The 52989-nt window shown below is 53.2% G+C and carries 44 protein-coding genes and 3 pseudogenes; 22 read left to right on the plus strand and 25 right to left on the minus strand.

The annotated features are described in order from the left end of the window. Positions 1 to 386 (minus strand): annotated as a pseudogene (locus LZ634_RS02555) (hypothetical protein); the annotation flags it as partial. Between the two features lie 423 nt (positions 387 to 809). Here LZ634_RS02555 and LZ634_RS02560 point away from each other — a divergent pair. Further along, positions 810 to 3185, plus strand: coding sequence for a glucose/quinate/shikimate family membrane-bound PQQ-dependent dehydrogenase (locus tag LZ634_RS02560; RefSeq protein ID WP_234502160.1), 2376 nt, complete (start codon positions 810 to 812; stop codon positions 3183 to 3185). Positions 3186 to 3228: 43 nt separating this feature from the next. Here the strand turns inward: LZ634_RS02560 and LZ634_RS02565 are convergent, their stop codons facing one another. From LZ634_RS02565 to cybB, 8 genes are all read right to left on the minus strand, one after another. Next, a complete protein-coding gene (locus LZ634_RS02565) occupies positions 3229 to 4917 on the minus strand; it encodes a methyl-accepting chemotaxis protein (protein ID WP_234502161.1) in 1689 nt (562 codons plus the stop codon). Positions 4918 to 5054: 137 nt separating this feature from the next. Continuing rightward, positions 5055 to 6173 carry an S-(hydroxymethyl)glutathione dehydrogenase/class III alcohol dehydrogenase gene (locus LZ634_RS02570; protein ID WP_234502162.1) on the minus strand — a complete coding sequence of 373 codons (1119 nt, stop codon included), beginning with the start codon at positions 6171 to 6173 and terminating at the stop codon, positions 5055 to 5057. A gap of 23 nt (positions 6174 to 6196) precedes the next feature. Then, positions 6197 to 6472 carry a metal/formaldehyde-sensitive transcriptional repressor gene (locus LZ634_RS02575; RefSeq protein ID WP_062773733.1) on the minus strand — a complete coding sequence of 92 codons (276 nt, stop codon included), beginning with the start codon at positions 6470 to 6472 and terminating at the stop codon, positions 6197 to 6199. A gap of 202 nt (positions 6473 to 6674) precedes the next feature. Beyond that, a complete protein-coding gene (locus LZ634_RS02580; RefSeq protein ID WP_234502163.1) occupies positions 6675 to 8672 on the minus strand; it encodes a tail fiber domain-containing protein in 1998 nt (665 codons plus the stop codon). A gap of 169 nt (positions 8673 to 8841) precedes the next feature. Beyond that, positions 8842 to 8979 carry a phosphodiester glycosidase family protein gene (locus tag LZ634_RS22715; protein WP_414467724.1) on the minus strand — a complete coding sequence of 46 codons (138 nt, stop codon included), beginning with the start codon at positions 8977 to 8979 and terminating at the stop codon, positions 8842 to 8844. A gap of 286 nt (positions 8980 to 9265) precedes the next feature. Further along, on the minus strand, positions 9266 to 9622 hold the full coding sequence (locus LZ634_RS02585; protein WP_234502164.1) for a hypothetical protein: 357 nt from the start codon (positions 9620 to 9622) through the stop codon (positions 9266 to 9268). 230 nt (positions 9623 to 9852) lie between these two features. Further along, the gene (leuE, locus tag LZ634_RS02590; RefSeq protein WP_052282483.1) at positions 9853 to 10491 is read right to left on the minus strand and encodes a leucine efflux protein LeuE; all 639 of its coding nucleotides are present in this window, start codon (positions 10489 to 10491) and stop codon (positions 9853 to 9855) included. Positions 10492 to 10567: 76 nt separating this feature from the next. Then, positions 10568 to 11095 carry a cytochrome b561 gene (cybB, locus tag LZ634_RS02595; protein ID WP_234502165.1) on the minus strand — a complete coding sequence of 176 codons (528 nt, stop codon included), beginning with the start codon at positions 11093 to 11095 and terminating at the stop codon, positions 10568 to 10570. A 223-nt stretch (positions 11096 to 11318) separates the two neighbouring features. On the opposite strand from cybB, the gene gap reads away from it, so the two are divergent. After that, on the plus strand, positions 11319 to 12320 hold the full coding sequence (gene gap, locus LZ634_RS02600) for a type I glyceraldehyde-3-phosphate dehydrogenase (RefSeq protein WP_234502166.1): 1002 nt from the start codon (positions 11319 to 11321) through the stop codon (positions 12318 to 12320). 104 nt (positions 12321 to 12424) lie between these two features. Beyond that, entirely contained in the window at positions 12425 to 13345 is a 921-nt protein-coding gene (locus LZ634_RS02605) for an alpha/beta hydrolase (protein WP_234502167.1), read from the plus strand. Between the two features lie 112 nt (positions 13346 to 13457). Here LZ634_RS02605 and LZ634_RS02610 read toward each other — a convergent pair whose 3' ends face one another. Continuing rightward, positions 13458 to 14252, minus strand: coding sequence for a YdcF family protein (locus tag LZ634_RS02610; RefSeq protein ID WP_234502168.1), 795 nt, complete (start codon positions 14250 to 14252; stop codon positions 13458 to 13460). 355 nt (positions 14253 to 14607) lie between these two features. Here LZ634_RS02610 and LZ634_RS02615 point away from each other — a divergent pair, with 355 nt between their 5' ends. The 6 genes and pseudogenes from LZ634_RS02615 (at position 14608) to LZ634_RS02640 (ending at position 21325) form a co-directional block, all read left to right on the plus strand. Beyond that, on the plus strand, positions 14608 to 15930 hold the full coding sequence (locus LZ634_RS02615; protein WP_234502169.1) for an MFS transporter: 1323 nt from the start codon (positions 14608 to 14610) through the stop codon (positions 15928 to 15930). 148 nt (positions 15931 to 16078) lie between these two features. Then, a complete protein-coding gene (locus tag LZ634_RS02620; RefSeq protein WP_061283558.1) occupies positions 16079 to 16510 on the plus strand; it encodes a MarR family winged helix-turn-helix transcriptional regulator in 432 nt (143 codons plus the stop codon). Next, a complete protein-coding gene (locus LZ634_RS02625; protein ID WP_234502170.1) occupies positions 16510 to 18162 on the plus strand; it encodes an MFS transporter in 1653 nt (550 codons plus the stop codon). The genes LZ634_RS02620 and LZ634_RS02625 overlap by 1 nt, the downstream gene beginning before the upstream one ends. A 24-nt stretch (positions 18163 to 18186) precedes the next feature. Next, a complete protein-coding gene (locus LZ634_RS02630) occupies positions 18187 to 19272 on the plus strand; it encodes an HlyD family secretion protein (protein WP_234502171.1) in 1086 nt (361 codons plus the stop codon). After that, a pseudogene (locus LZ634_RS02635) lies at positions 19269 to 20644 on the plus strand (efflux transporter outer membrane subunit). The gene LZ634_RS02630 and the pseudogene LZ634_RS02635 overlap by 4 nt, the downstream one beginning before the upstream one ends. A 21-nt stretch (positions 20645 to 20665) precedes the next feature. Beyond that, positions 20666 to 21325: an O-methyltransferase gene (locus LZ634_RS02640; protein WP_234502172.1), complete on the plus strand. Its 660-nt coding sequence runs from the start codon at positions 20666 to 20668 to the stop codon at positions 21323 to 21325. A gap of 628 nt (positions 21326 to 21953) precedes the next feature. Here LZ634_RS02640 and hrpA read toward each other — a convergent pair. Next, positions 21954 to 25856, minus strand: coding sequence for an ATP-dependent RNA helicase HrpA (hrpA, locus tag LZ634_RS02645; protein ID WP_234502174.1), 3903 nt, complete (start codon positions 25854 to 25856; stop codon positions 21954 to 21956). A gap of 200 nt (positions 25857 to 26056) precedes the next feature. On the opposite strand from hrpA, the gene azoR reads away from it, so the two are divergent. Then, the gene (azoR, locus tag LZ634_RS02650; protein ID WP_234502176.1) at positions 26057 to 26659 is read left to right on the plus strand and encodes an FMN-dependent NADH-azoreductase; all 603 of its coding nucleotides are present in this window, start codon (positions 26057 to 26059) and stop codon (positions 26657 to 26659) included. Between the two features lie 74 nt (positions 26660 to 26733). Here azoR and LZ634_RS02655 read toward each other — a convergent pair whose 3' ends face one another. Beyond that, positions 26734 to 27600 (minus strand): aldo/keto reductase family oxidoreductase, encoded by an 867-nt coding sequence (locus tag LZ634_RS02655; protein WP_234502178.1) that lies wholly within the window; start codon positions 27598 to 27600, stop codon positions 26734 to 26736. A 147-nt stretch (positions 27601 to 27747) separates the two neighbouring features. Between LZ634_RS02655 and LZ634_RS02660 the strand changes: the two are divergent. The 3 genes and pseudogenes from LZ634_RS02660 to LZ634_RS02670 all read left to right on the plus strand — a co-directional run. Then, a pseudogene (locus tag LZ634_RS02660) lies at positions 27748 to 27828 on the plus strand (transcriptional regulator); the annotation flags it as partial. A 154-nt stretch (positions 27829 to 27982) separates the two neighbouring features. After that, entirely contained in the window at positions 27983 to 28990 is a 1008-nt protein-coding gene (locus tag LZ634_RS02665; RefSeq protein WP_234502180.1) for a zinc-binding alcohol dehydrogenase family protein, read from the plus strand. Position 28991: 1 nt separating this feature from the next. Then, positions 28992 to 29285, plus strand: coding sequence for a putative quinol monooxygenase (locus tag LZ634_RS02670; RefSeq protein ID WP_234502181.1), 294 nt, complete (start codon positions 28992 to 28994; stop codon positions 29283 to 29285). A 15-nt stretch (positions 29286 to 29300) separates the two neighbouring features. Here the strand turns inward: LZ634_RS02670 and LZ634_RS02675 are convergent, their stop codons facing one another. Next, positions 29301 to 30206: an alpha/beta hydrolase gene (locus LZ634_RS02675; RefSeq protein ID WP_234502189.1), complete on the minus strand. Its 906-nt coding sequence runs from the start codon at positions 30204 to 30206 to the stop codon at positions 29301 to 29303. A gap of 416 nt (positions 30207 to 30622) precedes the next feature. Here LZ634_RS02675 and LZ634_RS02680 point away from each other — a divergent pair, with 416 nt between their 5' ends. From LZ634_RS02680 to LZ634_RS02695, 4 genes are all read left to right on the plus strand, one after another. After that, positions 30623 to 30730 carry a type I toxin-antitoxin system toxin Ldr family protein gene (locus tag LZ634_RS02680; protein ID WP_234502190.1) on the plus strand — a complete coding sequence of 36 codons (108 nt, stop codon included), beginning with the start codon at positions 30623 to 30625 and terminating at the stop codon, positions 30728 to 30730. A 191-nt stretch (positions 30731 to 30921) separates the two neighbouring features. Beyond that, entirely contained in the window at positions 30922 to 31989 is a 1068-nt protein-coding gene (locus LZ634_RS02685; protein ID WP_414467725.1) for an ABC transporter substrate-binding protein, read from the plus strand. Beyond that, a complete protein-coding gene (locus tag LZ634_RS02690; protein WP_234502192.1) occupies positions 31976 to 32983 on the plus strand; it encodes a FecCD family ABC transporter permease in 1008 nt (335 codons plus the stop codon). Before LZ634_RS02685 ends, LZ634_RS02690 begins: the two co-directional genes overlap by 14 nt. Continuing rightward, a complete protein-coding gene (locus LZ634_RS02695; protein ID WP_234502194.1) occupies positions 32980 to 33729 on the plus strand; it encodes an ABC transporter ATP-binding protein in 750 nt (249 codons plus the stop codon). Before LZ634_RS02690 ends, LZ634_RS02695 begins: the two co-directional genes overlap by 4 nt. On the opposite strand, the gene LZ634_RS02700 is transcribed toward LZ634_RS02695, so the two are convergent. The 4 genes from LZ634_RS02700 to LZ634_RS02715 form a co-directional block, all read right to left on the minus strand. After that, on the minus strand, positions 33719 to 34441 hold the full coding sequence (locus LZ634_RS02700) for a substrate-binding domain-containing protein (protein WP_234502196.1): 723 nt from the start codon (positions 34439 to 34441) through the stop codon (positions 33719 to 33721). The two genes, LZ634_RS02695 and LZ634_RS02700, sit on opposite strands and share 11 nt — an antisense overlap. 67 nt (positions 34442 to 34508) lie before the next feature. Continuing rightward, complete coding sequence (locus LZ634_RS02705; protein ID WP_234502198.1) at positions 34509 to 35345, minus strand: shikimate dehydrogenase family protein; 837 nt, start codon at positions 35343 to 35345, stop codon at positions 34509 to 34511. Continuing rightward, positions 35335 to 36681 carry an MFS transporter gene (locus LZ634_RS02710; RefSeq protein ID WP_234502201.1) on the minus strand — a complete coding sequence of 449 codons (1347 nt, stop codon included), beginning with the start codon at positions 36679 to 36681 and terminating at the stop codon, positions 35335 to 35337. The genes LZ634_RS02705 and LZ634_RS02710 overlap by 11 nt, the downstream gene beginning before the upstream one ends. Positions 36682 to 36772: 91 nt before the next feature. Further along, entirely contained in the window at positions 36773 to 38623 is a 1851-nt protein-coding gene (locus LZ634_RS02715) for a bifunctional sugar phosphate isomerase/epimerase/4-hydroxyphenylpyruvate dioxygenase family protein (protein WP_234502203.1), read from the minus strand. A gap of 132 nt (positions 38624 to 38755) precedes the next feature. Here LZ634_RS02715 and LZ634_RS02720 point away from each other — a divergent pair, with 132 nt between their 5' ends. Next, on the plus strand, positions 38756 to 39394 hold the full coding sequence (locus LZ634_RS02720) for a TetR family transcriptional regulator (protein ID WP_234502205.1): 639 nt from the start codon (positions 38756 to 38758) through the stop codon (positions 39392 to 39394). Between the two features lie 23 nt (positions 39395 to 39417). Here the strand turns inward: LZ634_RS02720 and fumD are convergent, their stop codons facing one another. Next, complete coding sequence (fumD, locus tag LZ634_RS02725) at positions 39418 to 39630, minus strand: fumarate hydratase FumD (RefSeq protein WP_234502245.1); 213 nt, start codon at positions 39628 to 39630, stop codon at positions 39418 to 39420. A 466-nt stretch (positions 39631 to 40096) separates the two neighbouring features. On the opposite strand from fumD, the gene pykF reads away from it, so the two are divergent. Together pykF and LZ634_RS02735 are read left to right on the plus strand one after the other, a co-directional pair. After that, the gene (gene pykF / locus LZ634_RS02730; protein WP_234502215.1) at positions 40097 to 41509 is read left to right on the plus strand and encodes a pyruvate kinase PykF; all 1413 of its coding nucleotides are present in this window, start codon (positions 40097 to 40099) and stop codon (positions 41507 to 41509) included. 310 nt (positions 41510 to 41819) lie between these two features. Next, positions 41820 to 42056, plus strand: a complete 237-nt coding sequence (locus tag LZ634_RS02735) for a major outer membrane lipoprotein (RefSeq protein ID WP_006118977.1) — start codon at positions 41820 to 41822, stop codon at positions 42054 to 42056. A 63-nt stretch (positions 42057 to 42119) separates the two neighbouring features. On the opposite strand, the gene ldtE is transcribed toward LZ634_RS02735, so the two are convergent. The 7 genes from ldtE to sufA all read right to left on the minus strand — a co-directional run bounded on the left by ldtE (position 42120) and on the right by sufA (position 48746). Then, positions 42120 to 43106, minus strand: coding sequence for a L,D-transpeptidase LdtE (gene ldtE, locus LZ634_RS02740; RefSeq protein ID WP_234502228.1), 987 nt, complete (start codon positions 43104 to 43106; stop codon positions 42120 to 42122). Between the two features lie 113 nt (positions 43107 to 43219). Next, a complete protein-coding gene (gene sufE / locus LZ634_RS02745; RefSeq protein WP_234502229.1) occupies positions 43220 to 43636 on the minus strand; it encodes a cysteine desulfuration protein SufE in 417 nt (138 codons plus the stop codon). A 13-nt stretch (positions 43637 to 43649) separates the two neighbouring features. Continuing rightward, positions 43650 to 44870: a cysteine desulfurase SufS gene (gene sufS, locus LZ634_RS02750; protein ID WP_234502230.1), complete on the minus strand. Its 1221-nt coding sequence runs from the start codon at positions 44868 to 44870 to the stop codon at positions 43650 to 43652. After that, complete coding sequence (gene sufD / locus LZ634_RS02755) at positions 44867 to 46141, minus strand: Fe-S cluster assembly protein SufD (RefSeq protein WP_234502231.1); 1275 nt, start codon at positions 46139 to 46141, stop codon at positions 44867 to 44869. The genes sufS and sufD overlap by 4 nt, the downstream gene beginning before the upstream one ends. Beyond that, positions 46116 to 46862: a Fe-S cluster assembly ATPase SufC gene (gene sufC, locus LZ634_RS02760; RefSeq protein WP_234502232.1), complete on the minus strand. Its 747-nt coding sequence runs from the start codon at positions 46860 to 46862 to the stop codon at positions 46116 to 46118. The genes sufD and sufC overlap by 26 nt, the downstream gene beginning before the upstream one ends. A gap of 17 nt (positions 46863 to 46879) precedes the next feature. Continuing rightward, on the minus strand, positions 46880 to 48367 hold the full coding sequence (gene sufB, locus LZ634_RS02765) for a Fe-S cluster assembly protein SufB (protein WP_234502233.1): 1488 nt from the start codon (positions 48365 to 48367) through the stop codon (positions 46880 to 46882). 10 nt (positions 48368 to 48377) lie between these two features. Next, positions 48378 to 48746: a Fe-S cluster assembly scaffold SufA gene (sufA, locus tag LZ634_RS02770; RefSeq protein WP_234502234.1), complete on the minus strand. Its 369-nt coding sequence runs from the start codon at positions 48744 to 48746 to the stop codon at positions 48378 to 48380. A 1352-nt stretch (positions 48747 to 50098) separates the two neighbouring features. Between sufA and dgcJ the strand changes: the two genes are divergently transcribed. Then, on the plus strand, positions 50099 to 51631 hold the full coding sequence (gene dgcJ / locus LZ634_RS02775) for a diguanylate cyclase DgcJ (protein WP_234502242.1): 1533 nt from the start codon (positions 50099 to 50101) through the stop codon (positions 51629 to 51631). A 321-nt stretch (positions 51632 to 51952) separates the two neighbouring features. Further along, positions 51953 to 52989 (plus strand): cache domain-containing protein (locus tag LZ634_RS02780; RefSeq protein ID WP_234502243.1); only part of this gene is annotated, 1037 nt, incomplete at its 3' end.

Consider the following 52989-nt stretch of genomic DNA (forward strand, 5'->3'; position numbering starts at 1 on the left):
AAGTTGGAGTCATTACCCACTAAATCAATGCGTTTGATAACAAAACTTTTATCAATTATCGTATACCAGTCGAAGGGGATCGCGGCCATCGCGCTGGCCCCATTGACGCCCATATAATCAAAATGATCATCAAAAAACTCGCAGGCAATCCCATTGACTGACGGCCCTGATGCCATAATTAACAGCGGTCTCGTTCTTTCAACATGGGCAATTTCGATATTATTGAGTTTTTCTTTTTTAAAAAACACATTATGAATCGTACCGGAGGGTTCTCTTTCTACTTTGAAATACGGCCAAAGATTTTTGTTGTGTCTATATTTTTCAGAATGCGTCAGCCGGTAGGTTGTTTTACACACCCATTTAGAAAACACATCAATTACCGCCATATATAATTTCTCTGAATATATTAATAAGCGCATCTCCGTCGCGGATTAATAATATCTACAGAACATTATTTCTCAACAATAAATGCAAAAAGTTTAGTTCAATACTGGACAATAAACATTATTGACTAATTAAAGAGCAATCGCGGAGTCGCTATCTCGCCCCTAAAACGCGCAGCTTTCGCCTTCTCCCAGCGGCAACCAATAGGCAATTAATGCGAAATTATTTTTTAACAATTGCGCAATGCATTTTAACAGTTCTATCATACCCACAATTTAACCAAATGGTTCATTGTCAGTTTTATCACTGAACCAATAGTTTCATTTTGAAGTGAATTCAAGATTCATTTGAAAGCATCACACGATGCTACGGTTCCATTTGGTTCATTTTGTGTGTCTTTATCTGGCTTTTGCAAGGAGAAAAGTATGGCAACTAGCAACGTGCCGCGAGGATTCCCGAGAATCCTGCAGTGGCTTCTTATCGCGTTGATGATGATTATCGGCCTCGCTATCGGGGCTCTGGGGGCAAAACTTGCCACCGTCGGAGGAACCTGGTTCTTTGCTCTGATGGGGCTGGTGATGGTGGTTAGCGCCATCCTTATCGCTCGCCAGCGCCGCGGTGGGATAGTGCTGTATAGCCTGGCGTTTATCGTCGCCATTGTCTGGTCAATTCAGGATGCAGGCTGGGAATACTGGCCGCTGTTCTCTCGCCTCTTCGCCTTTGGCGTGCTGGCGATGTTGAGCGCCCTGGTGTGGCCGTTTATGTCCAGCAGCAACACCGCAAAGAAAGGTCCGGCTTTCGGTCTGGCGGCCATTTTTGCCGTGGTTTTGCTGGCAAGCCTTGGCTGGATGTTTAAGCCGCAGACGCTGGTTTCCGCCACCGAAGCCGTCCCGGTGAAGCCCGTCGCCGCGGGCGAAGAGCAGAAAAACTGGGAACACTGGGGTAACACCACCCACGGCGACCGTTTCGCCGCGCTGGATCAAATCAACAAGCAGAACATTAATAAACTGCAGGTAGCCTGGGTCGCTCACACCGGCGATATACCACAAAGCAACGGTTCCGGTGCTGAAGATCAGAATACCCCGCTGCAGGTGGGGGACACCCTCTTCGTCTGTACGCCGTACAGTAAAGTGCTGGCGTTGGATGTCGACAGCGGTAAAGAGAAATGGCGCTACGATTCAAAAGCCACCGCACCAAACTGGCAGCGCTGCCGCGGTCTGGGCTATTTTGAAGATACCCAGGCGCTGACTGCGCCAACGGCAAGTGCTCAGCCTGCCGCCTGCCCGCGTCGTCTGTTCCTGCCAACCACCGATGCCCGTCTCATCGCGATTAATGCCGATAACGGCCAGCTGTGCGAAGACTTTGGCGACCACGGTGTGGTTGACCTGAGCGTCGGTATGGGTGAAATCAAACCGGGCTACTATCAGCAAACATCAACGCCACTGGTTGCCGGGAATGTAGTGGTAGTGGGTGGGCGCGTCGCGGATAACTTCTCCACCGGGGAGCCTCCAGGCGTCGTGCGCGCTTATGATGTCCGTACCGGCAAACTGGCCTGGGCATGGGATCCGGGTAATCCGAATCTGACCGGCCTGCCACCGGAAGGCCAGACCTATACCCGCGGTACGCCGAACGTCTGGTCCGCGATGTCTTATGATGCGAAGCTCAACCTCGTTTATCTGCCAACCGGTAACGCCACCCCAGACTTCTGGGCCGGCGAGCGTACGGCGCTTGACGACAAATACAGCTCTTCCATCGTGGCGGTTGACGCGACCACTGGTCAAGTCCGCTGGCATTACCAGACCACTCACCACGACCTGTGGGACTTTGACCTCCCTTCCCAGCCGCTGCTGTACGATTTACCAGACGGTAAAGGCGGCACCACGCCGGTGCTGGTGCAAACCAGTAAACAGGGCATGATCTTTATGCTCAACCGCGAAACCGGTGAGCCGGTCGCCAAAGTGGAAGAGCGTCCCGTTCCGGCAGGCAACGTCGAAGGTGAACGTTACTCGCCAACGCAGCCGTACTCGGTGGGAATGCCAATGATTGGCAACGAAACCCTCAAAGAGTCGGACATGTGGGGCGCCACGCCGGTTGACCTGCTGCTGTGCCGTATTCAGTTTAAAGAGATGCGTCATCAGGGGGTCTTTACCCCGCCGGGCGTTGACCGTTCGCTGCAATATCCGGGCTCGCTGGGCGGTATGAACTGGGGTAGCGTGTCGGTTGACCCGAACAACAGCCTGATGTTCGTTAACGACATGCGTCTGGGGCTTGCCAACTATATGGTTCCACGCGCCAACGTTGCCAAAGATGCCAGCGGTATTGAGATGGGTATTGTGCCAATGGACGGGACTCCGTTCGGTGCGATGCGCGAACGTTTCCTGTCACCGCTGGGCATTCCGTGTCAGAAACCACCGTTTGGCACCATGTCGGCAGTGGATCTGAAATCCGGGAAGATTGTCTGGCAGGTGCCGGTAGGGACCGTTGAAGACACCGGCCCGCTGGGGATCCGCATGCACATGCCGATTCCAATCGGTATGCCGACGCTGGGCGCATCGTTGTCGACTCAGTCCGGCCTGCTGTTCTTCGCCGGGACTCAGGATTTCTATCTGCGCGCGTTTGATACCGCAACCGGGAAAGAGATTTGGAAAGACCGTCTGCCGGTGGGTAGCCAGTCTGGCCCAATGACCTATGTGTCCCCGAAAACCGGTAAGCAGTACATCGTGATTAACGCCGGTGGTGCGCGTCAGTCGCCGGATCGCGGTGACTATATCATTGCCTACGCATTACCAGATTCTCAGTAATGCTTAACCCCGTAACCGTCCTGGTTACGGGGTATTTCCTGCCTTAGAACGTTTCCCAGTTATCCGCACCCGCAACCGCCGGTCGATTTGGCGTAAAGGTCGGTTTGACGCTCGCCTTTTCTACCTCAACCCGCTCACCGCCCTGAATACGAAACGTACCCACCGCTTGAGTCAGTCGCGCCGCCTGCTCTTCCAGCGAAGCCGCTGCCGCCGAGGCTTCTTCCACCAGCGAGGCGTTCTGCTGGGTGACGTTATCCATTTCTGTCACCGCCTGGCTGACTTGTTGGATCCCGCGATTTTGCTCGTCGGATGCGGCGGCGATTTCCAGCATAATATCGGTAACGCGTTTCACGGCATCAACAATATCGGTCATGGTCGAACCGGCGCGGACAACCTCACTTGACCCGCGCTCAATCAACGTTACCGATTCGCTAATCAGCCCCTCGATCTCCTTCGCCGCCTGGGCGCTACGGCTTGCCAGGGTGCGGACTTCGCTGGCGACGACCGCAAAACCACGCCCTTGCTCACCGGCACGCGCCGCTTCGACCGCAGCGTTCAGCGCCAGGATATTCGTCTGGAAGGCAATGCTATTGATAACGGAGGTAATTTCTGAGATTTTCTTCGAACTGGTGGAGATACTGCCCATCGTCGACACCACGCCGGAGACCAGTTGCCCACCGCGAGTGGCTTTGCCAGAAGCATCTTCCGCCAGTTTGCTGGCATGGTGCGCATTATCGGCGTTTTGTTTCACGGTAGCGGCTAACTCTTCCATGCTGGCGGCGGTCTGCTCAATCGCTGCCGCCTGCTGTTCGGTACGGGAAGAGAGATCGGTGTTGCCCATCGAGATTTCGCTGGTACCGCGATAGATTTCTTCCGCTCCCTGACGCACGGAACCCACGGTTTTCACCAGCGAGTGCTGCATTTTTTGCAGATTTCCATTGAGCTGACCAATCTCACTGCGCCCTACCGGCTCATCTGCCATGGTCAGATCGCCGCTGGCAATCTGCGCGATACGGGCACCCGCACGTTGCAGCGGAACAATCACCACGCGATGCAGCGTGGTAAAGGTGATGATGGTCATCAGTACCGCCAGCACGAACGCGCCAATCATAAACATTACGCCCAGCGTCGTGCGGCTATGCGCCAGTTCGTTAAGCTGGTTCGCGCGTGCGGTGCGAATATCAATAACCTTCAAGCGCACATCGTTATAGGCGTCATCCAACGCGCGAGCCTGTTCGCTTTCATAGTTGATGATCGCTTCAAACATGCCGTTTTGCGCATACTTCAGCATCGGCTTCATGCCTTCAAGATAAGCGTTATAGCGCTGGTTCATTTCGTCATCGAGAGCGATATCCGCCGCCGTTTTTACGCTTCTGTCGGTGTAGATCTTAAATCCGTGCTGCGAGCGTTGGATCCCAGCCTGCGCTGCCGCCAGATTTTTTTTCATGCTATCCATTTCGGCAATACGGCTGTCCGCACCCGCATGGATCATCATCAGCCGCGCTTCACGCAGGTAGTTTGCGCTGTCAGAAAGCCCGACGCGAACCTGAAGCTCTTGAGTCACGTCTCGTTGATCGGCATCAGCCTGCCACATAAAGTAGCCCGCAAGGCCTGAACTCAAAGCAAACAGCAGCAGGATACCGCCCAGTACCGAACCGAAGAACGGCACGAGCCGGATGTGATGGAGGAAACCTATCTTTTGCGCGCGGTTCTGCGCAGACTTTTTATCCATGAGTTGACTCTCTTGTACTTGAGGTAAGTACTAGAGTCATCGGCCGTAGCCGCTAAATTCTTATCGGGAAAGGTGTAAAACGCCAAGCGGGTCACAAATCAGAAAACCAGCGGGAAAAGCCCCGCTGGTTGAAGGCGTTATTTATCGCCGAAATGAATAACGGTGCGGATAGATTTCCCTTCGTGCATCAGATCGAACGCTTCGTTAATTTTGTCCAGCGGCAGGCGGTGGGTAATAAACGGATCGAGCTGAATTTTGCCCGACATTGCCTCTTCTACCATGCCCGGCAGTTGGGTACGGCCTTTAACGCCACCAAACGCCGAACCACGCCATACGCGGCCGGTCACCAGCTGGAACGGACGGGTTTTAATTTCCTGACCCGCACCCGCTACGCCGATGATAATGCTCTCGCCCCAGCCCTTGTGGCAACACTCCAGCGCCGAACGCATCACGTTGACGTTGCCGATACATTCAAAGCTGAAATCAACGCCGCCGTCGGTCAGTTCAACGATAACGTCCTGAACCGGCTTATCGTAATCTTTCGGGTTGATGAAATCGGTCGCACCCATTTCAGCGGCCAGCTTGAACTTCTCTGGATTGGTATCGACCGCCAGAATACGCCCGGCTTTCGCCCGGACCGCCCCCTGAATGACCGCCAGACCGATGCCGCCAAGGCCGAATACGGCGACGGTATCGCCTTCTTTCACTTTTGCCGTGTTATGAACTGCACCGATACCGGTGGTCACGCCACAGCCCAGCAGGCAGACTTTATCCAGCGGCGCCTGCGGGTTGACTTTCGCCAGTGAAATTTCAGCAACCACGGTGTATTCGCTAAAGGTACTGGTGCCCATGTAGTGGTAAATCGGTTCGCCGTTGTAGGAGAAACGGGTGGTGCCGTCCGGCATCAGGCCCTTGCCCTGGGTAGCGCGTACTGCCTGGCAGAGGTTAGTTTTGCCGGATTTACAGAACTTACACTCGCCGCATTCCGCCGTATACAGAGGTATAACGTGGTCGCCCGCTTTCAGGCTGGTAACGCCCTCGCCGACTTCCACCACCACGCCGCCACCTTCATGGCCGAGCACCGCCGGGAATACGCCTTCCGGATCATCACCGGACAGCGTAAACGCGTCGGTGTGGCAAACGCCGGTATGGGTGATTTTGACCAGCACTTCGCCTTTCTTCGGCGGCGCAACGTCAATTTCAACAATTTTCAGCGGCTGACCTGGGCCAAACGCAACTGCAGCACGTGATTTCATAGCTGTCTCTTCCGTTGTGATGATTATTTTAAATAGGATCGTAGCAGATGACCGACTTCCGTCATGCGTAAGGCACGCTGATCCGGCGTCGTCTCCCCGCTCACCAGTTCGTCTTTGAGATGCATCTCGACCATTTCGCCCATCAGGCCGTTGGAGGCCCCGCGAATCGAGGCGATTTGTTGCAGGATTGTCAGGCAGGATTCACCTGACTCGATCGCACGCTCCAGCGCCTCTACCTGCCCTTTGATGCGGCGAACGCGGGTTAATGCGCGTTTTTTGTCTTCAGGTGAATGTGGCATACGCCCTCCAATAGTATAGGGGGGGATACTATCAGAAGTTGCGTTTCGTTGTAAAATAGATGTTGCATTAACCTCTAACCCAAGCCCGGCTTTGTTTATTAGAAGTAGGTGTTTTTTTACTGTCTTTCTGTACTTTTTGCCCCGAGAATCACACCCGAAAAACCATGCAGGTCTGACAGGTGTGATGTTGATATGCCAAAAATCAGGTATTTTTTTTCTCAAGGGAAGTTAATCGTGTTTCTAGTTCATCCATTCGCTTCCAGCACTCTTGCACCGCTTTTGTCAGTGGCGGGATAAACTCGTCATAACCAAGACTGAGAATATCACTCCCTCCTGCAAGTTTATGATCCTGATAACCTCCAAACTCTACCCCAAGTTTTTCACATAACTCACTAACTTCCTGAGCTACAAACCAATGATGGAAACGCTGACGTTTTTTACTACCATCTCTTGGTAAAGGACTGAGTCGTAATTCTGATATTGTTCTTCCGCTTTCATCTACTCCAGTTTGAACCTCAAACTCTTCAAAATAGTCATCACGCATATCCCAGCGACCATCAACGGGGCGCAAGCCAAGAATGAATTCAATACCTAGCGTTGTATTTCTTATATCAGCTTTATCACGAATATCAGAACGGTTATGAACAGTACCAAAAACATAAGTCGTGGTATTTGCATCGCCTAACTGGATTTGGTTATCACCAGAAACAAAACTGTTATATCCAATACCAGTAGCATTGTTTAATAATATTGCATTAGTACCATCGACCATCCGACTTAAAGCCATATAGCCAACGGCAGTATTCTTATTTCCACCTACAACATTTCTAAGCGCCACATCACCTACAGCAGTGTTTCGTCCCCCTCCATTATTTACAGCGTTACTGTTAACACCAACAACGACATTTTCTGAACCATAATGAACACCATACATAGCACCGGCACCAACCGCAGTATTACGCTCACTAGTAACTTGATCTTGATCCGTCGCATAGCTGATTAGTGTAAACTCCCCAGAATAACCATCTAGCGCATATAACTCTTCTACTATAAAAGTGTCAGGATTAATCACGGTAATTATATAATATTGTGGGTCACTATATGTTGTTCCCGGATTAGGAATAGAGACAATAACCTCCCATCCGGTTTGCAGGCCATGAGACAACAATGTAAATGTGATCTGTGATGCAGTCATGACAAACTCACCAACGCGCCCACTTGCGATTAACACCTTCCCATTTATCGATGTTTCACTCCCTAAGCCTGATAGAGAACTTGCGCCTAATGCGGTGCAATCTTCGGCATCTGACTTAGCATTAAACAACGATTTATATCCAACCGCAGAAGAGTCGCTACCTCCACAGTAATATAAAGAGTCTGAGCCAATGGCTGTTACACCAGAGCCTGTAAATGGAGTTTGATTTTGAATATATTGTGGATCTCTGAACTTCATGCTACCGCTGCCGGCCATCGCATTTGTACCTACGGCACAATTATTGCTCCCAGAAGTAATAGCCTGCGCAGTATTTCTTCCCACACCTATATTTTGATAGCCATTGGTAATAAAACGCCCAGTATTATCACCGAGCATTACATTTCGCGTACCTTCATTCCCCTTACCTGTGGCACTCACATAGTAAAGAGACTCTAAACCCATCGCAATATTAAATTTTCCTTCACTGCTTCCCCACATGGCTCGTTCACCGATAGCAATGCAATATCGATTATTTCGCCCCGCCTTTAAGGCATCCTCACCAATAACAACAAGCCCCGCCCCATTATTACCTGGGGCCGGCGGTATTTCTGGTGCTGCACCATCGCCTATGATTACATTGCTATTTCTAGCCACCCCACTAAAATACCCATTCCCACGAATCTCGTCCCCTTCAACAATAAAAGTTGTGTTAATATAAGTTTTACCCTTAGGATAAAACCCCACTACATATGATTTATACAACCCATCTATAACATCATATACGGTTTGTGATTCGAGTATATTGAAGGCCACTGTATCATCAGTAACACCATCACCTATTGCTCCAGCACTAATAGCATCTACATGTTTTGAGTTAACCTCATGTTGACTTTCCGTTATTGCACCATCAAAAGGCTGTTTCACATAAATAATAGCGTCACATAAACTATTTCCATCACAATCAGTGGTTGTATTTGAAATTAACAAATCATCATTTGAACCCATAATATCCTCATTTGCATTCAGTCAAATAAACACATAACCTTTCGATAAGTTACTCCAGGCTATTGAGGAGGTTTGTGAAACATACGACAATAAACGAAAACAAGCATATCAATATAATAAGGAATATTATTAATTACTGTAGCGAATATGCTTGTTTTATCATTACAAATTATATATACATAACAGAAGGGATTTTACGCTCTCCCGTTTCATCGCTTGGCTCGTTGATCACTTCACCGTTGTACCATAGAGTGGTACTCCCACCATCATCCAGATTGAATGCATTAATACAAATAAGAACGGCCATTTTATTCTAAAAATCATGTGACTCTCATAAAAATACGGACGTAAAGCAGAAAAAGAGTTCTGGTTATTATTCAGCAACACAGATGAATTTAAACCATGGGAATTATGAAGTTGTATAGCCGCAGAATGCAAATAACGGAGAATATCCTGCGACATTCTCCGTTGATATTAAAATGAACAGCACTAAATGCTATTGTTGCCCGCTTGACCAGCACCTACCAGAGTATAGTGCTGGTTTATTAGCTCCGAGCTTGTGAGGATCCCTCAGCGCCGTGGCGATGGCACCACTATTTACTGCTGGCGCAGCCTGGCAGCGTTTGGTCGAGGATCAGGTCGCCTTCAACAATCACCCCCATCTTACCGACCAGGAATGAGTAGTTATATTGGGTAATGACCACATCAGCCAAAGCGACCGCGCATTTATTTTGCTCAATTGCCAAATCCGCCGCTTCTTTCACGTTCGGGATGCCCATCGGGAAGAGGATCACCGGCTTACTGTCTTCCCCTTTTACCCGCGCCCCTTTGACGAATTTATCGCCATTGAGGTTGTAGTTTTTGGTACTGGCGACGGTGAGATCCGCCACCCGTTGTGCGCAGCCTGAAAGCACCAGTGCACCAATAACAACCGCTGCGATTTTTTTCATTGCCTAAGTCCCTTATGGAAAAAAACGGACCATAGCACTTCCGTGTCCTCGCGGGCATGGCAAAGAGTGACATCTCACGCTTTTGAGAGTTTATAAATATTCTTAATATTTATGCAGTTAGCGCGATTCATTAATGCAAAATATGGTTTAGCAGTGGCGCAAAACAATGCGATCGGAGGGCTGGGCGGGAGGAAAGCCGGTTAAGCAGAGAACTTAACCGGCAGCAAAAATCAGGACTGCAGCGTTGCCAGACGGGCTGCAAAACCGACAAACACCAGCCCAATCAGGCTGTTGCCAATCTTGGCCAGTTTTTTACGCGTTTTCACGTAGCGGGTTACCAGCGAGCCGGAAACAATCAGGAAGCTCAGGTAGGTAAAGCTCACCAGCTCCAGGGTCAGCGCCAGAATAAAGAACGCCAGTCCAGGGGTTTTGGCGTGCACATCGATAAACTGCACGAAGAACGACACGTAGAACAGGATCGCTTTCGGGTTGGTCAGGCTCAGCGTCAACGCGCGTTTGAAGATGGCGTGCCCTGGCTCAGGTTCTTCTTCCTGCCCGGCTGTTTTGCGTTTTAACGTGCTATAGAGCATTTTCACGCCAAGATACAGCAGATAAATCGCCCCCAAATAGCGGACGATATTAAACAGCAGCGGCGTAGTTTTAATCAGCGTCGCGACGCCGGCAAAGGAGAGAGACATCAGGACCGCATCGCCAATAAATACCGCCAGCGCTGCCATATAGCCTTTACGAATACCGTGCGAGACGCCGGTCTTCAGGACGAAGAAGGTATTTGGCCCCGGCACCAGAATAATAAAGATGGCACCGAGTAAATAGGTCCAGTAATTCAGTACGCCAAAATCTGCGAACACCCTGTTCTCCTTCATACATACATAATAAAAATAGATGACGTATGGTAACGCAGAGACCAGGGAGTTAAAAGTCTTGTTAACGCTTGCGCGGCATCATCCGCAACAGCGTATTATCCTTCCACCAGTAGTGGTGCGCCAACGCGGCAAGCGCGTGCAGGCCAATCAGCCAGTAGCCTAAATTTGCCAGCAAAATATGGTACTGCTTGAGGGTATCCACGAGATCGAAATTGCCTTCGGCAGCGTGCGGCATCATCAGACCAAATGCCATCCACGGATTGCCCCGGTTATACATCATCACCAGGCCAATCAGCGGTAAGGCGATAAACAGCAGATAGATACACAGATGCCCCAGGTGAGCCATCCCGGTCATCATCGGCTTAGGTTTCGGGATAATCGGCGGTGCCGGTCGTTTCAGGCGTACCAGCAGGCGCGCCACCATCAGCACCAGAATGCTAATCCCGCAGGAAACATGGACCATGTTGATAAGCGGTCGGTCGCTACGCGGGAAGAATCCGCGTAACTCCATCGCGGCGTAGGCCACCACCACCAGCAGAAACACCAGCCAGTGAATCGCTATTTGTAAGCGGGAATATTTATCATTCATCGCAAAAACGCCCTGCAAAGTAACATAAAAGAGCAAAGTAACTGCCTTTCATTAAAAATTCATTAACTTTTTCATATCGATACAAATTACTTTAGCAAAATAACATTGCCCTTCCCGGCGGGCTGGACTATGCCTGGACAGGTGAAACACATCATTCATCGTTATTTATCAGTCGTTTTTTGGTACGCGTATCGGCTATCCCCATCTCTGACAGGAGTACACCATGAGTAAGATTGGCATTAACGGGTTTGGACGTATCGGCCGTCTGGTTCTGCGCCGTTTACTGGAAGTGTCCAGCAGTCATGAAGTGGTCGCGATTAACGATCTGACCTCACCAAAAGTGCTGGCCTATTTATTGAAGTACGACTCTAACTACGGCCCATTCCCGTGGAGCGTTGATTTTACCGACGACGCACTGATTGTTAATGGCAAGACCATCAACGTCTATGCCGAGAAAGAAGCGAAAAATATCCCATGGACGGCGCAAGATGCGGAAATCATCGTCGAGTGTACCGGCTTCTACACCTCGACCGAAAAATCCCAGGCGCACCTCGATGCCGGTGCGAAAAAAGTGTTGATTTCCGCCCCTGCGGGTGAGATGAAAACGCTGGTATTCAACGTGAACGACGATACGCTTAACGCCAGCGATAAAATCATCTCCGTCGCCTCCTGTACCACCAACTGTCTGGCGCCAATGGCCAAAGCCCTCAACGACGCGTTCGGTATTCAATTGGGGACGATGACCACTATCCACGCTTACACCGGCACGCAGTCGCTGGTCGATGGTCCGCGCGGCAAAGATCTGCGGGCCTCGCGCGCGGCGGCGGAAAACATCATTCCGCATACCACCGGCGCGGCGAAAGCCATCGGTCTGGTGATCCCGGCGCTGAGCGGCAAGCTGAAGGGCCATGCCCAGCGCGTGCCAACCAAAACCGGCTCGGTCACCGAACTGGTGTCGATTCTGAGTAAAAAAGTGACCGCTGACGAAGTGAATCAAGTGATGAAAAACGCCGCGCATAATAACGAATCCTTTGGCTATACCGAGGATGAGATTGTCTCGTCGGATATTATCGGCAGCCATTTTGGTTCGCTGTTCGACGCCACCCAGACCGAGGTCAGCGAAGCGGGCGGTCTGCAGCTGGTGAAAACCGTCTCCTGGTACGATAACGAATACGGATTTGTTACCCAGCTTATTCGTGTCCTCGATAAGTACGCCAGAATGTAATACCGTCGCGGGGGAATTCACTCCCCCGCTTTTTTAGCGCAAGATAGTTGTCTGGTTTTCGATTGTCGGCGCGCTCGCCTTAACCCAATCAGGATATCTATCACATGGACGCTCAGGATGAACTGTACTCGCGGATGAGCAAAGCCGCTCACGCAGCCACCACGTTTGCAATCTGGCCCGATGGCGAGGCTCCCGGCGCGCGGCGAAGCACGGTGTCACCGACTCTGGAAGAGGGTCACACCGGCACCCATGCGTTCGACCGAGCGGTAACAGGGATACGCGCCCCAGAAATCACCGTCTATCAGCCCGAAAACCCAAACGGCGTGGGTATTCTGGTCACGCCTGGCGGCTCCTATAAACGCGTGGCTATTGATAAAGAAGGAACGGCGCTGGCGCCTGACTTCACCGCACGCGGCTTTACGCTGTTTGTGATGACCTATCGACTGCCGGGCGACGGGCATCTGGAAGGTGCCAATGCCCCGCTCGCCGATGTCCAGCGGGCAATGCGCAGCATTCGTCGTCAGGCCGCACGCTGGCGGCTCAATCCAGACAATATCGGCGTGCTGGGTTTTTCCTCCGGCGGACACGTCGCGGCGAGCCTTGGCACCCGCTATGCGGAAGCCGTTTATTCCCCCTGCGATGACATCGACCTGCTCCCGGCCAGGCCCGCTTTTATGGCGCTGGTGTATCCGGTTATCAGTATGGATAATGATTTTGGACACCCTGGTTCCAGACTGGAACTGATCGGCAGCGCGCCCGATACCGTGCAACGTGAGCATTACTCGCTGGAAAAACGGGTGGATAGCAACACGCCGCCAACCTTCCTGCTGCATGCGGTTGACGACCCGGCGGTAAAAGTGGAGAACAGCGTGGCGATGTTTAATGCCCTGCACGCGCAGCGGGTGCCGGTGGAAATGCACCTGTTTGAACAGGGGCGCCATGGCTTTGGCATCCGCGATGCGCTGGGTTTGCCGGTGGAGGAATGGCCACGGTTAATGATGAACTGGATTGAAACCAGGGCATAACCCAGCAGCATGAATACATAACACGCAGGCCCCCTTCCTGCTGGATAAATCCGTTTTGGCGGGGCAATCCTGGTGCCTTCCGTTTTTGCCGCCGCCGTCGCGCCGTTTTTCGTTAACGAAGATTGCGACTCGCCAGTTCCTGTAGCAATCGCGGCTCTGCGGCTAACCGCTGCCATGCTTCTTCAACGTCTTCCGGGATATCAACGTGAGCGATAAAATCTTTGCCACGCGGGCCGTAGCCCTCGGCATCATCCCGCAAACGCGGCAGCTCTCCCAGAATTAACGACAGATAGCGAGCGACCGGCCACAGACCTTCCGCGGGCTGCTGCCACGCCACACCGTCAGGAGTATTGATAAGTTCAGGGATATAGCCCGGGAAACTCACCCAGCGAGGTGACAATGTAACGCCCTGCCACACCCGGGCAAACGTCGCCATCGTACGTCGCTGCATGGTCGGGTCCTGAACCAGGGTGGCAACGGGAACCTCAATACCGTGCTGTTCCATCACCCGACGCGTAAACCATGCGTTCTCGCCGCAGTTGGTGGATTGATCTTCTATTACGATACGCTCCCGGGGGATCTGCCAGAAACGATGCGCAATCTCTGCCAGCAGCGTGGCTTCCGGCTGGTCGAGAACCGCAATCTCTCGATAGCGCGAGTGTTGCGCTATCGTCTGATAAAGAAACGAGGTTGAATGCCCCACGCCGCCGCAGATTAATAGCGTCCCACCGCTTAACGCAGCCAGCCGACAGGCGGCATCCACGGTTGGCATCACGGCGTTACCCGCCAGAACCACCAGCTGCGCGTTTGCCACATCTGGCTCCCCGGCCACATCATCCTGCGCCAGCCAGCGCCCCAACCGGTTGGCTGCCGCCAGCGTCGCTTCAGGTAAACATAACAAGCTCATGGTGCTCTTCGCTCCTTTTACGTAACCAACAGGGATGACTCTCGCTCTCACCCATCAATTTGTAACATTTTTGAAATAACCAGAAACGTCTAAAAACAATGCGGTTGCACCTGAATTTTACACCACGAAAATCCATAAAATCAGAATTAACAACCAACACAATGCAAAAATCAAGTTCATTAAAACAAAAACAAGACTCATTTTGGCTCACAAATTTCAACACCACGCTTGCCAAAGATAACGCTCATATCTAAGTTGCTTAACATTCAAGCAACCTTTTTCACAATTCCGGTTGTACCTTTCCACCCCGAAGGTGCCACCTGATTTTAACCCAATGTGGCGGGAGTTATTCTTCATGACAATACAAGAAAGCAGCACCACGATCCTGAAAAAGAACAAAAGGGTCCTGATTGCGAGCCTGACGGGCAGTTCCATTGAATGGTTTGACTATTTTCTCTACGGCACGGCTGCCGCATTGGTGTTCAACAAAATATTTTTCCCGATGGTTGACCCGGTCATCGGCCTGATTCTCTCCTACCTCTCTTTCTCGCTGACCTTCTTCATTCGTCCCATTGGCGGCGTGATTTTCGCCCATATTGGTGACCGCATTGGCCGTAAAAAAACCTTAGTCCTGACCCTGTCGCTGATGGGCAGTGCAACCGTGATGATTGGTTTACTGCCGACCTATGATCAGATTGGTATCTGGGCCCCCATTCTGTTGATTCTGATGCGTATTATTCAGGGGATTGGCATCGGCGGCGAATGGGGCGGCGCGTTGCTGCTGGCCTATGAATATGCGCCTGAGAAGCGTAAAGGCTTCTTCGGCAGTATTCCGCAGGCGGGCGTCACCATCGGGATGCTGATGGCGACCTTTATTGTCTCGCTGATGACGATGTTTAGCGAAGAGCAGTTCCTCTCCTGGGGCTGGCGTATTCCGTTCCTGATGAGCGCCGCGCTGGTGCTGGTTGGCCTGTGGATCCGTAAAGACATTGATGAAACGCCAGACTTCAAGAAAGTGAAAGAGTCCGGTCAAGTCGCCAAAGCCCCGCTGCGCGAAACCCTGCAACATCACTGGCGTGAAGTGATTATTGCCGCAGGCTTAAAAGTGGTTGAAACCGCGCCGTTTTATATTTTCTCGACCTTTGTGGTCAGCTACGCCACCACCACTTTGACCTATCAAAAATCCCAGGTGCTGGAAGCCGTCACCCTCGGGGCGCTGGTTGCTACCGTGATGATCCCATTGATGGGCCTGCTGTCCGATAAGATTGGCCGCCAGCGCATGTATGCACTGAGCGTTACGCTGCTGGGGCTATTTATCGTGCCGTGGTTTATGCTGCTGGACACCGGCACCACCTGGGCGATTATGCTCGCCACGGTAGTGATGTTCGGTATTCTGTGGGCGCCGATTACCGCCGTACTGGGAACGCTATGCTCTGAGATCTTCAGCGCGAACGTCCGCTATACCGGTATCACTTTGGGCTACCAGATTGGTGCCGCGCTGGCAGGCGGTACCGCCCCGCTTATCGCCACCGGCCTGCTGGCAAAATATGACGGAGACTGGGTGCCGGTCGCCTGGTATCTGGGCACCACCGTGGCTATCTCGCTGACGGCAATCTTCTTTGCCAGCCGCAGCAAACGCCAGTCCGCCGTGGTCAATGCACAAACCAGCCAAATCTAACGACACCGCCCGGCTTCACGCATGAAGCCGGGCTTTCCCTTACCTCAACCGTTCCTCTCAGATAACACTTATTTTTCATATTCACTTGAATTATGGTTTCCGCCGAACGTAAACTCATTAGAGCTCTAATGATTATGAATGATTCGCCATGGATAACCGACAGCTTAATTTCTCCCATCTCCTCTATCTCACCGCCCACCACTGGCGGCTGGCCGTCAATCGACGGCTGAAAGATCTTGGCATGAGCCAGGCCACCTGGGTGGCCGTCGCTGCGATAGCCCGAAACGAGCAGCCGCTTTCACAAACCGAACTCGCACAAGAGCTGGGCGTTGAGAGCGCGACCGTGGTGCCATTGATTAATAAACTGGTGGATTTAGGCCTGGTTGAACGGGTGATCACCGAACGCGACAAACGCAAACGTCTGCTGGTGGCAACGGAAAAAGGCCGCGAACTGTTTCATCAGGTCAAAGCGGTTGCCGATGAACTTCGCGAAGAGATCCTCACCGTTATCACCCCTGAGGAGCAGGAAAAAACCTACGAGGTGCTGTTAAAACTGCTGCGTGAAGTGGAGAAGAAATAATGTCGCCACCGCGTCGCGATCCCTACGCCCCACACGACTGGGCGCCTCACGAAAAACCGGCGATCCTCGGTTCGCCTTCAACCCCCATTCACCGCCCGGCTAAACGCGTAGCCTATGGCATCGTCGGGCTGCTGGTATGCCTGACAGGCGCGCTAGGCAATGCGGTGGTCACCGCCAACCTGCAAAACCTGCAGGGTTCATTCGCCGCCTGGTCGACGGAAATCGCCTGGCTGCCTGCGGTGTACGTGATGACCAACGTCTCCATCAACCTGCTGCTGGTGAAATTCCGCCAACAGTTTGGCCTGCGGGCGTTTACCGAAGGTTTTCTGGTGCTGTATGTGCTGGTGACCTTTTTCCACCTGTTCGTTAACGATCTCAATTCCGCGCTGATGGTGCGCGCCGCGCACGGCATGGTGGCGGCGGCGCTCAGTTCGTTAGGGATTTACTATCAGGTGCAGGCGTGGCCAGCGAAGCATCGTCTCAAGGCTCTAACCATCGGGATTACCGGCTCGTCGCTGGCCATCCCCCTCGCCCGACTGTTTTCTACCGAACTGCTGCAAATTGATGAGTGGCGCGGGCTCTACTTTTTCGAACTTGGCCTGGCGCTGGTATCGCTGGCCTGCGTGATTGCCTTAAAACTCCCGCCAAGCGATCGCAAGAAAGTGTTTGAGAAAAAAGACTTTATTACTTTTATTCTGCTGGCCCCCGGGATGGGTCTTATCTGCGCGGTGCTGTCTCTTGGCCGTCTGGACTGGTGGTTTGAGGCCCCGTGGATTGGCTGGTCGCTTGCGGCGGCGGTAGTCCTGGTCATCAGCGCCATTATTTTTGAACATAACCGTACGAATCCGCTGCTCAATACACGCTGGCTCTCCAGCGGCAGTATTCTGCGGCTGGGATTAATCATGGTGCTTATCCGTATCGTGCTGGCGGAACAGAATACCGGCGTCATCGGCTGGCTACAGTACGTTGGGCTGCAAAACGAGCAGATGACGTCGCTGGCGTGGTCTATTTTTGCCGGTATTCTCTGCGGAATTATTGCCAGCTGCCTGACGCTCAACCCAACGCGCCTCTACTGGCCCACCGCTACCGCGCTGGCGCTGATTATGATTGCCTCGCTGCTCGACAGTCAGTCCACCAGTTTAACCCGCCCGGACCAGCTAATGCTGAGCCAATTCCTGCTGGGTTTTGGTAGCGCTTTCTTCCTTGCACCGGCGATGCTGGCCGGTATCGGCGGCGTCATTGCCGATCAGCGAAACTTAGTCAGTTTCTCGGTGCTGTTCGGCATGAGCCAGAATATTGGCGGCCTGCTGGGTTCCGCCATTCTTGGCACCTTCCAGACCTGGCGTGAGAAATTTCACTCCAGCCAGTTGGCCGATCAGATTACAACGCTAAACCCGCTGATAAACGACCGTCTGCAGCAATATATTCAGCAGTACCAGAGCCAGATTGGTGATAGCACGCTGCTCAATGTGCAGGCCAGCACCCTGCTACAAACCGCCTCAACGCTTGAGGCCAATATTCTCGCCTACAATGACACCTATCTGCTCACGGCGGCTATCTCCGCCGCCACGCTGCTGTGGGTATTCTGGCGATTATTAAGATTGCGAATTACCGCTCATGTTGCGCTCAAACGCGCAACGGGTAGCAAATAACAACAAGAGAGATCTGGAGTCGTTATGAGTCAGCAGGATGCGGCCAAGCAACAGGCCAACACCCGCAATAATATCCGCGTGGTTTCAATTTTTACCGCAGCGGCCATCGGCCTCGTCGGCGTACTGGTCATTCTGTACGCCTGGCAGTTGCCCCCGTTTACCCGCCACAGCCAGTTTACCGACAACGCCTACGTGCGCGGGCAGACTACCTTCATCAGCCCGCAGGTGAGCGGCTACGTGACAGGGGTGAATGTACAGGATTTCAACCAGGTCAAAAAAGGCCAGCAGCTGTTCCAGATAGACGATCGCATCTATAAGCAGCGTGTCCATCAGGCGCAGGCGCAGCTGGCGATGAAAGAAGCGACGCTGAAAAATAACCTCCAGCAGCGTAAAAGCGCCGAGGCGGTCATCGCCCGTAACGACGCCGCGCTGCAAAATGCCCGCGCCCAGAACCTGAAAACCCAAGCGGATTTAAAACGCGTGCAGGATCTGACTGCCGACGGTTCACTGTCGATTCGCGAGCGGGACTCAGCTCGCGCCAGCGCCGCCCAAGGGAACGCCGATATCGAACAGGCGAAAGCAACGCTTGAGATGTCGCGCCAGGATCTGCAATCCACTATCGTCAATCGCGATGCACTTCAGGCAGACGTTGCCAATGCCAAAGCGGCGCTGGAGCTGGCGGAAATCGACCTGCAAAACACGCGAATCATCGCCCCTACCGATGGCCAGCTCGGGCAAATTGCCGTGCGCCTTGGTGCTTACGTTACTGCCGGGACGCACCTCGCCCCGCTGGTACCACCGCAGCACTGGGTTATCGCAAACTTAAAAGAGACCCAGCTCGCCACCGTGCGGGTTGGGCAGCCGGTCACCTTTAGCGTCGATGCGCTAAACAGCGAAAAATTCCATGGCACCGTGCAGAGCATTTCACCGGCTACCGGCGTGGAGTTCAGCGCTATTTCGCCGGATAACGCCACCGGTAACTTTGTGAAGATTGCCCAGCGTATTCCGGTGCGCATTGCCGTCGATGAAGGCCAACACAATAGCCAGCGCCTGCGCCCTGGGATGTCGGTACAGGTGACCATTGATACCCGCACGGAGGCGAAGAAATGATCCGCCCTGTGGCCCTCGCGCTTACCCTCGCACTGGTCGGCTGCCAGTCGGCTGATGTTCAGCGCGCCGACCCAACGCTTGCCATTCCCGCCGCCTGGCGCGCCGATGTTGGCCCTGCCAGCGCCGTCGAAGGCGTGTGGTGGCGCAATTTCCACGATAGCGCCCTCAACCAGTATGTTGGCCAGGCGCTGCGTCACAACAGTGATGTGCTGATCGCCCGCGAACGAGTCAACGAATACCAGGCGCGGGTGTACGCCGCCGACGGTAGTCTGTTCCCGACGCTGGATGCCGGGTTATCCGGCAGCCGCGCGCGTGCCCAGTCGGCCGCGACCGGTCTGCCCATTCACAGCACGGTTTATAAAGGCGGCCTGACCGCCAGCTACGATGTCGATCTCTGGGGCGCCAACCGCAGCGCCGCGGATGCCGCACAGGCCAGCCTTGAGGCGCAAAAAGCGGCTGCCGCCGCCGCCAATCTGACGGTTGCCACTTCAGTTTCAGTCGGTTACATCACCCTGTTGTCGCTGGATCAACAGCTTCACGTCACCGAGCAGACGCTGAAATCCCGTGAAGACGCCTACAACCTGGCAAAACGGCAGTTTGAAACCGGCTACACTTCGCGTCTGGAGCTGATGCAGGCTGACTCCGAGCTGCGCTCTACCCGAGCGCAGGTGCCGCTGCTACGGCATCAAATCGCGCAGCAGGAAAACGCATTGAGCGTGCTGTTAGGTGCCAATCCCGGTTCGATTAAGCGCAATGAGTTTAACCAATTAACGCCGCTGGCGCTGCCATCACAGCTGCCGTCAACGCTGCTGAACCGCCGCCCGGATATTGTGCAGGCGCAGCGCCAACTGGTCGCTGCTGACGCCACGCTCGCCTCTTCACAGGCAAAACTGTTACCGTCAATCAATCTCACCGCCACCGGCAGCTATCAGGACCGAACGCTGCCGGATCTGCTCGATAATCCGCTACGCTTATGGAGCCTCGGCGGCAGTATTCTCGCCCCTTACTGAACCGCCAGGCGCTGAATGCACAGGTTGATGTCTCCATGGCGCAGCGTAACCAGGCGCTGTACGGCTATGAAAAGACGGTCCGCAGCGCCTTTACAGAGGTCAACGATAGCCTTGATGCCATCAGCCGTTACGGCGAGCAGCTTGCTGAGTTGCAGGGGCAAGAGGACGTGGCGCAGGAGACGCTGCGAATTGCGCAAAATCGCTATCGCAACGGTTACTCTTCCTATCTCGATGTGCTGGACGCCCAGCGCACCTTGTTCTCCACGCAAATTAGCGTCGTACAGGTCAAAAACAACCTGCTGCTGGCGCAGATAGATCTTTACCGGGCGCTAGGAGGCGGCTGGTCTTCGCTGTCAGGCTGACAAATCCATTAGGGTGTCACAATGCAAAAACAGTGGTCTGAAGTTGATAACTATCTGATAGACAATTTAATTCCTGATGACGAAGTCTTGTCTCAGGTGCTGGAAAACAACCACCACGCGGGCCTGCCAGCGCACGACGTTGCCGCCAATCAGGGGCAACTGTTGGCGCTGTTTGTGCGGATGGTGGGAGCAAAATCCATTCTCGAAATCGGCACCCTCGGTGCTTATAGCACCATCTGGATGGCGCGCGAGCTGCCGGAAAATGGACGGCTGGTGACGCTGGAGGCCGATCCACGACACGCCAAGGTGGCGCGGGAAAATATTCAGCTCGCCGGTCTTACCGAACGCGTGACGCTGCATGAAGGCCCTGCGCTCGATTCACTGGCCAAACTCGAATCCGACGCTCCCTTCGATCTCATTTTTATTGATGCCGATAAACCGAACAATCCCTATTACCTCCAGTGGGCGCTGAAATACGCCCGCCCCGGCACGCTGATTATCGGTGATAACGTGGTACGCGACGGTGAAGTCACCAACCCTCACAGCACCGATGAACGGGTACAGGGAGTCCGGCGTTTTATCGAGATGATGCGTAACGATCCGCGCCTGACGGTGACGGCGCTACAGACGGTCGGGATTAAGGGCTGGGATGGGTTTACGCTGGCGTGGGTGAATGGCTAATAGGCGCACCATGACAGGGTTAGGAGCAGATAGCGCAGTCCGGCGCAAGATTCCGTTCCGCTATCCAGCCGATTGCGCTCCTTACTCATCTCATGCCATATAATCTGAATGGCGCAAGGAGCGCGCGGGGGGCGGCCAATCGCCGCCGCCCCCTGCACCCCCAGGCTCTGGCGGCAGAATCGCCGCTTCGCGGTTCCCTCAGCTTATGCCTTCCGGCTTTCGGGTCGGGCGCGAGGTAACATCCCTGTAAAACCGCGCCCTCAGCCCACATCCTTGTGGGCTGCCCCGGCCTCCAGGCAACGCCTCGGCGATTCAGACGCCACCCATGTCGCTTTGGCCTTTCTACTAACAGTTAAAATCAGTGTCGCTGGAATCAATGAGTCCCCGCTTGAATCGGTGAGTCGGAGAATGAAAGATAAGGTCAGGCCGCCAGGGACGGGACAAGTAATATCGAGTGTCGTCGTGCCGCAAGGCGAACGCCGTGCGAAGCACCGATTTCGCCGCAGAGATGGCAAAGGGGCGCTGCGCCCCTTTGCCAATTCACCAATACTGTTGTTTCAAATTCTACGAAACATAAGTACCGCCCAGCATTAAACCCCAACCGTCTTAATCCAGCCGGCCATCGGCTTTAAGCAACAATCTGCTCCATCGCCTGCAAAATACGCTTATCGGAGATCGGATACGGCGTTCCGAGCTGCTGCGCGAAGAAGCTGACGCGCAGCTCTTCAATCATCCAGCGGATCTCTTTCACGTCTTCATCCTCCCGGCGCGCCGGCGGCAGTTTGTTCAGCCACTGCTGCCACGCCTGCTGAACGCTGTCTACCTTCAGCATCTGCGCACGGTCACGATGCGGGTCGACCGCCATTTTCTCCAGACGTTTTTCAATCGCCTGCAGATAGCGCAGCGTATCACCCAGACGGCGGAAACCGTTGCCGGTGACAAATCCGCGATACACCAGGCCATTCATCTGCGCCTTGATATCCGACAGTCCCAGCGCCATGGTCATATCCACACGCCCTTTCAGCCGCTTGTTGACGTTAAACACCGCCGTGAGAATCTGTTCAACCTGTTTGGCAATTCCGACCACCGTTTCATTAAGGTCAGCGCGTACTTTTTCATGCAGAGCAGCAAAGCCGGCCTCGGTCCACACTGGGCCGCCCGCTTCGTCAATCAGCTTATCAACGCCGCAGGAGATGCAGTCATCAATCAGGTCCAGCACCTTGCCGTACGGGTTGAAGTAGAGTCCGAGCTTGGCTTTGTTCGGCAGCTTCTCGTGCAGATATTTAATCGGCGACGGGATGTTCAGCAGCAACAGGCGACGCAGGCCGCGCCACATCATCTGCTGCTGTTCCAGCTCGTTATCAAACAGTTTGATAGCGACACTGTCACGTTCATCCACCAGCGCCGGCCAGGCTTTCACCTTATAGTTGCCGCGCTTTTGTTCATAACGTTCAGGCAGGTCGCCAAAGCTCCAGATGTGCAGTCCGTTCTGTTCGATGCCGTCATCGGCAACCGAAGAGAGCGTCTCCTGAACTTTGCCCTTCAGCGCATCTTTCAAATCCTGTAAGACGCGTCCTTCCTGCAGCTTCTTGTTTTTGTCGTCGACTACCCGGAAAGTGATTTTCAGGTGATCGGGCACCTGATCCCACTGCCAGGCGTCGCGTTCAACGGTAACGCCGGTCATCCGGCGCAATTCACGCTCCAGCGAATCAAGCAGCGGCAGCTCCAGCGGCGTCACGCGGCCTAAGAACGCTTCCGCGTAGTTCGGTGCCGGCACAAAATTACGTCGTACCGGTTTTGGCAGCGATTTAATCAGCGCGATAATCAGCTCACGGCGCAGCCCGGGAATTTGCCACTCAAAACCGGCCTCTTCCACCTGATTTAACAGCGGCAGCGGGATATGCACCGTGACACCATCGGCATCGGCCCCCGGCTCAAACTGATAGGTCAGGCGCAGCTTCAGATTGCCCTGATGCCAGAAGTTCGGATAGTCCAGCTTGCTGACCTGTTCCGCCCCTTCTTTAATCAGCATGCTCTTTTCAAAGTTGAGCAGATCCGGCGTTTCGCGGCTGGCCTGCTTCCACCATTTGTCAAAGTGGCGCGAGGAAATCACGTCGTGGCTGATGCGTTGGTCATAAAATTCAAACATTGTCTCGTCATCCACCAGGATGTCGCGACGGCGCGATTTATGCTCCAGCTCTTCAATTTCACTGCGCAGCTTTAAGTTGTCGCGGAAGAAAGCGTGGCGCGTTTGCCAGTCGCCCTCTACCAGCGCATGGCGAATAAACAACTCGCGGCACAGCGCTGGGTCAATTTGGCTGTAGTTGACCTTACGCGCCGCCACAATCGGCAGGCCGTAAACGGTGACTTTCTCTGTCGCCATTACTGCGCCCTGCGCGCGCTCCCAGTGCGGTTCACTGTACGAGCGTTTAATCAGATGCTGCGCCACGGGCTCAACCCATTCCGGATCGATGCGCGCCGCGATGCGGCCCCACAGGCGGCTGGTTTCGACCAATTCGGCGACCATCGCCCATTTCGGCGGCTTCTTAAACAGACCGGAGCCTGGGAAAATAGAGAAACGGGCGTTACGCGCGCCGGTAAACTCCTGCTTGTCGGTATCCTTCATGCCGATATGCGACAACAGACCGGTTAGCAGCGCGATATGAATTTCGCGATATTCCGCTGGTTCACTGTTCACCGGAATGCCCAGCTCTTTCACCACCTGGCGCAGCTGGGTGTAGATGTCCTGCCACTCGCGCACCCGCAGGTAGTTGAGGTAATCCAACTTACACTGGCGGCGGAACTGGTTCGATGACAGCGCTTTTTGCTGTTCGCCGAGATAATTCCACAGATTAACAAAGGCCAGGAAGTCAGACTCTTTGTCATGGAAGCGCTGATGCTTCTCATCCGACGCCTGCTTTTTGTCCATCGGGCGCTCACGCGGATCCTGAATGGAGAGCGCCGAAGTGATGATCATCGCTTCGCGCACGCAGCCGTGCTTTTGTGCTTCCAGCACCATACGCGCCAGACGCGGATCGACCGGCAGTTGGCTGAGCTGGCGGCCCAGCGGCGTCAGTTTATAAGCAGTCTGTTGTTCGTCGGTGGTAATGGCGCTGAGCTCTTCGAGCAGGCGCACGCCGTCCTGAATATTGCGCTTATCCGGCGCTTCAACAAACGGGAACGCGGCGATATCGCCCAGCCCCAGCGCCGTCATCTGCAGGATAACGGAAGCCAGGTTGGTACGCAGAATTTCCGGGTCGGTAAATTCCGGGCGCGACAGGAAATCGTCTTCTGAATACAGACGAATACAGATCCCTTCCGACACACGGCCGCAGCGACCCTTACGCTGGTTTGCCGAGGCCTGTGATACCGGCTCGATCGGCAGACGCTGCACTTTGGTGCGATAGCTGTAGCGGCTGATACGCGCGGTACCCGGGTCAATCACATACTTGATTCCCGGTACGGTCAGCGAAGTTTCGGCGACGTTAGTAGCCAGCACGATGCGACGCCCGCTGTGCGACTGGAAGACCCGGTTTTGCTCGCTGTTCGACAACCGCGCGTACAGCGGCAGAATTTCGGTATGCCGCAGGTCGCGCTTGCTCAGCGCATCGGCGGTGTCGCGAATTTCGCGCTCGCCGCTCATAAAGATCAGAATATCGCCCGCGCTTTCACGGCCCAGCTCATCGACGGCATCAAAAATGGCCTGCAGCTGATCGCGTTCGGTATCGTCGGCTTCTTCGACAATCGGCCGATAGCGAACTTCCACCGGATAAGTCCGGCCAGAAACCTCGATAATCGGCGCATTGTTAAAGTGGCGCGAGAAACGTTCCGGATCGATGGTTGCCGAGGTTATGATGATTTTCAGATCCGGGCGACGCGGTAACAGCTCGCGCAGATAGCCGAGTAGAAAATCGATGTTCAGGCTGCGTTCGTGCGCTTCATCAATAATGATGGTGTCATACTGCATCAACAGACGGTCCTGCTGGATCTCAGCCAGCAAAATCCCGTCGGTCATCAGTTTCACCATGGTGTTATCGCTGACGTGATCGCTAAAACGCACTTTGTAACCGATGCAGCCGCCCGGCTCGGTTTTCAGCTCTTCGGCGATACGGTTGGCGACGGTTCGCGCCGCCAGACGACGCGGCTGGGTATGGCCAATCAGGCCCTTAATCCCGCGCCCCAGCTCCATGCAGATTTTTGGCAGCTGAGTGGTTTTCCCCGAACCGGTTTCCCCCGCCACGATAACCACCTGGTTATCGCGCACGGCTTCAAGAATCGCCTGTTTTTTCTGGCTAACGGGCAGATTTTCCGGATAGTCAATCACCGGACGCGCGGCTTCACGCAGCACGACTTTACCGGCAGCCTGTTCAATTTCTTGCGCCATCTCCTGAATAATGGCCTGTTGAGCATCAGGATTTTTAACCTTTTTAACGCCGTGTAATCGACGGGCAAAGCGCTGTTTGTCCCGCAGCATCAGGGCCTCAAGGCGCTGACTCAGCATCGCAAAGGTGATTTTCTGTTGTTCTGTCATAGTGTTATCGGGCAGCGTACTGCCAGGAAAAAGCTCTTATAAAGTATGGTCCTAGCGTACCACATTTGTCTATTTCATGCCTTGTTCAAAAAAACTGACTATAGAATTCGATATATTGCGCTTTCTCTGTGGCAGGAATGTGAATAGAGTGTCATCAAGCAACAGGGCAACGCCCGTCAATCAAATATAAGGAATTACCTATGAGCAAAGTATTGGTTCTGAAATCCAGCATCCTGGCAGGCTACTCTCAATCAGGTCAGCTGTCCGACTATTTTGTTGAACAGTGGCGCGAAAAGCACTCCGCTGACGAAATCACCGTGCGTGACCTGGCTGCCAATCCAATCCCAGTGCTGGATGGCGAACTGGTCGGCGCGCTGCGTCCAAGCGACACCCCGCTGACGCCACGCCAGCAGGAAGCCCTGGCGCTCTCTGACGAGCTGATTGCCGAACTGCAAGCCCACGATGTGATTGTTATCGCAGCACCGATGTACAACTTCAACATCCCAACTCAGCTGAAAAACTACTTCGACCTGATTGCTCGTGCTGGCGTCACCTTCCGTTACACCGAGAAAGGCCCTGAAGGTCTGGTGACTGGCAAACGTGCTATCGTGCTGTCCAGTCGTGGCGGGATCCATAAAGATTCCCCAACTGACCTGATCACCCCATACCTGAACGTGTTCCTGGGCTTCATCGGGATCACCGACGTGAACGTCGTCTTCGCTGAAGGCATCGCTTACGGCCCAGAAGTGGCTACCAAAGCGACTTCCGATGCCAAAGCGACCATCGATAGCCTGGTCGCTTAATCGCTCCTGGCAATAGAAAAACCCTGCTTAATCGCAGGGTTTTTTGTTTGTTCATGCTGCCATCACGTCTCTTATCAGCCCTTCACCGCAATGCCGTCGAGTGCCGCCAGCGTTTCCGCCGACAGTTTCAGCTGTGCCGCCGCCATATTTTCCCGCAGGTGCGCCACCGACGACGTACCGGGGATGAGCAGGATATTCGGCGAACGATGCAGCAGCCAGGCCAGCGCCACCTGCATCGGCGTCGCGCCAAGTGATGCGGCAATATCATTTAAGGTAGACGATTGCAGCGGTGAGAAACCGCCTAGTGGGAAGAACGGCACGAAGGCGATACCGTCACGCGCCAGTGCGTCAATCAACGCGTCGTCGCCGCGATGAGCAATGTTGTATTCGTTCTGTACGCAAACAATATTCGCCACCTTGCGCGCCTCGGCCACTTGGGTTGGCGTCACATTACTGAGCCCGATATGCTTCACCAGCCCCTGCTGTTGCAGTTCGGCCAGCACGCTGACCGAAGCCTCAATCGAACCTTCTCGCGGCGCATGGCCGTCGCCAATCATCACCCGCATGTTGACCACATCCAGCACCTCAAGGCCGAGATTACGCAGGTTGTCATGCACCGCCTGCTTCAGCTCATCTGGGGAAAATGCCGGTAGCCAGGAAGCGTCATCCCCGCGACGGGCGCCGATTTTGGTGACAATCACTAAATCGTCGGCATACGGGTGCAGCGCTTCGCGAATAATTTGGTTGGTGACATGCGGGCCGTAAAAGTCGCTGGTGTCGATATGATTGACGCCCAGCGCCAGCGCTTCACGCAAAACATCAATCGCTGCATGACGGTCCTTTGGCGGGCCAAATACGCCGGGGCCGGCCAACTGCATCGCCCCGTAACCGAGGCGATTCACAAACTGAGAACCAAGGGAAAACGTGCCGTACTGGGTCATAACGTCCTGCCTGTTGCATCGTGATGAATGTGACAGACAGTATAGGAACGCTCTCGACGAGAGAACTGTGCTTTTTATGCCATAACATTAAAAAATATCATGGCATTCCGCTACGCAGTGGCGAGTTTACGTCGCGACGCTTTCAGCCTATTCGTTCGGCAGTTAAGCGAGGAATTTGGTGACGAACATTGGATTTCTGCACTCGCAGCGCCACTACCCGGCGACATGAGGAGCGCGTGGAGGAAGAAGAGATCTTTTATGAGCGGCTCTGAGTGCGCCTATTTTCGCGATTTGCGTATAACACTTATCGCCAGCGGGCTATTTTTCCCCTCGCCGCTTGCTCCTAACATCCGGGTATTGCAGAACACTACCCGGAGATATCATGAAAGCCTTTGCCATTACCCGCGCCGCCGCTGAGGGCAGCAACATTCCGTTTATTCACGCCATCGAACTCCCTATGCCGCAGGCTAAAGGTCACGATATTCTGGTCGAAATTAAGGCCATTTCAGTCAACCCTGTTGATACCAAAGTGCGCGCCGGATTCACTTCCGACACCCCTCGGGTGCTGGGCTGGGACGCCGTTGGCGTAGTGAAAGCGATTGGTGACGCCGTCACCTTGTTCGCTCCCGGCGATGAAGTCTGGTACGCCGGAGCGTTGGGGCGGCCTGGAAGTAATAGCGAATTCCAGCTTGTCGATGAACGTATCGTGGCGCTGAAGCCCAAAACGCTGGATAACGCCTCGGCGGCAGCGCTGCCGCTGACTGCCATCACCGCCTGGGAACTGCTGTTCGACCGTCTCGGCGTCCAGCGCGGCGGCAACGCGGGTGACACGCTGCTGATCGTCGGTGCTGCCGGCGGCGTCGGCTCCATTCTGACGCAGCTCGCCCGCAAACTGACGAAGATGACGGTCATCGGCACCGCGTCTCGTCCGCAAAGCCAAACGTGGGTGAGCGATGCCGGAGCACATCATGTTATCGATCACAACCAACCGCTGAGCGAGGAGCTGGCGCGTATTGGGATCAAGGAAGTCACCCATGTCGCGAGCCTGAACAATACCGAAGGCCACTATTCGCAGCTGATTGCCGCCCTTGCCCCGCAGGGGAAATTGGCGCTAATTGACGATCCGCAAAGCCTGGACGTGGTGCCGCTGAAGCTAAAAAGCATTTCACTGCACTGGGAATTTATGTTCACCCGTTCCATGTTTGAGACTCGCGATATCGCCGCCCAGCACCAGCTGTTGACTGAAGTGGCCACGCTTATCGATAACCAGACCATCAAAACCACGCTCGGCGAACATTACGGCACCATCAACGCCGAAAACTTGCAAAAGGCCCACGCTCAGCTGGAAACCGGCCGGGCGGTTGGAAAAATCGTGCTGGAGGGATTTTAAGATGATTTCGATTATTGCCGTATTGAAAGCGAAAGCAGGTAAAACGCAAGAACTTCGCCAGGCGCTGCAGGCTTTGCTGTTACCCACTCGTCAGGAACCGGGCAATACGGATTACGCGCTGTTCCAGCTACGTGATGAGCCAGAGACCTTTTACATGCGTGAATCCTGGGTAGACGAGGCGGCGCTGGAAGAGCACATTTCCCTGCCCCATTTTCAGACCTTTATCGGCCAGATGGACAGTCTGCTGGCGGAACCGTTGCGCCTTGATTATCTGACGCCGGTTGAGGCGGAATAATTCCGCGCCGCACCTTTACACCTGCCGTAACCATTTTTCGTAATGGGCCGGCCAGTCGACGGTTAGCGTTCCCGGCCGGCCCATGGCGAAACCATGGCCGCCGGTTGGGTAGCGGTACATCGTGACGGGCACCTGCTCACGAATGCAGGCGGCTTGCATGATTAACGTATTTTGTGGACTGGAAACAGGGTCATCTTCCGCCTGCACCAGAAACACCGGTGGAGTCTGAGGCCTGACGTAGTTTTGCACCGACCAGGCGGCCTCCTGTGCGTCCGTTGCGTGGTGACCCACCAGCATCTTGTGCGTTGAGGTGTGGGTGTACGGTTTTTCCAGCGTAATAATCGGGTAAATCAGCGCCGCACTGTCGGCCCGCGCTGGCTGATTGTCCAACGCGTCCACCAGAGGATAGCTGCGGTAATCAGGCCGAAGCGCCGCCATTGCCAGCAGATGTCCTCCGGCAGAAAAGCCCAACACGCTCACTCTTTTTTCACGGCTTCGCAGGATGCGTAGCGCTCGCTGCGCATCCTGCAAGGCCACATTATTCCCATCATTCCAGCCTTCACCCGGCAGGCGATAGCTGAGCAGATAAGCCGTATATCCGCGCTCAACCAGCCAATGCGCCGCAGGCCAGGCCTCCATGGCCATCTCAATGCGCTTGTAACCGCCCCCCGCGGCAATCAATACGCCATGGCCGTTGGGTACGGCAGGCTCAAGAACCGTCAGCAAGGGCTCGACAATATGGCTTTGCGCACCTTTTATGCTGATTAGCATTTTGCCCACAGGCCCACCGCCACCGGGAGGAATACCGGGCCACAGCGGCAGCGTATAACCAGCATTACCGGTGGTGGTGGCAAAAATAGCCCCGGTTTTCACCGCTAACGCCGTGGCGGCTATACCCAACAGAAACTGTCGACGATGCATAGTGGTTCTCACAAACGGGGAAGACCTTCAGTTAAGCAGAAAAAAGGGCAAAGAATATGAAGGTGGTATAGAAAATTGTGACCAAAGGTCAGCGCATTATTCACGATAAAAAGAGAGGTGCGAGCGTCGAGGAGACGAACGAGATCGCGCGCTATTCTGAAAAACGAGATACTGGACGTATATCCAGCACTCAGTCATTGCCGATGCGACCCTGGCTGCTATAGGATTGCCCCAATCCCGCTTGTCGGGAGAGGCGCAATGTTGCGGGGGCTTGATCCCTGGCGGCAACTGTTGCTGGAAAGAGAAAACCCCCGCACGTTGTTCGGTAAAAACCTGGCAACATCACGGGGGCTAACTTGAACCTAGACAGTCCAAGAATAGCCGCGAACCGTTGCCATTGCAATCAGGATGGCTGTATGACGCTAATACAATGGGCGTTTATGTTCTGGCACGATCTGGCCGCTCCGGTCATGGTCGGTGTGCTCACCGGTCTGATTCTGGGCTGGTGGCGTAGCCGGAAGTAACAACCCGGGCGTCATGACCGCCGCAATGGCAGCATGCGCCCGAACCAGGCCGCAGGGGCAACTCTGCGGCCTTTTTCGTTATGCCGTCATTCACATAGGAAATTTGGGGGTAAATCGGTCAGACGGTTTGCAATTGCTTTCGTTATATAATCAAATACACATCGTTTATTCACTCCCTGACTGAGCGACACATGTCCACACTACAGCGTTTCCTTTTGAGCTTCATGCTTGCCTGCGCCAGCCTGACGGCTGTCATCCCTGCTCTCGCCGACCGCACCGTAACCGATCAGCTTGGCCGTCAGGTTACCCTGCCCGATACCGTTAACCGCGTCGTCGTTCTACAGCACCAGACGCTCAATCTGCTGGTTCAGCTCAACGCGGCCGATGATATTGTCGGCGTGCTGAATAGTTGGAAAAAGCAGTTGGGTCCAGAATTTGCGCGCTTTATGCCATCGATTGAAAAAATGCCGATGCCGGGTGACCTGACGCAGGTCAATATCGAAAGCCTGCTGGCGCTGCACCCGCAGGTGGTGTTTGTCGCCAACTATGCGCCGGAACCGATGATTCAGCAGATTCAGAATGCGGGGATCGAGGTGGTGGCTATTTCGCTGCGTGAAGACGCCGCGGGCGAAAAGAACAAGATGAACCCATCGATGACCGATGAAGAACATGCCTACAACGAAGGGCTCAAACAGGGTATTCAGTTGATTGGTGAAGTCGTCAATCGCCAGGCTGAAGCCAAAAAGCTGATTGATTACACCTTCGCTGCGCGCGCCAAATTTAACGCCCCTGTTGCCGATATCCCGCAGGCTGAAAAAGTCCGCGTGTATATGGCAAACCCGGATCTCAATACCTACGGTTCCGGTAAATACACTGGGCTGATGATGCAGCATGCTGGCGCGATGAATGTGGCCGCCGCCACGGTTAAAGGTGCGCGTCAGGTTTCTCTGGAACAAGTACTGCAGTGGGATCCGCAGGTGATCTTCGTGCAGGACCGCTACCCGGAGGTGGTGAAGCAGATAACCACTGACCCACAGTGGCAGGCGATTGATGCGGTGAAAAATCATCGCGTGTGGTTAATGCCGGAATACGCCAAAGCCTGGGGCTATCCGATGCCGGAAGCGTTGGCGATTGGCGAACTGTGGATGGCGAAAAAACTCTATCCGCAGCGCTACAAAAACGTCGACGTCGATGCCGAAGCGCAGGATTACTACCACCGTTTCTATCGCACTCGCTGGCAGGCTAATGCACATCAGTAGTCACCCTAAAACGGTTCAGGGCGGGCTGATGCTGCTCACTCTGGCCGTCGCCGTTATTTCGCTGTGCTTTGGTCAGTATGGGTTATCGATTCGCGATGTCCTGTTCCAGCTTGCTCATCCGCACAATAGCGCCGATATCGCGCATCAAATTGTCTGGTCGGTTCGACTGCCACGAATCCTGATGGCGCTGCTGGCCGGCGGCGCGCTGGGTCTGTGTGGCGCGACGTTGCAGGGGGTATTCCAAAACCCGCTTGTCGACCCGCATATTATCGGCGTGACCTCCGGTTCCGCCTTCGGCGGCACGCTGGCCATTCTGCTGGGCCTCAGTATGCCGATGATGATGGGAACGACCTTCTTCTTCGGCCTGCTGGCTTTGACGCTGGTCTATCTACTGGCGGCGCTGCAAAAGCGTGAAAGTACGCTGGTGCTGATTCTCGCCGGTATTATCCTCAGCGGCTTTTTTGCCGCGCTGGTCAGCCTGATGCAGTACATGGCCGACACCGAAGAAGTGCTGCCGAATATTGTGTTCTGGCTGCTGGGCAGTTTTGCGACCGCGAACTGGACGAAAGTCCTGCTGCTCGCGATCCCCATGACCATTGCGGCACTGGTGCTGTTTAAGCTTCGCTGGCGTATCAACCTGCTGTCGCTGGATGATAAAGACGCCCGCGCGCTGGGTGTGCGCGTCACCGCACTGCGTCGCGGCGTGCTGTTGTGCTGTGCGCTACTGGTCGCAGCCCAAGTGGCGGTCAGCGGCAGTATTGCGTGGGTCGGTTTGGTGATTCCGCATCTTGCGCGGATGCTCGCCGGGGCCGACCACCGCCGCCTGCTGCCCTGCGCATTTTGGTTGGGAGCCAGCTTTATGGTGCTGGTCGACGATCTCGCCCGCACGTTAACCGCCGCCGAAATTCCGATTGGGATTATCACCGCGCTGGTTGGCGCTCCGCTGTTTACCGTGATGCTGGTTCGTGCAAGCCGCAAAGGAATGTTGAAATGACCCCGTCGCTCACGCTGTCACAGCTAGAATATGGCCATAAAGCGCCGCTGTTTGCGCCACTTAATCTGCACTGCCAGCCTGGTGAGGTTTGGGCGGTGCTGGGGGCGAACGGCCGCGGAAAAAGCACGCTGCTGGATACGTTAACCGGCGTTCTGCCGGCTCTTGCCGGGGAAGTTACCGTGACGGGTGGCGTCGGCATCGTGCCACAGTCGTTTCGCGCCGCCTTTGCCTGGCGAGTGAAAGAGGTGGTGTTGATGGGCCGCGCCCGCCACATTGCCCTTTTCGCCCAGCCGCAGGTGGAGGATGAACAGCAGGTGCTGAAGGCGTTGGCGCTATTGAATATCACTGAACTGGCCGATGCGTTATTCAGCAACCTTTCCGGCGGCCAACAGCAGCTGGTGATGATTGCCCGCGCGCTGGTCAGCGCCAGCCAGAACATCCTGCTTGATGAGCCCTGTTCGGCGCTGGATTTGGGCAATCAGCAAACGGTATTACAGCTTATCTGCGATCTTGCCCGCGTGCAGTCGCGTACGGTGATGTTCACCACCCATGACCCGACCCATGCGCTGCAGGTCGCCAGCCATACGCTGCTGCTGCTGCCCGACGGCCAGTGGCTGGCAGGTACCACCGCCGAGATTGTCCGGGAAGAGACGCTACAGCGGGCTTATGGCGTCACGGTGCGTAAAATTCAGCTTGCCGATTACCCTACTGCCGTCGTGACGCCGCTGTTTGCACTTAAACGTTAGCCGTTAAGAAACCGGCGTCGTGCAGGCAGCGCTGCCCTTCTTGCGCCAGCATAAACTGGCAGAATTGCCGTGCAGCGTCGCTCTCTTCCAGCAGCGTCACATAATACTCACAACGGATATTCCACGGCGCTGGAATAGGCACGCTACGGATATCCGTTTCACCTACCAGCGCGGTGGCGTAGTGCGCATAGCCGATAAACAAATCCGCCCATCCTTCACGTAGCAGCCAACTGCTCGCAATAACACCCGGTGGCAGCGTGAGCGTGTCGCGCCCGCCCACCAGCTGCATGGCCCGCCGTTTGAGAGATTCGCCGAGCCCCAGATGGCTGGCTTCGATATGGTCGAACAGCTGCCAGGTGTAGTCACCGGAAGGATCGCACTGCGGCGTTGACGTCCCCAGTCGTAACGCGCTATCGCTGAGTAATTCCAGCCACGCCTTCCCTGCCGTTTGCGGGCTATTTTTCACCGTCAGGATAAGCTCATTACGCGCAAAAAGGCGCGGATTTTGCGCGCGACCAGCCTCGTAAAGCGCCTGCGGGTGCTGGCGATTCGCCGAGCACGCCTCCCCTTTTTCAATCCGTTCACGCAGTAGGCCGGCAGGACCAAAAGTGATATCAACCGCTATTCCGGTTTGCGCGGTAAATTGTGCCTGTAGAGGGAGAAATGCGCGGCGCAGACTGCCCGCCGCAAACAGCGTCAATGTGGGATGCATAATAAGTTCGTGATAGCCCGAGAATAAGCGTTATGTTACTCGGGCTATTACGCTATTGACCAGTGCTTTAGTACTGGATTTCCGCCAGCGCTTTTAGCTGCTCCGGCGTCGCCACCGGCAGGTGGAAGAAATCCAGATAGGCCGGGATCATCTCAAACAGCATATCGGTCCCACGCTGTACCGGGCAGCCGCGCGCCATCGCCGCCTGCAACAGCGGCGTAAACTCCTGCTTCATCACCACTTCACCGACAAACGCACCAGGCTCGAGGCGTTCAACGTAAAACGGCAGCGGATCGCCGGGCGACATACCCAACGGCGTGGCGTTCACCACCAACGAGTGCCCCGCCGGATTGTTCGACATCACCGTCAACTTAAGCTGCGGATAATAGGTTTGTAGCCGGTCAGCCAATGCCCGTGCCGTGGACTCTCGGGCGTCATACAGCGTCAGCGCACTTACGCCTGCTGCGGCGAGTGAGGCGGCGATAGCAGACCCGACGCCCCCGCTTCCTACCACCAACGCGCGTGCGCCAGCAGTTTGAAAACCTTTACGCTGAATACCGCGCACAAAGCCGTCGCCATCGAACATATCTCCGGTGAGCGAACCGTCATTTTCCCGGCGAATAGCGTTACAGGCCCCGGCGATTTGCGCAGTGGGGCTGAGCCGGTCGACCAGCGTACAGGTCGCCACTTTATGTGGCATGGTGACGAGTGCGCCCGTAATATTGGTCAGCGAAAATAACGTCGGGATAAGCGCCGCGTAATCTTCCGGCTTAACGCCCATCGGGACGACTTTGACATCAACCTGCTGATTTTCGAACCAGGGGTTGTAGATCATCGGCGCTTTGAAGTTGGCGGTCGGATAGCCCAAATGCGCAATCAACTGCGTGTTGCCACTAATTTGCATGGGTGGCCTCCTGCTCCGGCAGATCCAGTTCAATACGCTTAACGTCGCCCAGAATAAACAGATAGGCCACCACGCCCAGCAGCGCCGCGCCGCCGATATAGATCAGCGCGTAGAAGAAGCTGCCGAAGGCCGCAACGATAAAACCAATAATCAGCGGTGTAAGGATCCCCGCGAGATTGGCGCAAAAGTTAAATAGCCCGCCGGTCAACCCGCCCAACCCTTTAGGGGCCATGTCTGAAATCAAGGTCCAGCCTAGCCCCACCATACCCTGGCCGAAGAAGGCAAATGACATCACCAGAATCACCGCCATATCGCTGTGCAACCAGTTGGCGCTGATAATGCAGCTTGCCATCAGTAGCCCTGCGATAATCGGCAGCTTGCGCCCGAGATTGGCATTGCCGGTGGCTTTCAGCAGCTTATCGGAAACCCAACCGCCAAACATCACGCCGCCCGCCGCCAGGAATGGCAGAATGGCGAAGAAACCAACCTTCAGCCACGGCATATGGCGTTCGGTCGCCAGATAGGTTGGGAACCAGGTCAGGAAGAAAACCAGTACGGTATTACCGGCAAACTGACCGATGCTGGCGCCGATAATCTGGCGTTTGCTCAGTAGCTGGCGCACCAGCGGCCAGCTAAATACTTTACGCTGCTCTGCACCGGTGCTCATGCCATCGCCGGCGGTAATGTAGTCGCGCTCCTGTTCGCTGAGATATTTATCCTCATGCGGTTCGCGATAGTGGCGCCACCAGACTAATGCAAACAAAATGCCCGCCACACCGACGGTGACAAACAGCATGCGCCAGCCAAAACCGTCCATGATCCAGAACAGCAGCGGCGCAAAACAGGCCAACCCAAGGTATTCACCGACGGTATAAACCGCCGTGGCCTTGGCACGCTCATGCTGCGGGAACCAGGCGCTCACCACTCGACTGTTCACCGGGAAGCACGGTGCTTCGCTCACTCCTAAACCAAAACGGCACAACAGCAACGTTTTCAGGCCCACGGCAAAACCGTGGAGCAGCGTGAACAGCGACCAGAAGCTCAGCGCCAGAAAATAGGTCACTTTATTGCCGAATCGGTCGAGGAACATGCCGCCGGGGATTTGCGCCAGTGCATAGGTCCAGGCAAAGGCGGAGAAGACAATCCCCATCACCGCCGCGCCAATTCCCAACTCCTGAGTGAGTTGAGGAGCCGCAATGCCCAGCACGGTGCGATCGAGATAGTTGATCATGGTGCCCACGGCGAGCAGCGCAAGAATGCCGATGCGCCGCCGGGAGCGGGGAACTGCGTTAACCGCCTCAGCGGTAGCCACGCGATTCTGGCCGAGTGAGTTCATAGTGTTTACCTGTCGTTGTCGGGTGCAGATGAATGTTTCTTGTTATGGTCTGCCCAGCGGCACTTGCGTACCGACTGGTACATTTTATCATTTACCGGTACTGCATTGCCGAAAGCCTTACCGCCGCGTTGACCGCGCCATACTGCGCGTAACCGTGACGTCTTTCGGTTAATTCAAAGAAGAAGCGCCCTTCGCTAAACGGCCAGGTGTAGCGATGCAGGAACTCCCCGCCCGTACTGTCTCGATCATAGAGAATCTGTTGACGCTGGAGGAGTTCCACCTGCACCGGCGCACCAAAGCGCGCCAGCAAATCTTCGTAGTAGTTGGCGGGTACCGGCAGCGAGAGCGATGGCGCTAGCGGTTGATTCTCCAGCAGAGCAGGAAGATCGTGACAGGCAAAGGCCGCATGCTGTAATCCTGCGCCCTGATAGCAGGCTACTGAACGAGCAATCTGCGTTGCCCGGCTTTGCGAGATATTCAACGCCAGACGGATATTGCCCTGCGGGCTTTGTACCGCCAGGCTGCGCACTAGACCGTGGGGATCGGGCATAGTCTGTTCATGTTCGAGGGTGAAGCCCAATACCGAGCGGCAAAACATCATCCAGTTGTCACGGCTGTCGGCTTCCATCCCTAAAGCCAGATGGTCAATTCCCAGCAGCGGTCCCTCGTTTGTCGAGGTTGTCAGGTTAAAATCCTGCGCGTAGATGTCCTGACTATCGTCCACCAGATACACCAGGCTACCGTCCGGTGCGCACACCGCCGGAATAGCGCTCTCATTTGGCCCCGCATCACCTTGCCAGGTGGCGTAGCCGTAAGCTTTGGCACGGGCAATAATCGGCGCGCTTTCGCTAACCCGCAGCGCCATCGCACAAAGCGAAACGCCGTGACGCTGATAGAAATGATCGGCCCAACTGTGGGGCTGATAGTTGATGACTACCCGCGCGCCACCGTTGCACCACAGCGCAACCTGTTTTGAGCGGTGCATTCCCGCCAGGTTAAATCCCATACCTTCAAGCATGGTGCTGAGCTTTTTCGCTTCTGCGGGGCTGGCGGCAAATTCAATAAACTCGGTACCGCTAAACGCCGGGAGCAAGGCTGTCTCAAACAGGTCGGCGTCGGTTTGTCCTAGCACTCGCCGCGTTTGCTCCTCCAGCCACAGCAGCGAACGGTAGCCATCTTTCGCCGTGGCGCCGTTAGGCGAGGCGCGGAAGCCATCGTTGAAGATTTCCAGCGACCACGGACCACGATAGCCAAGGCGCGTCAGTTCACGGGTAAATTCCACCAGCGGCAGTTCGCCTTGCCCCGGGAAGCAGCGGAAATGTCGGCTCCATTCGAGCACGTCCATTTTCATCAGCGGCGCATCGGCAAGCTGCAGGAAGGTGATTTTATCCATTGGCACTTCATGCAGGCGGCTCAAATCGTCGCCCAGCGCCAGGATATGGAAACTGTCGAGCACAATACCCATTGCCGGGCTGTCGACCGCTTTCACCCGCTCCCATGCCTGATACCAGTGGTTAACCTGCGTTCCCCACGCCAGCGCTTCATAACCAATCTTAATATCTTCCTGCTCGGCCAGCGTCGCCAGCGCGCGCAGATCGGCCACCTGCAAATCAAAGTCGGCGGAACAATCGGCCTGCACGTTACTGCATAGCAGCATCGTGTCACAGCCCAGTTCATGCATCAGGGCAAATTTGCGCTTGGCGCGTGCCAGGTTGGCGGCAAACTGCGTGCGGCTCGCGCCTTCAAAATCACGAAATGGCTGAAACAAGGTGATTTTTAGTCCCAGATCGTCAGCCAGCTTACGGACATCCGCTGGCGTACCGGTATAATAGAGCAAATCATTTTCGAATATCTCAACCCCCTGATAACCTGCAGCGGCTATTGCGCTCAGTTTTTCAGGCAGGGTTCCAGAAATAGACACGGTAGCAATCGAACGCAACATAGTTTCACCTGGCTTACGCGGTAACAGTTGTCTCGAATATGAATCATTTGGTTCAATGATGCCAGATTAGGTTGCTAAATTGTGATCGTTATGTGTATTTTTTGTTCCCTTGGAAAGTTAACAGGAGTTGTTATGTCGGCCGTTGATCACGATGAAGCGCAATCGCTCAAAACCCGTATTTTCGCCGCAGCGATCGCTATTTTTGCCGAGCACGGACTGGCCGGCGCCAGAATGGAACAGATAGCCGGGGAAGCCCAGACCACTAAACGCATGGTGGTTTACTACTTTAAAACCAAGGAACAGCTGTACCAGACGGTACTGCAATATGTGTATTCGCGAATCCGTGAAACGGAGCAGCAATTAGGGCTGGAGAATCAGCCACCGGTTGAAGCGCTGGTGCAGCTGGTGAAGTGGAGCGTGCGTTATCATGCCGAACACGCCGATTTTATGCGGATTATCTGTATGGAGAACATGCAGCGAGGAAAGTGGTTGCTGGCATCCGGGGATTTGAAACGCTTAAATAAGAGCGCCCTGTCGCTGCTTGAGCACATACTGCATCGCGGTCAGGAGCAAGGGATGTTTCAGCCCGCGCTGGAAGCTCGGGACGTTCACCGCTTAATTAGCAGCTTCAGCTTTTATCAGGTTTCTAACTTTTATAGTTTTAACAGCCTCTATCTGGATGGTCCGCTTCCGGACATCGATGATGAAGCACTCATCACTCACCATTGTGAACTGGCCGTGAAAGCAATTCTGCGCTTCGTCATCGCCTGATTATTCTATCTTACCGCGGGTTATCACTGCCCGGACAGTGCAGTCACCACCCTTTGCATCGCTTCACGCGTGAGCTCCGGGCGCTGGACTTTAGTATTCGCCAGCGCCGTACGGACCACTCCGGCAATCACAATATGCTTGGGCTCCTGGCCTAAATCGCGCATTTCCAGCACCACTTTTCCCACCACGCGACACATCTCCTGGTACAAAACGTCGTCTTTCGTCAGATTTCCCATCATTTACGCTCGCTAATTTCCATTAAGAATCAATTTATTATTGGTTTGTTTCGTTGATAAAGCAAATCAACATCTTACCGAGAAGAGATGGTTTTTCAGTTTGTTGCGCAATCATCTGTTACATTTTCGCCAATAGAACGTTTTTATTATGTTAATTTATTGACTTTATTTTTGAAACAGCGTTTTTATTTTCTTTTTGCTGCATAACATCGTATAATCTGCGGCGTTTCTTTCTTGAATGGTTTCAGCTCATTGGACTGCATTAATAAACGATTAAAACATCGCCTATTTCACTATGCTGAACCACTAGCACACTTTCCTCTGCACGCTTTTTTTATGTCACCTATCCTTATGTCGTGGCATAGCAATTTTCGTAACACCGGTTTGACTCCGTGGCAGTGCGCGCATGGAGCGAGAATTCAAAATCCCAATCCTTCTCAATCTCAACTTAAAGACTAAGACTGTCATGAAAAAGACCAAAATTGTTTGCACCATCGGACCAAAAACTGAATCCGAAGAAATGTTAGGCAAAATGCTTGATGCTGGCATGAACGTTATGCGTCTGAACTTCTCTCACGGTGACTATGCTGAACACGGTCAGCGCATCAAAAACCTGCGTAACGTGATGAGCAAAACCGGTAAGAAAGCCGCTATCCTGCTGGATACCAAAGGCCCAGAAATTCGTACCATCAAGCTGGAAGGCGGCAACGACGTTTCCCTGAAAGCTGGCCAGACCTTCACTTTCACCACCGACAAATCCGTTGTGGGTAACAGCGAAATCGTTGCTGTCACCTATGAAGGCTTCACCACCGACCTGACCGTAGGCAACACCGTTCTGGTTGACGATGGTCTGATCGGCATGGAAGTTACCGCTATCGAAGGTAACAAAGTTATCTGTAAAGTGCTGAACAACGGTGACCTGGGCGAAAACAAAGGCGTTAACCTGCCGGGCGTTTCTATCGCTCTGCCAGCGCTGGCTGAGAAAGACAAACAGGATCTGATCTTCGGTTGTGAGCAAGGCGTTGACTTCGTTGCGGCTTCCTTTATCCGTAAGCGTTCTGACGTTATCGAGATCCGTGAGCACCTGAAAGCTAACGGCGGCGACAACATTCAGATCATCTCCAAGATCGAAAACCAGGAAGGCCTGAACAACTTCGACGAAATCCTCGAAGCATCTGACGGTATCATGGTTGCTCGTGGTGATATGGGCGTTGAAATCCCGGTTGAAGAAGTTATTTTCGCTCAGAAAATGATCATCGAAAAATGTATCCGCGCGCGCAAAGTGGTTATCACTGCGACCCAGATGCTGGATTCCATGATCAAAAACCCACGCCCTACCCGCGCTGAAGCTGGCGACGTAGCGAACGCCATCCTCGACGGTACCGATGCAGTCATGCTGTCCGGTGAATCCGCTAAAGGTAAATACCCGCTGGAAGCTGTGACCATCATGGCTACCATCTGCGAACGTACCGACCGCGTAATGACCAGCCGTCTGGACTTCAACAACGACAGCCGTAAACTGCGTATCACCGAAGCCGTTTGCCGTGGCGCGGTTGAAACTGCAGAAAAACTGGACGCACCGCTGATCGTTGTTGCGACCCAGGGCGGTAAATCTGCTCGTGCTATCCGTAAATACTTCCCGGATGCCACCATCCTGGCTCTGACCACCAACGAAACTACCGCTCGCCAGCTGGTGCTGAGCAAAGGCGTTGTTGCACAGGTTGTCAAAGAAATCAGCTCTACCGATGATTTCTACCGTATGGGTAAAGAAGTCGCTGTAGAAAGCGGTCTGGCGCAGAAAGGCGACGTTGTAGTGATGGTTTCTGGTGCACTGGTACCAAGCGGCACCACCAATACTGCCTCCGTGCACGTACTGTAATAATTCACATAGTTGTTATAGTTTGCTTAAAAAAGCGCCCAGCGGGCGCTTTTTTTATACATCCAGATAATGCTGCTCAATAAAAATCAAATCGGATTTCACTATTTAAACTGTAACTATCTAAGATGAATCCGATGGAAGTTACCTGTTTTCACAGACTTTTTCCCTGCAAATCCTTAAAGTCGATGCTTCTTTGAGCGAACGATCAAAAATAAGGGAAAAGGGATAAAAAAATATTCTCAATATAAAAAAGTTTGTGTAATACTTGTAGCGCTACATGGAGATTAACTCAATCTAGAGGGTATTTATAATGAATCGTACTAAACTGGTACTGGGCGCGGTAATCCTGGGTTCTACTCTGCTGGCAGGTTGCTCCAGCAATGCTAAAATCGATCAGCTGTCTTCTGACGTTCAGACTCTGAACGCTAAAGTTGACCAGCTGAGCAACGACGTGAACGCAGTGCGTTCCGACGTTCAGGCTGCTAAAGACGACGCAGCACGCGCTAACCAGCGTCTGGACAACCAGGCTCACTCTTACCGTAAGTAAGAGTTCTGGTAATAAAAATGGCGCACATTGTGCGCCATTTTTTTTGCCTTCAGTTTCCCTTTCCTACTGCGTAACCTTCCCTGTAGACAGCTCACCGTTTTGTGCCGACAGCACTGGTGCCGTCGTCGTAGCCTTCGAATCAGCCATCAGAATCGGATATCCCGCCCGACGCGACAGAATTTGCTTCACCTGGGCTTCCCCTACGCTCGCCTGCTCAACGAACTGCTTAAAGGCTGGGGATAAGGTCATCTTCATGGTTTGCGTGTCCTGTGCAGCATCCTGCGACAGCGGGCGGTGTACTTCCAGATAGCGGGCGCCGTTTGGCTCTACTGAATATTTCACCGGTTCGTTAATTATCCTGACCGCCGTGCCGCTACGGACCTGGGCGAATAGCGATTTGATGTCCGGCGCATTCATACGAATACAACCGGAACTGACGCGCAGGCCAACGCTGTCCGGCGCATTGGTACCGTGAATCAAGTATTCACCGTTACCGTACGCTAACCGCAACGCAAAGAGCCCCAGCGGATTACCTGGCCCTGCCGGTATGACCGCCGGCAGCGTAACGCCGCGCTCAAGAGAACGCTTGCGGATGCCCGCCGTAGGCGTCCACGTCGGATTCGGGATTTTCTGTCCAATCCGGGTGGTCATTTCCGGCGTTTCCAACCCCTGCAAACCAATACCAATAGGATAAACCTGCACCTGCTGTTCTCCCGGTGGGAAGTAATACAGACGCAGTTCGGCAAGGTTTACCACAATACCTTCACGCGGCACATCCGGTAGCAGCATCTGCGAGGGAATCGTCACCACGGTGCCCGCTCTGGGAACCGGCGCAATGGTATTATTCGCTTCGAGGATTAACATCGCCGCGGTATCAAAGCGTCGGGCGATAGCCTGTAGGTTCTTATCCCCTTCCTGAACGGTGTAGGTTTGGTTCTGACCGATTAAACGACTGTTGGCAGGGGGTAACGGGTAGTCGACGGCCCAGGCGCTGGAAATCGCGCTGAGGGCGCTTAAAATGCTGAGTGTTAAAAGAGACGCGCGCTTCATATCTGGATTCCTTATTCATATTCACTGACAACATGCCAGAAAGCTGAACGACCAGTGGGGCGGGCAACCCGCCCGCCTTTCTTCATAACAGAATCGAAGCTGTCTTTTCTATATTAGCTAAAACTCGCCGCACGCGTGCGAATTGCGCGGATCATCGCCTCCAGCCCCTGAGAACGCGACGGTGTCAGGTGCTTTGCCAGCGCCATCTGCTCAAACCAGGGACGCACGTCAAAGGTCTGCGCATCTGCAGCGGTCATGCCATCGTAGAGGATAAACACAATGGCAATCAATCCCTTAACGATTGCCGCATCGCTATCGCCCTGCAGGGTGATTCGCCCCTGTGCGTCGCACCCCATTGCGATCCACACCTGGCTTTGACACCCCTGAATGCTGTTTTCCGCCGTATGCTGCTCCGGGCCGAGCGGCGACAGTCGTTGTCCTAACTCAATGATATAGAGATATTTCTCTTCCCAGTTGGCGCAACGGTTAAAGTTGCGCAAAAGTTTGTCTCTGTCTGGTAAAGCCGCCATCGTGGGCTCCCTGTTATCCCAGTAAACGTCGAATACGCTGTAGCCCGGCCACCAACCTGTCGACTTCCTCGACGGTGTTGTACATTGCCAATGATGCCCGGCACATAGCGGGAACTTGATAAAATGCCATGAGCGGCATCGCGCAATGGTGCCCTGTACGGACGGCAATACCGTAGTTATCGAGGAAACTCCCCACGTCGTAGGCATGGTGTTTACCGAGGTTAAACGCAATCACCCCCAGCCGGTTAGCCGGGCCGTACAGATGCAGATCGGGAACATTGGCGAGCGCATCCAGCGCATAGCGCATCAGCGTCTGTTCATACTCGCCGATGGCCGTGAGCCCTAATCCACTCACGTAGTCCAGCGCGGCGCCCAGGCCAATGATGCCTCCGGTATTCGGTGTGCCGGCTTCAAAGCGCCATGGCGCTTTCGCCCAGGTGGTACCTTCGGTCAGGCTGACGGTCGCAATCATCGAACCGCCCCCTTCCCATGGCGGCATCGCCTGAAGAATATCCGCTTTGACGTACAGCGCGCCGATGCCCGTCGGCCCGTACAGCTTATGACCAGAAAAGGTATAAAAGTCGCAATCGAGCGCCCGCACGTCAACCGGGTGATGCATGACCGCCTGCGCTCCATCCACCAGTACTTTCGCGCCGTGCTGGTGGGCCAGCGTAATCAACTCTTCCAGCGGATTTTCGGTACCCAGCACGTTCGAAACCTGCGTCACTGCCAGCAAACGCGTGCGTTCATCAAACAGCTTCGCGGCGGCTTCCAGCAGCAAGGTGCCATCGGCATTTAAGGGGATCACCCGCAGTTCGGCACCGTTTCGCGTGCAGAGCATCTGCCACGGGACAATATTAGCGTGATGCTCCATCTCCGTGATGACGATGTTATCGCCCGCTTCGACGTTGCGGGTCCCCCAACTGTTGGCCACCAGATTAATCGCTTCAGTGGTTCCACGTACAAAGACAATCTCTTCAGCGCTAGCGGCATTGAGGAAATGAGCGACCTTCTGGCGCACCTCCTCCATCCGCTGCGTCGCTTCGGCGCTGAGCGTATGGATCCCGCGATGAACCGCGGCGTAGCTGTGGCGATAAAAGGCAGCTTCCGCGTGGATCACCTGCTCCGGTTTTTGCGCGCTGGCGGCAGAATCAAGATAGGCCAGCGGCTGGCCGTTCACTTCACGCGCCAGTATCGGAAAATCGCTTCGCACCTGCTGTACGGAAAAGGTCATTGCTTACCTCCAGACAGACGCTGCCCAATCCGCGCCAGAACATACTGTTTTAGCGGTTCGAGGGGAATAGCGTCCGTGAGCCCGGCGGCAAACGCGTAGAGGATTATCTTTTTAGCTTCCTCCAGCGCCACCCCGCGCGAACGCAGATAAAAAAGTTGTTCATCATCGATGCGCCCCACGGTGGCACCGTGGCTGCACTTCACGTCATCAGCGTAGATCTCCAACTGCGGTTTGGTATCGACTTCGGACAGACGCCCCAATAGCAGGTTGTTATTGGTCATCTGCCCGTCGGTTTTAATCGCATGCGGCGCCACGGTAATGACCCCGTTAAACACGGCGCGACCTTTGTCACTGACGATAGTTTTATGCAGCTGGCGGCTATTACAGTAGCCTTTATTGTGCTCAAGCCAGGTACGAGTGTCGCACACTTCAGTGTTGACCGGCATCGACAGGCTGTTGACTCGTAGCATGCTGTTTTCGCCGTTCAGCTGCGTGCTGGTGTGGTGACGAGTGACCGCCGCCCCTAACAGGAAACTGTGGCTGAATGCCGAGGCATCGCGCCCTAAGCGCAGATCGTTATGGGCAAAATGGTAGCTCTGGGCGTTTTCAAACCCCAGCTTGAGGTGCTGAAGCTGGGCATTATCGGCGACCTCGACGGTCAAACGAGAACCCGTAAAGTGGCGCGTTTCGTTCAGGCTGACGTACTGCTCAATCACCGTGGCCTGCGCCCCGCTGTCGATTTGTAGGTGGTGGCGATAATGTGCGGTGTTCATCTCGTCGCTCGCCAGACCACGCGTGATATGCAGCAGCAAGAGCGGCTTCGCCGGATGCTGATGACGGCGTACTCTAATATGCGTCACGCTAGTCGCCAGACTTTCGGTCAGATGCAGGAAAATTTCGCCATGCACGGCTTCCGGCAACGATTGCCGCTGGTTATTCACCGTCACCTCAAAGCCGCTGTCCGTAAGGTCATCGCTTAGCCGCGCATCGAACTGTCCGTCGACAAACACCAGCCGCCAGGCATCCAGCGCCAGCGCGTGGGCATCACGGTCGGCGGCCGTCAGCGCAGGTAATGCGGGCGCCACGAATGTGCTGGTCAATAGTTTATCTAATGAGGTGTATTTCCAGTCTTCGTCTTTGCGCGACGGTAGCCCCAGCAGTTTTACCTGCTTGAGATGCTCCTGCGCCTGCGGTGAGGCCTGCCCGCCGCGCGCCTGAAACAGCGCATGCCATTGTTGCAGCGCGCTACTGCTGTTCGCTAAGCCAGCCATAGCCCTGCTCCTCCAGTTGTTTCACCAGCGTGAAGTCCCCGGATTTCACAATACGCCCCTGATACAGCACGTGGACGACATCCGGCTTGATATAGTCAAGGATCCGCTGATAGTGGGTGACGATGATAAAAGCGCGCTTACCATCGCGCAGGGAGTTCACCCCCTCGGAGACAATTTTCAAGGCATCGATATCCAGCCCGGAGTCCGTTTCATCCAGGATGCACAGCGATGGCTCCAGCACCGCCATCTGTAAAATATCGTTGCGTTTTTTCTCACCGCCGGAGAAGCCGACGTTCACCGAACGGGTCAGGAGATCCGCCGGCATCTTCAGTAGATCGATTTTCTCTTCCATCAGATCCTGAAAATCAAAGCGATCCAGCGGTTCCTGTCCGCGATGCGCGCGCACCGCGTTGAGCGCGGTTTGCAGGAAAAACTGATTGCTGACGCCAGGAATTTCCACCGGATATTGAAACGCCATAAAAATGCCTTCCCCGGCACGTTCTTCCGGCGACATCTCCAGCAGGTCTTGACCTTTGAAAGTCACTTCGCCGCCGGTCACGGTATAATCTTCACGCCCAGCAAGCGTGGCGGAGAGCGTGCTTTTCCCCGAGCCGTTCGGCCCCATGATGGCGTGAACTTCGCCCGGACGCACGTTCAGGCTCACTCCACGGAGGATTGCTTTATCATCAACCGAGACCTGTAAATCTTTGATACTCAACATATCGTTTCCCTTAATACTTAACCGACGCTGTGTTCAAGGCTGATAGCCAGTAGTTTTTGCGCTTCCACGGCGAACTCCAGCGGCAGTTCCGAGAAAACATCCTTACAAAAGCCATTCACGATCATCGAGATAGCATCATCTTCACTAATCCCGCGCTGCAGGCAGTAAAACAGCTGATCTTCGCCAATGCGCGAGGTGGTCGCCTCATGCTCCAGCTGTGCGCTGTTGTTGCGACACTCCACGTACGGGAAGGTGTGTGCGCCGCAGTCCGGGCCGATGAGCATTGAGTCGCACTGGGTGTAGTTACGCGCGTTGGTGGCGGTTGGCATGATTTTCACTAAGCCACGGTAGCTATTCTGGCTGTGTCCGGCAGAGATCCCTTTCGAGATAATGGTCGATTTGGTGTTCTTGCCGATGTGGATCATCTTGGTGCCGGTGTCGGCCTGCTGATGCCCGCTGGTTAACGCTACCGAGAAAAATTCGCCGACGGAGTTATCGCCGCGCAGAATACAGCTTGGATATTTCCAGGTGATCGCCGAGCCGGTTTCCGACTGGGTCCATGACATCTTGCTGTTTTCGCCTTCACACAGCGCGCGTTTGGTTACGAAGTTAAGGATCCCGCCGCTGTTGTTGTCACCGGGGAACCAGTTCTGCACGGTCGAGTATTTCACTTCCGCGTCTTTATGGATGATCACCTCAACCACTGCCGCATGCAGCTGGTAGCTTTCACGAACCGGCGCGGAGCAACCTTCAATGTAGCTGACGTAGCTCCCCTCATCGGCAATCAGAATCGTGCGTTCAAACTGGCCGGTCTTTTCCGCGTTAATGCGAAAATAGGTCGACAGTTCCATCGGGCAACGCACGCCTTTCGGGATATAGATGAAGGTACCGTCAGAGGCCACCGCTGCGTTTAGCGCGGCAAAGAAATTGTCGTTTTCCGGCACTACCGTACCGAGATAGCGTTTCACCAGCTCGGCGTGGTCATGAATCGCTTCACCAAAGGAGCAAAAAATAACCCCATGCTCAGCCAGTTTTTCTCGATAAGTCGTCGCGACCGAAACGGAATCAAAAATGGCGTCAACCGCCACCTCTTTGCCTTCACGTACCGGTACGCCTAGCTGATTAAAGGCGGCTTCAACTTCGTCGGTCAAAAAAATACTGGCCCCCGGCTGCTGTTGCGCACCGGGCTCCGAGGCGCAGCTATCATCGCAGTTGCCGCACGAAGGTGCTGAATAATAGCTGTAGTCCTGATAATTTAACCCGGTATAGTGCGCTTTTAACCAGTGTGGCTCTTCCATCTCCAGCCACGCATGGTAAGCCTTCAGGCGAAACTCCAGCATCCACTCCGGTTCATTGCGGCGCGCAGAGATCGCCCGCACCACCCCTTCGTTAATGCCAGTTGCCAGTTCGTCAGTTTGCAGATGGGTAAAGAACCCTTCTTTATAGTTCAGCGGGCCACCGGCCCAGGTCTGGACATCGTCAGTTGCGTCAGTATTACGCGTCATTATGTACCGCCTATACCCCGAAGCTTTCGCCGCAGCCACATTCGTTCTGCGCCTTCGGGTTATGATATTTAAACAGCTGGTTCAAGCCTTCGCGCACGTAATCCACTTCGGTGCCGTCAAGAAACGGCATGGCGCGTAAAGGGACCCACAGCTTTGCGCCGTCGAATTCAAACAGCAGATCGTCTTTATCCGGTTCACTTACCGCGTCGAGCACGTAACCAAACCCCGCACAGCCGGTTTGTTTCACCCCGAGCCGCACGCCTTGAATCCCCGACTGCTGCTCAGCCAGCGCACGAATATGCGCGGCGGCGGCAGGCGTCAGCGTTACGCCGCGCCAGGTTACGTCGTTAGGATCGAAGGTTCCTGAATGCAAATCCATAGGTCTACCTCATCAGTGAAGCCTCAAAAAGGATAACGCTATGTTAGTGATAATGATTATCACTTCAACCCGCGTCGGGTGGGGTTATTCCACGCCCGTCCCTGCAATGGGGCCTTTTTATAAGCATAGACCCTGCGCTCAGCGGTGAATGAGATAGATGTATTTTTACAATGCTTTGAAAAATAATGGATTTGTCAGGAGTGATAGGTATGTTCAGCGAGGAAGATAAAGATGCATAGCCAATGCCTATTTATTTAATTGATTTTGGCGTGTTCTGTGGTTCAAGGGGTTAGAGAGTTATCATAGGGTTAGGTCGGCACGGTATGGACGTATACGGCGTTCGTGATGCCCACAATCAGGAATGTCATTTTTCTGGTTGTCCATGGCATGAGGGCATTTGAGGACGACTATAAATAATGACTGCCCTACCTCCGCGTCTGCCACCGCCTAATCCATAAGCGCAATGACGATTAGCTGCATAATTAGCGCTACGACCAGTACCAGCACTACCATGACTACCGTTGTTGGTTCCACGTGCATTACCTCAATGTTCACCCGCAAACGGTGGATTTTTAGTGACTAAAAACATCATGCACGTTGTTAAGCACGCGCAATCCGCATCTTTTAATCCACCAGGGCCACATAAAATATCTGAGTACCAAAAGTAGTCACCGGCAGAACAATTGCAGAGAGAATAAATTTACACCTACCTTTAGCCCTCAGAAATTCCGACTTATTACAAGCGAGCTAATACCTTCATCATTAAATGTTGAATATAAGTATTAAATTAATAATTCTTTAACGACTTAATAAGTAAAGTAACGCTATGGAAATCCGAGCCGAAATCTATACGGACATACAAAAACTTACAATAGATAAAATGAATAAATTTTATTATTGCTTTAGTTAGTGAGGTTAATTAATAACATTTTTTATTATATTAACAAATCACCCCTACTTTTATAACCACCCTAACCGCCTGATTTCTCTATTCATCAAAGATAGTTTTTAAATACTTGTTATTATTTCGCACCAGAATTTGTGTGGTGATTGTTTAATAAAACTTCATCTTCCACCCTTTTAGTCAATAAATACTGCACACAGTATCAAGCGCAACCGCATTCTACGGCTTTGATTACGAACGTCAGATGATCAACGTTGTCTTTTCATTATCGTTTTACCTTCAAATGAAGGCATGCGTAGTCGTTCTGCGGGTACCGCGATACCTGAATCCCTGTATGATCTAGCCAATAAAATCAGTATTGCTGCAAATTTCACATGAGATATATTAACCAGGATGATAAACTATATAGAATCATTGTAAACGGAACTGTGCCGAAGGCCTTACTGTTGTGTTACAAAAAAAACACCTATTTGCAATAAGCATTATCATTATTCTCACAACCACTATTTTTGTGTCTGTTTTTGTTAATCAAACACAACGGTTGCGTAACTACTTAGAGTACGTTGTCGAAAATGGAAAGTCGGCGCTTTTTTTTGAAGAGTTTATCAATCAAAAGATCGCCTTCCAGCTATCAAAAGACTTTGCTGCACCACGCTCACAGGATAAAGACGAAAATTCACAAAAAGTCTGTGCGAAAATTGAAAAAGTGGGTGATATCTTAGGATTCAATCTGACCCAAAAATCCACTCAGGATATTGATGGGACACTACAAACACGAAATACAGATTGCAAAACCTGGAGTCGTGATTTACCCGCATTGGCCGATATCAATAAAACCATTTTTAGAAATGAAGGCCAATATAGTTTTTCAAACTATAACGGCTATCTCTTTAATGACATTAGATATTACATAGACCTGTCTAATGATTACATTTATATCAACAAACTTGTTGATACCAACAACTACGCATTTAATAACTGGTTAGTCGCTAATGGTCACTCAATTAATATATCAAAGAGTGCACAAACACTAGAAATAGACGATTTCGCACTTGCCGACCTGTTTAATGGCGAGAGTATCACTTCGCATATTTATGAAGATGGATATACACAGCAAAACATAATCAGCATGATTACGCCTGTTTTTGATAGAGAAAACCTGAAAGGGGTTTTCATCACTGACATCAGCATCGAAAGTTTAGCTGCCTCATTTTTCACCGCTGACAGACCGCTTCTGTGGCGCTTCCTTAACCTCTACGTAACCGATAATAATACTGGTGCAGAAATTCTCTTTCACAAACCGCAGCACTCTGCTCTGCTTACGTTAGATCATGAAGAGGAAATAACCAAGTATTATACTCTGCACGTAAAACTTGACTATTTATACATTTTAATCACCAATGGCTGGTTGATAGTTTTATACATAGTCAGCACCATCATGCTCTGTAAATACGTAAAAAACCTGTTCGTTAAGCATAATTCCCAGTCGGGACGCAATGTTCCTCATTTAATTACCGGACTCTATAATAAAGAAATATTAACACCGGCCCTGCATGAAAAAATTCAGTCATTAATTGAGCAAAATATCGCCATTACCGTTATCGCTATAGACAGCGATGGTTTGAAAGAAATTAATGATACCAGAGGGCGTCATATCGGTGACAAAGTCATTCAAAATCTTGGTACGGCATTAGCGTTATCCATCCGTAAAAGTGATTATGGAATACGGCTTGGCGGAGATAAATTCCATCTAATCCTCATTGATAACACATTACTGACTTCTCACGAAATCATCTCACGGATTCATGAGAAACTCGCCATCATCGACAGAGATAAATTGGTCGATTTCTCATATGGTTGTTACCAATTATGTCGCAACGACACCCTACAGTCAGCCTTTCTGCGAGCCGACAATCTGTTGTACCAGCACAAGCGCGACAAATACGACTACCGTCATGTGAAGCGAGAAGACCGTACCTGAGATGCTCATTGTAAAGTTTGGGTTATCCCCGGACTTTACAATGACCCCGCCGTTGAATGACTTCGCTACATACTGATCATGTTCCCTGACAGACACCGCACCCGTGGATAGACGCTCTCATCAGCCGTATTGAACGAAACCGCTGCGCCTGCAAGAGAACATGGCATGAAAACCCGCATCGTTATATCTCATAGGAAAAACCTGACGCGCTCAAAAAACAGCCAGATAAAATAATTACTTTACGTAATTAATGATTATTGAATGTTACCATGATATCATAACCATACTATTTGTAATGTTTTTCTCATTGAGACGTCCAGGATGAAGATCTACACCGCAAACAAAACAATCGCCTGCATATTTTTCGTACTGCTCATCCCTTTCATCATTGTCTGCACATATACTTATTTCTATATTGATTTCAGCAGCCAAAAAGAATTTAAAAGTACGATGTCCCGATTTACGGCCAACGCCTCTAAGGCCAATATCGAAACACCTCTCAATGAAATAAAACTAATGTTCAGAAGTTTATCTTCTAATATTGATGAGATAGATATTGAAAGATACCTGGATGGTCAGCCAACAGATTTAAACACGGTTATTCCCGCAATTACTGATTCAACCGTATTTTTTAGTAATGTTATGATCTCAAACCCAAGAGATAAATATAAAATCTATCCAAATATTGAACTCACCAAATTCTCTCCACGTTCCAGGCCATGGTATCCACTCACCGCCACCAAAGACTTCATTAGTTATTCAGAACCCTATACCTCTATTATTGATGATGTAAGTGGAACATCCAAATCAAAGAGAAAATCCATTACCGCCAGCATGAACCTTTTTAATAAACACTCTTATTTTATCGGAAATATTGCCTTTGATTTAGATTTAAAATCGATAAGCTCAACCATAAATAACAAAATCGCTCCCTACAATGGCAAGTTTCTCATCACCTCAGCTTCCGGTGATGTTGTTCTTAGTGAAAATAAAATAGAGATTCTAAGAAAAAAGATCCCTCGCTCATGGATTGAACAGGCATCTAATGTTGAAGGTGAGTTTTATGATAGCAGCGAAAAGGTTTATGTTTTTTACAGAACGTACATGAATCCCGATTGGTTTGCCTTTACCATTGTGAATGAAAGCGACTACAAAGACATCACGAGCGTTGCCAAACAAACATTCTGGATCGTGACGCTATCTTGTCTGGTGTTCTATATGATTATGGTCATTCTCGCCAAGCTATATATGGAACAAATAATTTCAAAATTATACATGGGGATCAATGGCATAGATCCGAAAAAAGACCGAATTACGATAAGTTCGATTTATGAAAACATCGGTGATGCTGCCAACTT

Source organism: Kluyvera intermedia, from assembly GCF_021440345.1.
Lineage (GTDB): Bacteria > Pseudomonadota > Gammaproteobacteria > Enterobacterales > Enterobacteriaceae > Kluyvera > Kluyvera intermedia_A.

Excerpts from the sequence above, each read along its gene's own strand:
- LZ634_RS02570 (WP_234502162.1), bottom strand. The coding sequence starts at position 6,173 with ATGAAATCACGTGCTGCAGTTGCGTTTGGCCCAGGTCAGCCGCTGAAA.
- LZ634_RS02680 (WP_234502190.1), top strand. The coding sequence starts at position 30,623 with ATGACGCTAATACAATGGGCGTTTATGTTCTGGCACGATCTGGCCGCT.
- LZ634_RS02620 (WP_061283558.1), top strand. The coding sequence starts at position 16,079 with ATGGATAACCGACAGCTTAATTTCTCCCATCTCCTCTATCTCACCGCC.
- LZ634_RS02575 (WP_062773733.1), bottom strand. The coding sequence starts at position 6,472 with ATGCCACATTCACCTGAAGACAAAAAACGCGCATTAACCCGCGTTCGC.
- azoR (WP_234502176.1), top strand. The coding sequence starts at position 26,057 with ATGAGCAAAGTATTGGTTCTGAAATCCAGCATCCTGGCAGGCTACTCT.
- LZ634_RS02670 (WP_234502181.1), top strand. The coding sequence starts at position 28,992 with ATGATTTCGATTATTGCCGTATTGAAAGCGAAAGCAGGTAAAACGCAA.
- LZ634_RS02685 (WP_414467725.1), top strand. The coding sequence starts at position 30,922 with ATGTCCACACTACAGCGTTTCCTTTTGAGCTTCATGCTTGCCTGCGCC.
- LZ634_RS02640 (WP_234502172.1), top strand. The coding sequence starts at position 20,666 with ATGCAAAAACAGTGGTCTGAAGTTGATAACTATCTGATAGACAATTTA.
- pykF (WP_234502215.1), top strand. The coding sequence starts at position 40,097 with ATGAAAAAGACCAAAATTGTTTGCACCATCGGACCAAAAACTGAATCC.
- ldtE (WP_234502228.1), bottom strand. The coding sequence starts at position 43,106 with ATGAAGCGCGCGTCTCTTTTAACACTCAGCATTTTAAGCGCCCTCAGC.
- cybB (WP_234502165.1), bottom strand. The coding sequence starts at position 11,095 with ATGAATGATAAATATTCCCGCTTACAAATAGCGATTCACTGGCTGGTG.
- LZ634_RS02715 (WP_234502203.1), bottom strand. The coding sequence starts at position 38,623 with ATGTTGCGTTCGATTGCTACCGTGTCTATTTCTGGAACCCTGCCTGAA.
- sufS (WP_234502230.1), bottom strand. The coding sequence starts at position 44,870 with ATGACCTTTTCCGTACAGCAGGTGCGAAGCGATTTTCCGATACTGGCG.
- LZ634_RS02560 (WP_234502160.1), top strand. The coding sequence starts at position 810 with ATGGCAACTAGCAACGTGCCGCGAGGATTCCCGAGAATCCTGCAGTGG.
- LZ634_RS02705 (WP_234502198.1), bottom strand. The coding sequence starts at position 35,345 with ATGCAAATTAGTGGCAACACGCAGTTGATTGCGCATTTGGGCTATCCG.
- LZ634_RS02565 (WP_234502161.1), bottom strand. The coding sequence starts at position 4,917 with ATGGATAAAAAGTCTGCGCAGAACCGCGCGCAAAAGATAGGTTTCCTC.
- LZ634_RS02665 (WP_234502180.1), top strand. The coding sequence starts at position 27,983 with ATGAAAGCCTTTGCCATTACCCGCGCCGCCGCTGAGGGCAGCAACATT.
- LZ634_RS02580 (WP_234502163.1), bottom strand. The coding sequence starts at position 8,672 with ATGGGTTCAAATGATGATTTGTTAATTTCAAATACAACCACTGATTGT.
- LZ634_RS02735 (WP_006118977.1), top strand. The coding sequence starts at position 41,820 with ATGAATCGTACTAAACTGGTACTGGGCGCGGTAATCCTGGGTTCTACT.
- LZ634_RS02710 (WP_234502201.1), bottom strand. The coding sequence starts at position 36,681 with ATGAACTCACTCGGCCAGAATCGCGTGGCTACCGCTGAGGCGGTTAAC.
- sufA (WP_234502234.1), bottom strand. The coding sequence starts at position 48,746 with ATGGATTTGCATTCAGGAACCTTCGATCCTAACGACGTAACCTGGCGC.
- LZ634_RS22715 (WP_414467724.1), bottom strand. The coding sequence starts at position 8,979 with ATGGCCGTTCTTATTTGTATTAATGCATTCAATCTGGATGATGGTGGG.
- LZ634_RS02625 (WP_234502170.1), top strand. The coding sequence starts at position 16,510 with ATGTCGCCACCGCGTCGCGATCCCTACGCCCCACACGACTGGGCGCCT.
- gap (WP_234502166.1), top strand. The coding sequence starts at position 11,319 with ATGAGTAAGATTGGCATTAACGGGTTTGGACGTATCGGCCGTCTGGTT.
- LZ634_RS02655 (WP_234502178.1), bottom strand. The coding sequence starts at position 27,600 with ATGACCCAGTACGGCACGTTTTCCCTTGGTTCTCAGTTTGTGAATCGC.
- LZ634_RS02720 (WP_234502205.1), top strand. The coding sequence starts at position 38,756 with ATGTCGGCCGTTGATCACGATGAAGCGCAATCGCTCAAAACCCGTATT.
- LZ634_RS02615 (WP_234502169.1), top strand. The coding sequence starts at position 14,608 with ATGACAATACAAGAAAGCAGCACCACGATCCTGAAAAAGAACAAAAGG.
- sufC (WP_234502232.1), bottom strand. The coding sequence starts at position 46,862 with ATGTTGAGTATCAAAGATTTACAGGTCTCGGTTGATGATAAAGCAATC.
- fumD (WP_234502245.1), bottom strand. The coding sequence starts at position 39,630 with ATGGGAAATCTGACGAAAGACGACGTTTTGTACCAGGAGATGTGTCGC.
- LZ634_RS02605 (WP_234502167.1), top strand. The coding sequence starts at position 12,425 with ATGGACGCTCAGGATGAACTGTACTCGCGGATGAGCAAAGCCGCTCAC.
- LZ634_RS02630 (WP_234502171.1), top strand. The coding sequence starts at position 18,187 with ATGAGTCAGCAGGATGCGGCCAAGCAACAGGCCAACACCCGCAATAAT.
- sufE (WP_234502229.1), bottom strand. The coding sequence starts at position 43,636 with ATGGCGGCTTTACCAGACAGAGACAAACTTTTGCGCAACTTTAACCGT.
- sufB (WP_234502233.1), bottom strand. The coding sequence starts at position 48,367 with ATGACGCGTAATACTGACGCAACTGACGATGTCCAGACCTGGGCCGGT.
- LZ634_RS02695 (WP_234502194.1), top strand. The coding sequence starts at position 32,980 with ATGACCCCGTCGCTCACGCTGTCACAGCTAGAATATGGCCATAAAGCG.
- LZ634_RS02675 (WP_234502189.1), bottom strand. The coding sequence starts at position 30,206 with ATGCATCGTCGACAGTTTCTGTTGGGTATAGCCGCCACGGCGTTAGCG.
- hrpA (WP_234502174.1), bottom strand. The coding sequence starts at position 25,856 with ATGACAGAACAACAGAAAATCACCTTTGCGATGCTGAGTCAGCGCCTT.
- LZ634_RS02585 (WP_234502164.1), bottom strand. The coding sequence starts at position 9,622 with ATGAAAAAAATCGCAGCGGTTGTTATTGGTGCACTGGTGCTTTCAGGC.
- LZ634_RS02700 (WP_234502196.1), bottom strand. The coding sequence starts at position 34,441 with ATGCATCCCACATTGACGCTGTTTGCGGCGGGCAGTCTGCGCCGCGCA.
- sufD (WP_234502231.1), bottom strand. The coding sequence starts at position 46,141 with ATGGCTGGCTTAGCGAACAGCAGTAGCGCGCTGCAACAATGGCATGCG.
- LZ634_RS02610 (WP_234502168.1), bottom strand. The coding sequence starts at position 14,252 with ATGAGCTTGTTATGTTTACCTGAAGCGACGCTGGCGGCAGCCAACCGG.
- LZ634_RS02690 (WP_234502192.1), top strand. The coding sequence starts at position 31,976 with ATGCACATCAGTAGTCACCCTAAAACGGTTCAGGGCGGGCTGATGCTG.